The sequence below is a fragment of the Pseudomonas sp. RA_105y_Pfl2_P56 genome (assembly GCF_963970845.1).
Lineage (GTDB): Bacteria > Pseudomonadota > Gammaproteobacteria > Pseudomonadales > Pseudomonadaceae > Aquipseudomonas > Aquipseudomonas baetica_A.
In genome coordinates, this window is record NZ_CAXAPL010000038.1 from 1 (window position 1) to 55,383 (window position 55,383).

56 protein-coding genes, 2 tRNA genes and 1 riboswitch (1 of these 59 only partly in view) are annotated in these 55,383 nt (G+C 59.6%); of the genes, 25 read left to right on the top strand and 33 right to left on the bottom strand.

Features of this window, described 5'->3' with window-relative positions:
- Positions 1 to 116 precede the first annotated feature (116 nt).
- Together AACY11_RS22035 and AACY11_RS22040 are read left to right on the top strand one after the other, a co-directional pair.
- Positions 117 to 1,061 (top strand): hypothetical protein, encoded by a 945-nt coding sequence (locus AACY11_RS22035; protein WP_339495723.1) that lies wholly within the window; start codon positions 117 to 119, stop codon positions 1,059 to 1,061.
- A gap of 160 nt (positions 1,062 to 1,221) precedes the next feature.
- Positions 1,222 to 1,755 carry a hypothetical protein gene (locus tag AACY11_RS22040; protein ID WP_339495724.1) on the top strand — a complete coding sequence of 178 codons (534 nt, stop codon included), beginning with the start codon at positions 1,222 to 1,224 and terminating at the stop codon, positions 1,753 to 1,755.
- A 139-nt stretch (positions 1,756 to 1,894) separates the two neighbouring features.
- On the opposite strand, the gene ggt is transcribed toward AACY11_RS22040, so the two are convergent.
- The gene (ggt, locus tag AACY11_RS22045) at positions 1,895 to 3,727 is read right to left on the bottom strand and encodes a gamma-glutamyltransferase (protein WP_339495725.1); all 1,833 of its coding nucleotides are present in this window, start codon (positions 3,725 to 3,727) and stop codon (positions 1,895 to 1,897) included.
- Between the two features lie 252 nt (positions 3,728 to 3,979).
- Between ggt and AACY11_RS22050 the strand changes: the two genes are divergently transcribed.
- Positions 3,980 to 4,324, top strand: coding sequence for a cupin domain-containing protein (locus tag AACY11_RS22050; protein WP_339432211.1), 345 nt, complete (start codon positions 3,980 to 3,982; stop codon positions 4,322 to 4,324).
- Between the two features lie 147 nt (positions 4,325 to 4,471).
- Here the strand turns inward: AACY11_RS22050 and AACY11_RS22055 are convergent.
- Positions 4,472 to 4,548: transfer RNA gene (locus AACY11_RS22055), tRNA-Met, on the bottom strand.
- Positions 4,549 to 4,663: 115 nt separating this feature from the next.
- Positions 4,664 to 6,721 (bottom strand): methyl-accepting chemotaxis protein, encoded by a 2,058-nt coding sequence (locus AACY11_RS22060; protein ID WP_339495726.1) that lies wholly within the window; start codon positions 6,719 to 6,721, stop codon positions 4,664 to 4,666.
- A gap of 331 nt (positions 6,722 to 7,052) precedes the next feature.
- On the opposite strand from AACY11_RS22060, the gene AACY11_RS22065 reads away from it, so the two are divergent.
- Entirely contained in the window at positions 7,053 to 8,270 is a 1,218-nt protein-coding gene (locus tag AACY11_RS22065; RefSeq protein ID WP_339495727.1) for an MFS transporter, read from the top strand.
- A gap of 86 nt (positions 8,271 to 8,356) precedes the next feature.
- Here the strand turns inward: AACY11_RS22065 and ychF are convergent, their stop codons facing one another.
- The 8 genes from ychF to AACY11_RS22105 form a co-directional block, all read right to left on the bottom strand.
- Positions 8,357 to 9,457 carry a redox-regulated ATPase YchF gene (gene ychF / locus AACY11_RS22070; RefSeq protein WP_187678059.1) on the bottom strand — a complete coding sequence of 367 codons (1,101 nt, stop codon included), beginning with the start codon at positions 9,455 to 9,457 and terminating at the stop codon, positions 8,357 to 8,359.
- Positions 9,458 to 9,479: 22 nt separating this feature from the next.
- Positions 9,480 to 10,064: an aminoacyl-tRNA hydrolase gene (gene pth / locus AACY11_RS22075; RefSeq protein ID WP_007912902.1), complete on the bottom strand. Its 585-nt coding sequence runs from the start codon at positions 10,062 to 10,064 to the stop codon at positions 9,480 to 9,482.
- Positions 10,065 to 10,235: 171 nt separating this feature from the next.
- Complete coding sequence (locus tag AACY11_RS22080) at positions 10,236 to 10,838, bottom strand: 50S ribosomal protein L25/general stress protein Ctc (protein WP_221731572.1); 603 nt, start codon at positions 10,836 to 10,838, stop codon at positions 10,236 to 10,238.
- A gap of 141 nt (positions 10,839 to 10,979) precedes the next feature.
- Positions 10,980 to 11,921 carry a ribose-phosphate pyrophosphokinase gene (locus AACY11_RS22085; protein WP_003171603.1) on the bottom strand — a complete coding sequence of 314 codons (942 nt, stop codon included), beginning with the start codon at positions 11,919 to 11,921 and terminating at the stop codon, positions 10,980 to 10,982.
- A gap of 45 nt (positions 11,922 to 11,966) precedes the next feature.
- Positions 11,967 to 12,041: transfer RNA gene (locus tag AACY11_RS22090), tRNA-Gln, on the bottom strand.
- Positions 12,042 to 12,077: 36 nt separating this feature from the next.
- Positions 12,078 to 12,929, bottom strand: coding sequence for a 4-(cytidine 5'-diphospho)-2-C-methyl-D-erythritol kinase (gene ispE / locus AACY11_RS22095; protein ID WP_339495728.1), 852 nt, complete (start codon positions 12,927 to 12,929; stop codon positions 12,078 to 12,080).
- Positions 12,930 to 12,932: 3 nt separating this feature from the next.
- Positions 12,933 to 13,550 carry a lipoprotein insertase outer membrane protein LolB gene (lolB, locus tag AACY11_RS22100; protein WP_339432207.1) on the bottom strand — a complete coding sequence of 206 codons (618 nt, stop codon included), beginning with the start codon at positions 13,548 to 13,550 and terminating at the stop codon, positions 12,933 to 12,935.
- Positions 13,551 to 13,553: 3 nt separating this feature from the next.
- Entirely contained in the window at positions 13,554 to 15,278 is a 1,725-nt protein-coding gene (locus AACY11_RS22105; protein ID WP_339432206.1) for a tetratricopeptide repeat protein, read from the bottom strand.
- A gap of 182 nt (positions 15,279 to 15,460) precedes the next feature.
- Here AACY11_RS22105 and hemA point away from each other — a divergent pair, with 182 nt between their 5' ends.
- The 6 genes from hemA (at position 15,461) to AACY11_RS22135 (ending at position 20,820) form a co-directional block, all read left to right on the top strand.
- Entirely contained in the window at positions 15,461 to 16,747 is a 1,287-nt protein-coding gene (hemA, locus tag AACY11_RS22110) for a glutamyl-tRNA reductase (protein ID WP_339465327.1), read from the top strand.
- Positions 16,744 to 17,826 (top strand): peptide chain release factor 1, encoded by a 1,083-nt coding sequence (prfA, locus tag AACY11_RS22115; RefSeq protein ID WP_339432204.1) that lies wholly within the window; start codon positions 16,744 to 16,746, stop codon positions 17,824 to 17,826. The genes hemA and prfA overlap by 4 nt, the downstream gene beginning before the upstream one ends.
- On the top strand, positions 17,827 to 18,657 hold the full coding sequence (prmC, locus tag AACY11_RS22120; protein WP_339495729.1) for a peptide chain release factor N(5)-glutamine methyltransferase: 831 nt from the start codon (positions 17,827 to 17,829) through the stop codon (positions 18,655 to 18,657).
- Positions 18,651 to 19,406, top strand: coding sequence for a molybdopterin-synthase adenylyltransferase MoeB (locus tag AACY11_RS22125; protein WP_339495730.1), 756 nt, complete (start codon positions 18,651 to 18,653; stop codon positions 19,404 to 19,406). The genes prmC and AACY11_RS22125 overlap by 7 nt, the downstream gene beginning before the upstream one ends.
- Entirely contained in the window at positions 19,399 to 20,190 is a 792-nt protein-coding gene (murI, locus tag AACY11_RS22130) for a glutamate racemase (RefSeq protein ID WP_339432201.1), read from the top strand. The genes AACY11_RS22125 and murI overlap by 8 nt, the downstream gene beginning before the upstream one ends.
- Positions 20,191 to 20,301: 111 nt before the next feature.
- Entirely contained in the window at positions 20,302 to 20,820 is a 519-nt protein-coding gene (locus AACY11_RS22135) for an acyloxyacyl hydrolase (protein ID WP_339432200.1), read from the top strand.
- Positions 20,821 to 20,963: 143 nt separating this feature from the next.
- Here AACY11_RS22135 and AACY11_RS22140 read toward each other — a convergent pair whose 3' ends face one another.
- The 12 genes from AACY11_RS22140 to AACY11_RS22195 all read right to left on the bottom strand — a co-directional run bounded on the left by AACY11_RS22140 (position 20,964) and on the right by AACY11_RS22195 (position 30,990).
- On the bottom strand, positions 20,964 to 21,269 hold the full coding sequence (locus AACY11_RS22140; protein WP_221731562.1) for a YkgJ family cysteine cluster protein: 306 nt from the start codon (positions 21,267 to 21,269) through the stop codon (positions 20,964 to 20,966).
- Positions 21,270 to 21,322: 53 nt separating this feature from the next.
- Positions 21,323 to 21,814 (bottom strand): DUF2878 domain-containing protein, encoded by a 492-nt coding sequence (locus tag AACY11_RS22145; protein ID WP_339465322.1) that lies wholly within the window; start codon positions 21,812 to 21,814, stop codon positions 21,323 to 21,325.
- Entirely contained in the window at positions 21,807 to 23,072 is a 1,266-nt protein-coding gene (locus AACY11_RS22150; RefSeq protein WP_339432198.1) for a cyclopropane-fatty-acyl-phospholipid synthase family protein, read from the bottom strand. The genes AACY11_RS22145 and AACY11_RS22150 overlap by 8 nt, the downstream gene beginning before the upstream one ends.
- Positions 23,059 to 23,874: a DUF1365 domain-containing protein gene (locus AACY11_RS22155; RefSeq protein WP_339495731.1), complete on the bottom strand. Its 816-nt coding sequence runs from the start codon at positions 23,872 to 23,874 to the stop codon at positions 23,059 to 23,061. The genes AACY11_RS22150 and AACY11_RS22155 overlap by 14 nt, the downstream gene beginning before the upstream one ends.
- Positions 23,871 to 25,118 carry an NAD(P)/FAD-dependent oxidoreductase gene (locus AACY11_RS22160; protein WP_339495732.1) on the bottom strand — a complete coding sequence of 416 codons (1,248 nt, stop codon included), beginning with the start codon at positions 25,116 to 25,118 and terminating at the stop codon, positions 23,871 to 23,873. Before AACY11_RS22160 ends, AACY11_RS22155 begins: the two co-directional genes overlap by 4 nt.
- Positions 25,115 to 25,897 (bottom strand): SDR family NAD(P)-dependent oxidoreductase, encoded by a 783-nt coding sequence (locus AACY11_RS22165; protein ID WP_339465320.1) that lies wholly within the window; start codon positions 25,895 to 25,897, stop codon positions 25,115 to 25,117. Before AACY11_RS22165 ends, AACY11_RS22160 begins: the two co-directional genes overlap by 4 nt.
- Positions 25,894 to 26,316, bottom strand: a complete 423-nt coding sequence (locus AACY11_RS22170; RefSeq protein WP_339465319.1) for a nuclear transport factor 2 family protein — start codon at positions 26,314 to 26,316, stop codon at positions 25,894 to 25,896. Before AACY11_RS22170 ends, AACY11_RS22165 begins: the two co-directional genes overlap by 4 nt.
- On the bottom strand, positions 26,309 to 27,754 hold the full coding sequence (phrB, locus tag AACY11_RS22175; protein WP_339432218.1) for a deoxyribodipyrimidine photo-lyase: 1,446 nt from the start codon (positions 27,752 to 27,754) through the stop codon (positions 26,309 to 26,311). Before phrB ends, AACY11_RS22170 begins: the two co-directional genes overlap by 8 nt.
- 20 nt (positions 27,755 to 27,774) lie before the next feature.
- Positions 27,775 to 28,716 (bottom strand): MerR family transcriptional regulator, encoded by a 942-nt coding sequence (locus tag AACY11_RS22180; RefSeq protein WP_339432194.1) that lies wholly within the window; start codon positions 28,714 to 28,716, stop codon positions 27,775 to 27,777.
- Positions 28,716 to 29,678, bottom strand: coding sequence for a YbgA family protein (locus tag AACY11_RS22185; RefSeq protein WP_339432193.1), 963 nt, complete (start codon positions 29,676 to 29,678; stop codon positions 28,716 to 28,718). The genes AACY11_RS22180 and AACY11_RS22185 overlap by 1 nt, the downstream gene beginning before the upstream one ends.
- A 113-nt stretch (positions 29,679 to 29,791) precedes the next feature.
- Positions 29,792 to 30,007, bottom strand: coding sequence for a TIGR02450 family Trp-rich protein (locus AACY11_RS22190; RefSeq protein WP_339432192.1), 216 nt, complete (start codon positions 30,005 to 30,007; stop codon positions 29,792 to 29,794).
- On the bottom strand, positions 30,004 to 30,990 hold the full coding sequence (locus tag AACY11_RS22195) for an NAD(P)/FAD-dependent oxidoreductase (RefSeq protein WP_339432191.1): 987 nt from the start codon (positions 30,988 to 30,990) through the stop codon (positions 30,004 to 30,006). The genes AACY11_RS22190 and AACY11_RS22195 overlap by 4 nt, the downstream gene beginning before the upstream one ends.
- A 202-nt stretch (positions 30,991 to 31,192) precedes the next feature.
- On the opposite strand from AACY11_RS22195, the gene AACY11_RS22200 reads away from it, so the two are divergent.
- Positions 31,193 to 32,095 carry a TIGR01777 family oxidoreductase gene (locus AACY11_RS22200; protein ID WP_339432190.1) on the top strand — a complete coding sequence of 301 codons (903 nt, stop codon included), beginning with the start codon at positions 31,193 to 31,195 and terminating at the stop codon, positions 32,093 to 32,095.
- A gap of 13 nt (positions 32,096 to 32,108) precedes the next feature.
- Entirely contained in the window at positions 32,109 to 33,134 is a 1,026-nt protein-coding gene (gene hemH / locus AACY11_RS22205) for a ferrochelatase (protein ID WP_339495733.1), read from the top strand.
- A 121-nt stretch (positions 33,135 to 33,255) separates the two neighbouring features.
- Here hemH and AACY11_RS22210 read toward each other — a convergent pair whose 3' ends face one another.
- Both AACY11_RS22210 and upp read right to left on the bottom strand, forming a co-directional pair.
- Complete coding sequence (locus AACY11_RS22210; RefSeq protein WP_339432188.1) at positions 33,256 to 34,530, bottom strand: uracil-xanthine permease family protein; 1,275 nt, start codon at positions 34,528 to 34,530, stop codon at positions 33,256 to 33,258.
- A gap of 2 nt (positions 34,531 to 34,532) precedes the next feature.
- Positions 34,533 to 35,171 (bottom strand): uracil phosphoribosyltransferase, encoded by a 639-nt coding sequence (gene upp, locus AACY11_RS22215; protein WP_007912842.1) that lies wholly within the window; start codon positions 35,169 to 35,171, stop codon positions 34,533 to 34,535.
- Between the two features lie 165 nt (positions 35,172 to 35,336).
- Between upp and AACY11_RS22220 the strand changes: the two genes are divergently transcribed.
- The 3 genes from AACY11_RS22220 (at position 35,337) to AACY11_RS22230 (ending at position 36,906) form a co-directional block, all read left to right on the top strand.
- A complete protein-coding gene (locus AACY11_RS22220; protein ID WP_339432187.1) occupies positions 35,337 to 35,894 on the top strand; it encodes a hypoxanthine-guanine phosphoribosyltransferase in 558 nt (185 codons plus the stop codon).
- 181 nt (positions 35,895 to 36,075) lie between these two features.
- Entirely contained in the window at positions 36,076 to 36,555 is a 480-nt protein-coding gene (locus AACY11_RS22225; RefSeq protein ID WP_339495734.1) for a hypothetical protein, read from the top strand.
- A gap of 63 nt (positions 36,556 to 36,618) precedes the next feature.
- On the top strand, positions 36,619 to 36,906 hold the full coding sequence (locus AACY11_RS22230; RefSeq protein ID WP_339432185.1) for a PA4642 family protein: 288 nt from the start codon (positions 36,619 to 36,621) through the stop codon (positions 36,904 to 36,906).
- Positions 36,907 to 36,970: 64 nt separating this feature from the next.
- Here AACY11_RS22230 and mqo read toward each other — a convergent pair whose 3' ends face one another.
- On the bottom strand, positions 36,971 to 38,479 hold the full coding sequence (mqo, locus tag AACY11_RS22235) for a malate dehydrogenase (quinone) (RefSeq protein ID WP_339432184.1): 1,509 nt from the start codon (positions 38,477 to 38,479) through the stop codon (positions 36,971 to 36,973).
- A 705-nt stretch (positions 38,480 to 39,184) separates the two neighbouring features.
- Complete coding sequence (locus tag AACY11_RS22240) at positions 39,185 to 39,418, bottom strand: hypothetical protein (RefSeq protein ID WP_339465315.1); 234 nt, start codon at positions 39,416 to 39,418, stop codon at positions 39,185 to 39,187.
- 204 nt (positions 39,419 to 39,622) lie between these two features.
- Between AACY11_RS22240 and AACY11_RS22245 the strand changes: the two genes are divergently transcribed.
- Positions 39,623 to 40,207: a YajG family lipoprotein gene (locus tag AACY11_RS22245; protein ID WP_221731543.1), complete on the top strand. Its 585-nt coding sequence runs from the start codon at positions 39,623 to 39,625 to the stop codon at positions 40,205 to 40,207.
- A 105-nt stretch (positions 40,208 to 40,312) separates the two neighbouring features.
- Here AACY11_RS22245 and AACY11_RS22250 read toward each other — a convergent pair whose 3' ends face one another.
- A complete protein-coding gene (locus tag AACY11_RS22250; RefSeq protein ID WP_016770662.1) occupies positions 40,313 to 40,519 on the bottom strand; it encodes a hypothetical protein in 207 nt (68 codons plus the stop codon).
- A 194-nt stretch (positions 40,520 to 40,713) separates the two neighbouring features.
- On the opposite strand from AACY11_RS22250, the gene AACY11_RS22255 reads away from it, so the two are divergent.
- Entirely contained in the window at positions 40,714 to 40,992 is a 279-nt protein-coding gene (locus AACY11_RS22255; RefSeq protein WP_221731542.1) for a hypothetical protein, read from the top strand.
- A 61-nt stretch (positions 40,993 to 41,053) separates the two neighbouring features.
- Here AACY11_RS22255 and AACY11_RS22260 read toward each other — a convergent pair whose 3' ends face one another.
- On the bottom strand, positions 41,054 to 42,217 hold the full coding sequence (locus AACY11_RS22260) for a 1-acyl-sn-glycerol-3-phosphate acyltransferase (protein ID WP_339465314.1): 1,164 nt from the start codon (positions 42,215 to 42,217) through the stop codon (positions 41,054 to 41,056).
- Between the two features lie 142 nt (positions 42,218 to 42,359).
- On the opposite strand from AACY11_RS22260, the gene AACY11_RS22265 reads away from it, so the two are divergent.
- From AACY11_RS22265 to AACY11_RS22275, 3 genes are read left to right on the top strand one after another with little or no spacing between them, the layout of a single operon-like run.
- On the top strand, positions 42,360 to 42,542 hold the full coding sequence (locus AACY11_RS22265) for a CPXCG motif-containing cysteine-rich protein (protein ID WP_339432181.1): 183 nt from the start codon (positions 42,360 to 42,362) through the stop codon (positions 42,540 to 42,542).
- Between the two features lie 9 nt (positions 42,543 to 42,551).
- Complete coding sequence (locus AACY11_RS22270; RefSeq protein ID WP_215502366.1) at positions 42,552 to 42,812, top strand: putative signal transducing protein; 261 nt, start codon at positions 42,552 to 42,554, stop codon at positions 42,810 to 42,812.
- 36 nt (positions 42,813 to 42,848) lie between these two features.
- Positions 42,849 to 43,472, top strand: coding sequence for an SOS response-associated peptidase (locus tag AACY11_RS22275; protein ID WP_339432179.1), 624 nt, complete (start codon positions 42,849 to 42,851; stop codon positions 43,470 to 43,472).
- Between the two features lie 98 nt (positions 43,473 to 43,570).
- Here AACY11_RS22275 and AACY11_RS22280 read toward each other — a convergent pair whose 3' ends face one another.
- Entirely contained in the window at positions 43,571 to 45,712 is a 2,142-nt protein-coding gene (locus AACY11_RS22280; protein ID WP_339495735.1) for a methyl-accepting chemotaxis protein, read from the bottom strand.
- A gap of 261 nt (positions 45,713 to 45,973) precedes the next feature.
- Between AACY11_RS22280 and AACY11_RS22285 the strand changes: the two genes are divergently transcribed.
- Positions 45,974 to 46,792 (top strand): M48 family metallopeptidase, encoded by an 819-nt coding sequence (locus AACY11_RS22285; RefSeq protein WP_339432177.1) that lies wholly within the window; start codon positions 45,974 to 45,976, stop codon positions 46,790 to 46,792.
- A gap of 122 nt (positions 46,793 to 46,914) precedes the next feature.
- Here the strand turns inward: AACY11_RS22285 and AACY11_RS22290 are convergent, their stop codons facing one another.
- The 3 genes from AACY11_RS22290 to AACY11_RS22300 form a co-directional block, all read right to left on the bottom strand.
- Positions 46,915 to 47,499, bottom strand: a complete 585-nt coding sequence (locus AACY11_RS22290) for a TMEM165/GDT1 family protein (RefSeq protein ID WP_221731535.1) — start codon at positions 47,497 to 47,499, stop codon at positions 46,915 to 46,917.
- 87 nt (positions 47,500 to 47,586) lie between these two features.
- Positions 47,587 to 47,711: riboswitch (yybP-ykoY riboswitch) on the bottom strand.
- Positions 47,712 to 47,750: 39 nt separating this feature from the next.
- Entirely contained in the window at positions 47,751 to 48,749 is a 999-nt protein-coding gene (locus AACY11_RS22295; RefSeq protein WP_221731534.1) for a class I SAM-dependent methyltransferase, read from the bottom strand.
- 32 nt (positions 48,750 to 48,781) lie between these two features.
- Positions 48,782 to 49,747, bottom strand: coding sequence for a 2-hydroxyacid dehydrogenase (locus AACY11_RS22300; RefSeq protein WP_339495736.1), 966 nt, complete (start codon positions 49,745 to 49,747; stop codon positions 48,782 to 48,784).
- 91 nt (positions 49,748 to 49,838) lie between these two features.
- Here AACY11_RS22300 and AACY11_RS22305 point away from each other — a divergent pair, with 91 nt between their 5' ends.
- From AACY11_RS22305 to AACY11_RS22320, 4 genes are all read left to right on the top strand, one after another.
- Entirely contained in the window at positions 49,839 to 50,468 is a 630-nt protein-coding gene (locus AACY11_RS22305) for a LysE family translocator (protein ID WP_339432174.1), read from the top strand.
- A gap of 144 nt (positions 50,469 to 50,612) precedes the next feature.
- Entirely contained in the window at positions 50,613 to 52,295 is a 1,683-nt protein-coding gene (locus AACY11_RS22310; RefSeq protein WP_339465309.1) for a fatty acid--CoA ligase, read from the top strand.
- 337 nt (positions 52,296 to 52,632) lie between these two features.
- Positions 52,633 to 54,522 (top strand): DUF1302 domain-containing protein, encoded by a 1,890-nt coding sequence (locus AACY11_RS22315; protein WP_339432172.1) that lies wholly within the window; start codon positions 52,633 to 52,635, stop codon positions 54,520 to 54,522.
- 27 nt (positions 54,523 to 54,549) lie between these two features.
- On the top strand, positions 54,550 to 55,383 hold the 5' portion of the coding sequence (locus AACY11_RS22320) for a DUF1329 domain-containing protein (RefSeq protein ID WP_339432171.1). 531 nt of this gene lie beyond the right edge of the window; 834 of the gene's 1,365 nt are visible here — the first part of the coding sequence; its start codon is at positions 54,550 to 54,552; its stop codon lies off the right edge, out of view.

Sequence of the window (55,383 nt, forward strand, 5' to 3'; positions counted from 1 at the left end):
ATCATCGAATGGTCAAAACCACTCCTCCCGGAGCAATGGACCAAACGCTCCCCGGAGTTGGAAGAAGCCATCGTCAAGCGCGAAGCCGAGTTGGCCGGGCGAGTGGAGGCGCAGTCATGAGTACGCCTCCGGCGGGCACTACGAAAAAAAGAATGTTTTCGCGCAATGATTACTTGGCGCCATTGCCGATTCCAACCGGTAGAAAATCCTCTGATGTGTTGAATATCATCTGGCGCAAGAACGAGGTGTTTCTCGATGTGGGTAACTACAGCATCGGTTCGGCGGTGATGGTGCTTTGGCCAATGGTGGTGTTGTTTGCTTTCATGGGGTATCTGTTCCGAAATGATCACGATGACATGCATATTTTTGCGGTCATGACGACGTTCATTATTGGCGTGCCAACTTTCTTCTTGATTCAGGGCCTCTTCCGCGAAGTCCCCTTACCCGTACGCTTCAATCGCCAACGCCGCGAAGTCTGCGTCTCCCGCGACAACGGCGAGTACTGGGTTGTCCCCTGGGAAACCGTGACGGCGGCCGCCACCCAGCAATCGTCGGTCAGTCAGGCCGGCAAGGCCACAATGGGTCTACTGGTCATCGGTTTCGAAAACCCCGACCCGCACGCTACGGAAGACAACAAACACTTTTCACTGGGCTTCAACTGTGGCGGCGGCACGACGGCGATGGCGTTGTGGGAATGCATGCGCAGTTATATGGAGATCGGGCCAGAGGCTGTCGAGGATCAAACCGCCCGTTTCGACAGGTCAAAAGGAATCTGGGCGACTTATCTGGATGATCTGATCAAAGCCGCGAAGTTAAGAGGCTGGTTCGTAACCGTTCTCTGGGAAGGGTTCTGCGGAATATTCATATTCAACACGCTGCTGATCGATGTGCTGGAGCGTTGGAAGTTGAACCCGCCTCCCGACTTGCCCTATCCCGACATCATCGAATGGTCAAAACCACTCCCGCCGGAACAATGGGCCAAACGCTCTCCAGAGTTGGAAGCAGCCATCGCCAAACGCGAGGCTGAACTGGCCGCGCAGGCTCAAAGCGAGTTGGCTTGAGGTCGGATGCTCAGGGCTATCGGCATCTGATCAAGAACAGCCCGACCAATAGCTACAAGGTACCGAGGCCGTGGCGTGACATGACGCCCGTCTGGTTGTTCGGCAGTATTTTGATTACGACGGTGAACTGTTCCACGCACTATGGGATGGCATGTCAGCCGTGGCCAATGAGTTCCAGGTTGTTGGCACCCACATAGGCGGAATGCAGAGCGCATCGCTGGAAATCCGGGTGTGGAAATTTGAAGAGCCGGAAACGGCGCTCATGGTCAGCCTCGGTGCCCCGTTTGGTAAATCCCTGGAAATGCAAAAGAGTTTTTGGGAGTACATCCGCTCATACATGAACAACGGCCCTTATTTTGATGAACACGGCAACCACAGTGAGTCAGATGCTTTTGTACAGAGCCAATTGGCGGTGAAACCCAACATGAGTGGCTGGTTCAGGGACACCCTCGCTGGCACTAAAAAAACCAGAGCCGAAAATGGCGGAAGAAATTACTTGGGCGGAACCGACGTAGTTATGGTTGTCTGCACATTTCTTCTTTATCCCTGTTTTCGAATCCAGGAACTCACCTACAGCGTTGCCAAACGCCGTTCCCGAAACCTGTGGCCAAAAGTGGTCACTGAGCGCCTGAAAGCCAATGGTCCAACTTCTCGGCTTGTGGATTTGGAGTCACACCAAAAACTCGCTGAATAGCTTTGTGAATTCATGGCACGGAGTCGAACTCCGTGCCCGCGAAATAGGCAGCCGCCAATGGCGACTCTCAATATTTCTCAAACTGCCCAACAAAAAAGGCCTACCTTGCGGTAAGCCTTTTCCATTCACTACATAATCCTCAATCCCCCAACGCTTCCCCCTCACGCCGTGGGTCCGCGCCACCTTCCAACGTCGCTTTCCCCTGCGCATCCTTGACCCGTACGATGGCTTGGGTGCCGCTGGTCATGTCGATTTCACTCACCGCGTGACCTTTGTCCTTCAACGCCTGAATCAGCGCCGGGCTGAACTGGCCTTGTTCCAGTTCGGTCGGGCCGTTGCGGCTGCCGAAGTTGGGCAGGCTGATGGCGCTTTGCGGGTCGAGGTTCCAGTCGAGCAGGCCGACGGTGGTTTTGGCGACGTATTCGATGATCTGCGAGCCGCCCGGTGAGCCGACGCCGGCGAGGAATTCGCCGCTGTTGCGATCGAAGATCAGCGTGGGTGCCATCGATGAACGTGGGCGTTTGCCGGGTTCGACGCGGTTGGCGACTTTCTGCCCGTTCTCTTCGGGGATGAACGAGAAGTCGGTCAATTGATTGTTCAGCAAAAAGCCCTGAACCATCAGGTGCGAGCCGAATGCCGCTTCGATGGTGGTGGTCATCGACACGGCCCCGCCGAGGTCATCCACCGCCACCACTTGCGAGGTGGAAATGCGCAGCGGCGAGCGGTCCGGCGCGTAGGCGACCTGCACGCCCGGCGGCGTGCCCGGTTTGGCGCTGCCCATGCTGCGTTCGCCGATCAGGCTGGCGCGACTGGCGAGATAGCCTGGGTCAACCAGACCTTTGACCGGTACCGGCACGAAGTCAGTGTCAGCGACGTATTGCGCGCGGTCGGCGTAGGCCAGTCGCTCAGCTTCGGCGATCAGGTGCACCGCTTGTGGATCGGGTTCGATGCCGGCCGGTTTGTCAGTCTTCAGCGGTTTGAGTGGTGCCAGTGCCCAGCGCGGATCGCGGGTTTCCAGGGCCTGCAAGGTGCCGAGAATCTGCGCCACGGCAATGCCGCCCGACGACGGTGGCGGCATGCCGCAGACCTGCCAGCGTTTGTAGTCGGTGCACAGCGGCGCACGTTCCTTGGCCTGATAACGCTGCAGATCATTCAGCGACAGACTGCCGGGGTTGGCGTGCCCCTGGACCTTGGCGACGATGTCCTCGGCAATCGGGCCTTTGTACAGCGCATCGGCGCCTTCGCTGGCAATGCGTTTGAGCACCGCGGCCAGTGCCGGGTTTTGCAGGCGTGTGCCAATGGCTTTGACGCTGCCATCGGCATTGAGGAAATACTTGGCCATGTCCGGCGACTGGCGAATCGCCGGATCTGACACGAGAAGTGAATGCAGGCGAGGAGAGATGGCGAAGCCCTGCTCGGCAAGTTTGATCGCCGGCTCGAACAGCTTCGCCCACGGCAGGCGACCGTGCTGTTTATGTGCCAACTCCAGTGCGCGCAACACGCCCGGTGTGCCGACCGACCGGCCGCCAATCTGCGCCTGTGGGAACGGCATCGGTTTACCGTCCGCTTGCAGGAACAGCTTCTCGGTGGCACCGGCCGGAGCGGTTTCGCGACCGTCATAGGTCTGCACTTTTTTGCCATCCCACAACACGATCATCGCGCCGCCACCAATCCCGGAGGATTGCGGTTCAACCAACGTCAGCACCGCTTGCATCGCAATCGCCGCATCAATCGCCGAACCGCCCTGACGCAGCATCTCGCGCCCGGCCTCAGCGGCCAGTGGATTCGCAGCGGCGGCCATGTGTTTGCTGGCGTGACGGGGTTGCAGATCGGTGCGGTAACCGGAGGCGGCTTCCGGTGCCAAAGGCAGGGTCGAGGCGGGCGGGGCGTTGCACGCGGTGAGGGTCAGGGCGCTGATGATCAGCGTCAGGGCTGGCAGGCGAAAGCGGCTCAAGGGCAAGGCTGAAAACACGCGGGCTCTCCGTCCATGGGGTAAAAGTCTGTGGGACTTTATCGACCGACCGTGAAGGACGCAAACCATCGGTCTGTTTCTCCTTCATGCCTGGGCCAGTTTTCTGTCGGATCAAGGGTAAGCGTGAGGCCTGAGCATCCTGCACAACGAGCGCCCGATATGGCTCAGATACTTCTACGCTGATAGGGACATGTGATCGCACCGAAGGTGCTCATATCCAGTCGTTCCTGTATAGCCAGAGAGGTGCGCGTGATGATCAACGAACAGATGGCACCTGAGACAAAAGGTGTGGCGGTGACATTACTTGCAACCGTTGACCTCGGCCCTGAGATTGAAGGCATGGCAGGGCGTCAACTTCGAATGCGGATGGTGACCATTGAGCCTGGAGGGGTCTTCGGGCCGGTTCATAGCCATAAAGACCGACCCGGTACTGTTTACATATTGCAAGGAACGATCACTGATCATCGGCATGGCGTCGCCACGGACTATGGACCCGGAGTGGGGTGGCCCGAGGACAGAAACACTACGCACTGGCTTGAGAACAGAGGCCCTGTTGCGGCAGTGGAGATCTCGGTCGATATCGTCAGGCAAGATTAATATCAAACGCTTTGGCCAGGTGCGTAACTCAAGGTGTTTTGATGACTCCTGCGCCTCTCCCTGTGCCAGACGCGCTCGCCACAGCGCCGGCACTTTTCTCGAGGCATAAAAAAACGGCCTACCTTTCGGTAAGCCGTTTTTAGTACTTGGTGGCTACACAGGGACTTGAACCCCGGACCCCAGCATTATGAATGCTATGCTCTAACCAACTGAGCTATGTAGCCAAGTGGCGCGCATTATTCCCCTGAAATGGAAAAGCGTCAAGCGTAAATTTAAAATATTTCTTCTTATTTTCAACCGCTTATCCTCCGGCCCGGAAAATCCGGGCCGGGCAGGGCGTCAACGCAGTTGGAATCTTGCGGTATTGGCGCTCAAGGCATGGCTGCCTTGACTCAAAGTGTCCGCCGCGAGATTCACTGCCCGCGCGCCTTCAAGCAAACGCACGGCGGCCTGATCGACCTGCTGGATATTGCCGCTGACCTCATCGGCGGTGCTCGCTTGCTCTTCAACTGCCGTGGCGATCTGCGCGAGGGTGTCTGTGACACTCTGCACGGCGCTGGCAATTTCCCCCAGTCGTTCGCCGAGGCCAGTGACCGCTTCGGCATCCGATTGCGCCTGGCCGCAGGCGGCTTCCATCAGGCTCACCGCTTCGTTGACCGTGGCGCGCAGGCTGTCGACGGTGCCGGCGATCTGCGCGGTCGACGATTGAGTGCGTTGCGACAGGCTGCGCACTTCGTCGGCGACCACGGCAAAACCGCGACCCTGTTCGCCGGCGCGTGCCGCTTCAATCGCGGCGTTGAGTGCCAACAGGTTGGTCTGTTCGGCAACACCGCGAATGGTGTCGACCACCAGTTGGATCTGCTGCCCTTGTTCGCTGACACGGCCCAATGCCGCAGCGGTTTCGTTGAGGCGTTGATTGAGCTGTTGAATGCTCGCCGTGGTGCGCTGGCTGTCGCGGCTGCTGTCAGCGGCGATGCGCCGGGTGTGCTGGGCGCTGCCGGAAGCCTGTTCGCAACTCTGCGCCACGCCTTGGGAGGTGGCGGCCAGTTGTGTGGCGGCAGCGGCGATCTGGCTGATCTGCAATTGCTGCGCTTCGACTTCGCCAAGCGCGCCACTGGAGTGATCGTTGAGGCTGCGCACCGCGTTGCTCAGTTGCGAGGTCTCGTGATCGACGCCGAGCATGCTGGTGCGCAATTGCACCACGGCGACGTTGAGGGCGGTGCTGATCGCCGCCAGTTCATCACGGCCCACCACCGGCACTTGCAGGCTCAGATTGCCGTCGCGCAGGGCTTCGGCCAGCACAGTGATGCCGCTGGCGCTGCGCCGGATCGAGGCTTGCAGGCAAATGAACAGGTACAGCGCGGCCAGTAGCAGGCAGCCGAAGATGGCCGCAACGATGATGAACTGGCGGATGGCCGAGCCATGGTAGTAGTCCAGTCGCTGATCCAGGGACATCAGCGATTGCTGGCGCAGTGAGGCGAGATCGCCGAGCAGGGCGTCCAGGCTACGCTCGAAGTCCTCAGGCTTAAGGTTGATGCTGCCGCCGAACATGCCGTCGTCCAGCACTTTCAGGCCGGCGTCCAGGCGTTGCAGGCTGTCTTGATACTGCGTTCCCCAGGTTTGTTGATCGCCGGGCAGGCGCGCTTTGAGAAGGTCGGCGTTTTTCACTAATTGTTCACGGGCGTCGCCAATCCGGCTGCGCAGATCGCGCAGTTGCAGGCGGCTCTGCAAGGTGAACTGTCCGGACACCACCGAAGCCTGACCGACAGCGGCGAGGCGGCCGACCCGTTCGATCAGATCCGGCGCGTCTTGCGTCGAGATTTGCGTCAGCAAGTAGGTTTCCAGCCACGGCGCGAGGGTCAGGCGGTTTTCCATGACGATCTGCTCACGCAACGCTTGCAGGGTGCTGAGTGCATGGGTGAAACGGTCGTATCCGTCCGGCCACCAACCGACGCCGCTCAGGCTTTTCGAGTCCAGACCGTCCAATGCGGTTTGCAAGGCCTGATAGCGGGCAAGGGTTTCGCCCTCGGCGCCTTGATTCTTCAACGCATCGCCCAGGTCGCTGACGGCTTGTGTGACCGCTGGCTGCACAGCGTCGAAGGCAGCCATCGCGGCGAGCGTCGCCGGCGTTGGCTGGCGGTTGGTTTCGGTTGCACGCCAGCGGGCAGCGCGGTCGCGTTGTGCCGCCAGCAGATTGTCGAGCGCATCCAGGGCGAGCAACTGCTGGACGCCGGCGCGCTCAACGCCAATCAGATTGAGTTTGTCGCGATAACCTTGGCCGATCATCAACAGGCTGCCGGCCAGCGGCAGAATGAACAGCAGAAACAACAGCTGAAATTTACGCGCGAATCCAAACCACCCCAGCAATTTGATTCCCGGTGATAAAAAAGCCTGCATGCCCCATGACTCCTCTGGACACCACGCACCATTGGCGTGCATCGCGGTCGTGCGACCTTGATGTTGTGCCCTGCTAAAAGGCCTCGAAAGTTCACTCTCGCCGGCTCTGTAGGCTGACTCTGTAGCGAAACTTCCCATTCTCGATCCCCTTTGTAAGGGGCCGCGTTCAGGGAAAGAAGCAAGGCAAGATTCAGACCATGGCGTTGCGCTATCAGTTTGAGGTGACGAGTAACCAGTTAGTTAGCTGCCTAAGGGGATGGCTTTGCTGCACCGAAAAATGGCACATTGACGCACCTGCCTGCGTGCATCCCTCTGCTGTACGGAAACTTTCATGGCTATCAGCAACGTTCAGCCCGCCGCTGCCTCGGCGTCCGCTCCTGCTCAAAGCAGTCCATTGGTGATGCGCATCATCGGCGCGGTGGCGCTGGCGCATTTGATCAACGACCTGATCCAGTCGGTGCTGCCGTCGATCTACCCGATGTTAAAGGCCAACTATGGCTTGAGCTTCACCCAGGTCGGCCTGATCACGCTGACCTTTCAATTGACCGCCTCGCTGTTGCAGCCGTGGGTCGGGTATCACACGGATCGTCATCCGAAACCGTGGCTGTTGCCGGCCGGCTCCATTTGCACGCTGATTGGTATCGTGATGATGTCAGTGGTCGGTAGCTTCCCGTTGATTCTGCTGGCGGCGGCGCTGATCGGGATCGGTTCTTCAACCTTTCACCCGGAAGCGTCGCGTATCGCGCGGTTGGCGTCGGGCGGACGCTTTGGTCTGGCGCAATCGACGTTCCAGGTCGGTGGTAACGCGGGGTCGGCGTTCGGCCCGTTGCTGGCGGCGGCGATCATCATTCCGTTCGGTCAGGGCAACGTGGCGTGGTTTGGTCTGTTCGCGGTGTTTGCGCTGTTCGTGCTGTACCGCATCAGTCGCTGGTACGCCCATCACCTCAACCTGTTCAAGCTCAAGGCTGGTCTGGCGGCGACTCACGGGTTGTCGAAGGGCAGGGTAACCAGTGCGCTGGTAGTTCTTGGGTTGCTGGTGTTTTCCAAGTATTTCTACATGGCCAGTTTCACCAGTTACTTCACGTTCTACCTGATCGAGAAGTTCGACCTGTCGGTGGCCAGTTCGCAGCTTCATCTGTTCCTGTTCCTTGGCGCTGTGGCAGCGGGTACGTTCTTCGGCGGGCCGATTGGCGACAAGATCGGCCGTAAGGCGGTGATCTGGTTCTCCATCCTCGGCGTGGCGCCATTCACGCTGATCCTGCCCCACGTCGACCTGTTCTGGACCAGCATTCTCAGCGTGGTCATCGGCTTTATCCTCGCCTCGGCGTTCTCGGCGATTGTGGTGTACGCACAGGAACTGGTGCCGGGTAATGTCGGGATGATCGCCGGGGTGTTCTTCGGTTTGATGTTTGGTTTTGGCGGGATTGGTGCAGCGTTGCTTGGGCATCTGGCGGATGTTCACGGGATTGAGTACGTGTATTTCCTGTGCTCGTTCCTACCGTTGTTCGGGGGGTTGGCGATCTTTTTGCCGCGTACCAAAAAGGCCTGATTCACCACCATTGCACAAGAAATAACAGTGAATTTCAGGCACAAAAAAGCCGCGTATCAAACGCGGCTTTTTCTCGGGCGTGATGCTTAAACGTTGAAGCGGAAGTGCATCACGTCGCCGTCTTTAACGATGTAGTCCTTGCCTTCCAGACGCCATTTACCGGCTTCTTTGGTACCGGCTTCGCCCTTGTACTGGATGAAGTCGTTGTAGGCGATGACTTCTGCGCGGATGAAGCCTTTCTCGAAGTCGGTGTGGATCACGCCAGCCGCCTGGGGTGCGGTGGCACCGACTTTGACGGTCCAGGCGCGGACTTCTTCGACACCGGCGGTGAAGTAGGTCTGCAGGTGCAGCATTTCGTAGCCGGCGCGGATGACGCGGTTCAGGCCCGGTTCTTCCAGGCCCAGGGCCTCAAGGAACATGTCCTTCTCTTCGCCGTCATCGAGCTCGGCGATTTCGGCTTCGATCTTGTTGCAGACCGGAACCACCATGGCGCCTTCTTCTTCGGCGATGGCCTTGACCACGTCCAGGTGCGGGTTGTTCTCGAAACCGTCTTCAGCCACGTTGGCGATGTACATGACCGGTTTGGTGGTCAGCAGGTGGAAGCCCTTGATCACCGCTTTCTCGTCGGTGCTCATGTTCTTCATCAGGCTGCGCGCAGGCTTGCCTTCGGTGAAGTGCGCAATCAGTTGCTCCAGCAGAGCCTTCTGAACGACGGCGTCCTTGTCGCCACCCTTGGCGTTACGCGCGACTTTCTGCAGTTGCTTCTCGCAGCTGTCGAGGTCGGCGAAGATCAGCTCCAGGTCGATGATTTCGATATCGCGTTTCGGGTCGACGCTGTTGGAAACGTGGATCACGTTTTCGTCTTCGAAGCAGCGCACGACGTGGGCGATCGCATCGGTTTCACGGATGTTGGCCAGGAACTTGTTGCCCAGGCCTTCACCTTTCGAGGCGCCGGCGACCAGGCCTGCGATGTCGACGAATTCCATGGTGGTCGGCAGGATGCGCTTCGGATTGACGATGGCCGCCAGGGCTTCCAGACGCGGATCCGGCATCGGCACGATGCCGCTGTTCGGCTCGATCGTGCAGAAGGGGAAGTTCTCGGCCGCGATACCGGATTTGGTCAGGGCGTTGAACAGGGTGGACTTGCCGACGTTAGGCAGGCCGACGATGCCGCAATTGAATCCCATGGTGTTTCCCCTCGGAGTAGAGTCAGGCCTTCTGGCTGTGCAGGTTTTTCATCGCGCGGTTCCATTCACCGGCGAGGATATCCGGCAGCACGCCGAGGGCAAAGTCGATGCTGGCATCGAGTTTTTCCTGTTCGGCGCGTGGCGCACGACCCAGGACGAAATTTGAAACCATACTGGCGACGCCCGGGTGGCCGATGCCAAGCCGCAGGCGGTAGAACGTATTCTGATTGCCCAGTTGCGCGATGATGTCGCGCAACCCGTTGTGACCGCCATGGCCGCCGCCCTGCTTGAGCTTGGCGACGCCCGGAGGCAGGTCGAGTTCGTCGTGTGCCACCAGGATTTCTTCAGGCTTGATGCGGAAGAAACCGGCAAGAGCCGCCACGGCCTGGCCGCTACGGTTCATGTAGGTGGTGGGAATCAGCAGACGAACATCCTGACCTTGATGCGAGTAGCGCCCGGTCAGGCCGAAATATTTGCGATCGGCGACAAGGTTCACACCTTGTGCGTCAGCGATGCGCTCAACAAAAAGGGCCCCTGCGTTATGCCGGGTCTGGTCGTATTCAGCGCCTGGATTTCCCAGGCCAACGATCAGTTTGATGGCAGTCACGATAGGGGCCCTTCCTTTGAGTGGTGGATAACATCGCCGCGATCAGGGAAAGCGGCGAAAGTGGACGAAAAATGCTCATTTACCATGGATGTAAACTCCGCGTTCTCGCCCGCTTTCTCGCTACGTTCCAGTCCGCGATGTTACTTGCTCACTCAGGCATGACAGAGTGAATTACTCTGCTGCGCCTTCTTCGGTAGCTTCTGGAGCAACACGTGGAGCGTGGACGTTGGCAACAGCCTTGTCATCGCCGTGTGCCAGAGCAACGAACTCAACGCCTTTAGGCGCTTTGAGGTCCGACAGGTGAATGATCGAACCGATTTCAGCGTTAGCCAGGTCGACTTCGATGAACTCAGGCAGATCTTTCGGCAGGCAGGTCACTTCGATTTCAGCAACAACGTGCGAAATCTCGCCGCCTTTCTTCACTGGAGCAGCTTCGTTGACGAAGTGCACAGGAACGATAGCGGTCAGTTTCTGGCCCGCTACAACGCGTACGAAGTCAGCGTGCAGCACGTGGCCTTTGGACGGGTGACGTTGCAGGGCTTTGATGATCACGTTTTGCTTGGTGCCACCAACGTTCAGCTCGATGATGTGGCTGTAAGCCGCTTCGTTTTCGAGCAGTTTGGCAACTTCTTTGGCCAGCATGCTGATGGATTCAGGGGCTTTTTCGCCACCGTAAACAACAGCAGGAACCAGAGCGGCGAGACGACGCAGGCGGCGGCTCGCACCTTTCCCCAGGTCGGAACGCACTTCAGCATTCAGAGTAAATTCGTTCATTTTGTATCTCCAAAATAGCCATGACCGAGCGGCGTTTGCGACCAGCGCCAAACACGGTATGGGCAAAAAAGCCCCGCCCCGACAGGAATGCCGGGGCGGGGCGCTTTTCGTCGACGAGACATTTCGAGAAGGGCTGGGCCCTTAGCGGAACATCGCGCTGATCGATTCTTCATTGCTGATGCGGCGAACCGCTTCGGCAACAACCGGTGCGATATCCAGTTGACGGATACGTGCACAAGCTTGTGCTGCAGCGGACAACGGGATGGTGTTAGTCACCACCAGCTCGTCCAGCACGGAATTTTCGATATTCTCGATGGCCCGACCCGACAGCACAGGGTGTGTGCAGTAGGCAAAGACCTTGGCTGCGCCATGCTCTTTCAGGGCCTTGGCCGCGTGGCACAGAGTGCCGGCGGTATCGACCATGTCATCGACCAGAATGCAGGTACGCCCTTCGACATCACCGATGATATGCATCACTTCAGAGTGATTGGCTTTCTCACGGCGTTTGTCGATGATCCCGAGATCCACGCCCAGCGACTTGGCAACGGCACGTGCACGCACGACGCCACCAATGTCCGGGGACACGATCATCAGGTTTTCGAAGCGCTGATCTTCAATGTCATCCACCAGAACCGGGGAGCCGTAGATGTTATCTACCGGAATATCGAAGAAACCCTGAATCTGGTCAGCATGCAGATCAACCGTGAGAACACGGTCGATGCCGACTACGGTAAGCATGTCAGCGACGACTTTCGCGCTGATGGCCACACGTGCGGAACGCGGACGGCGATCCTGACGGGCATAACCAAAATAAGGAATAACAGCAGTGATACGAGTAGCCGAGGAGCGGCGGAAGGCATCAGCCATCACGACCAGTTCCATCAGGTTATCGTTTGTCGGAGCGCAGGTCGGCTGAATAATGAAAACGTCTTTACCGCGAACGTTTTCATTGATCTCGGCAGTAATTTCGCCGTCGGAGAACTTACCGACAGAGATGTCACCGAGAGGGATATGCAGCTGACGTACAACACGCCGAGCCAGATCGGGGTTAGCATTCCCCGTAAAGACCATCATCTTGGACACGCGCAGTACCTAGAGGCTGAGGGTAACCTGGATGAGTATAGAAAATGGCAGGGGCGGCTGGATTCGAACCAACGCATGGCAGGATCAAAACCTGCTGCCTTACCGCTTGGCGACGCCCCTGTATCTGTTGCTTCAAGTGCCGAGCACTTGGTTCCTTTAGAGCAGACTTTGCAGCTTGCGATGCAACATCGAAACGTTGCTTCCTTTTGCTACAAACCCTGTAAGGGTCTCTGTCAGAAGGGCCGAGACTTTATCAGCTTCAGCTTTGCTTGGGAAGCCCCCAAACACACAACTTCCAGTTCCGGTGAGCTTTGCTTCGGTAAATTTACCTAACAAATCCAATGCGTTACGTACTTCTGGATAACGCCTTGCAACCACCGGCAAGCAGTCATTTCGACTGTTTCCCTCGGGAACGGGGCGCACTTTAATGGGCGGCGTGTTACGTGTCAACAAAGGATCGGAAAAAATTTCTGCCGTACTTACAGAGACTTGCGGCACGAGCACCAGATACCACGGTTCTTCGGGATCGACCGGGGTGAGTTTCTCGCCGACACCCTCGGCGAAAGCCGCATGGCCGCGAACGAAAACCGGCACGTCAGCACCCAGCGACAGCCCCAGTGCGGCCAGGCGATCTTCGTCCCAACCCAGCTGCCACAAATGATTCAGGCCGAGCAAAGTCGTTGCCGCGTTCGAGCTACCGCCACCTATGCCGCCGCCCATCGGCAGCACTTTATCGATCCAGATATCGATACCGAGTGAGGAACCGGATTGTTGCTGGAGCATTTTCGCCGCGCGTACGATCAGGTTGCTGTCATGCGGCACGCCTGCGAATTCGGTGTGCAGTTGAATCACGCCGTCATCGCGCACGGCAAAAGTGATTTCGTCGCCGTAATCGACAAACTGAAACAGCGTCTGCAATTCGTGATAACCGTCTTCACGGCGACCGAGAATGTGCAGCATCAGATTGAGCTTGGCCGGAGAGGGCAGGGTCAGGCGTGCAGCGGTCATGGGTTATTGCCCCAACTTGCGCGGTTGCCAGGTCTTGATCACCAGCGTCACATCAAGGTCGGTGCCGTGCAGCTTGATGCGTTCCGGCAACCAGTAACCGTTCTGCTCGGTGTAAGCGATGTATTCGACTTTCCAGCCATCCTGTTCCAGGTTGGCCAGACGACTGTCGGCGTCCAGGTTCAGGCGACTTTTGCTGTTCGGAGCGGGCAGGCCACGCACCCACCAGGCCAGATTCGACACTGGCAGCTTCCAGCCGAGTTGCTCCTCAAGCAGCGCTTCCGGCGACTCGGAGTCATAGCGGCCCTGATTGGCGACTTCCAGCGAGACCTTGCCCGGACGCCCGGTCAGGCGTGCGGCGCCACGACCCAGCGGGCCGGACAGGCGAATGTCGTAATAGTCCTGACGCTGCAGCCAGAACAACGTGCCGCTACCGGAATCCTTTGGTGCGCGGATGCCGATCTTGCCGTCGATCTGCCAGCCGTCGAGGCCTGTCAGCTGTTGTTTGTTCACGGCCCATTGAGCCGGACTGCCGTGGCCCTCGACCGATTCGCGAGCGCCGAAACCCGCGCAACCAGCGAGCAGGGCGATGAAGCTGAAAACAATAACGTGGCGCAAAAACATGAGTTAAAGAGTCTCGGATCCGGTCAGGCGCTTGATGGTACTGCGCAGAATGGTGCTGTCGGGCTGATCCTTGAGGAATTTGCCCCAGATTTGTTTGGCTTCACGCTGGTTGCCCTTGACCCACAGCACTTCACCGAGGTGAGCGGCGACTTCGTGATCAGGGAAACGCTCCAGCGCCTGACGCAGATATTTCTCGGCGTCGTCCAGATTGCCCAAGCGGAAGTTCACCCAGCCGAGGCTGTCGAGTACTGCCGGGTCTTGCGGGTTGATCTGATGCGCCTGCTCGATCAGCGTCCTGGCTTCAGCGTAGCGCGTGGTTCGGTCAGACAGGGTGTAGCCCAAAGCGTTCAGCGCCATGGCGTTGTCCGGATCGCGTTTGATGATCAGGCGCAGGTCTTTTTCCATCTGTGCCAGGTCATCGCGTTTTTCCGCGAGCATTGCCCGGGTGTAAAGCAGGTTCAGGTCGTCCGGGTATTGCTGCAAGGCTTGCTGCAAGACTTTCCAGGCCTTGTCGTCCTGTTTGTTGGCCGACAGGGTTTCTGATTCGATCAGGTACAACTGGATGGCGTAATCGGGTTGCGCGTCGCGTTCGGCCGCCAGTTTGTTTTGCGCTTCGGCGGTTTTGCCGTTGTTCATCAGGATGTCGGCCTGGCGCAACTGCGCGGGCAAATAGTCGTTGCCCGGTCCTACCTGGGCGTACTCGATCAGTGCACCTTGCGGGTCGTTGCGCTCTTCAGCGATGCGCCCCAGGTTCAGGTGCGCCGAATCGACGTGGCTGTCGCGAGCGATCAGGTCTTCGAGATAGCCCTTGGCCTCGTCCCAGGCCTTGGCTTCCAGGCACACCAGCGCTAACGAATAACGCAGTTCGTCGTCTTCAGGATATTGCTGAACGAGACTGAAAAACTCGGCTTTGGCGTCGTCCACTCGGTCCTGCTCGACCAGCATGCGTGCGTAAGTCAGGCGCAGGCGTTTGTCGTCCGGGTACTTCTTGATGCTTTTTTGCAGCACCGGCAGCGCTTCGTCGCCACGGTTCAAGAGCTGCAGCAGGCGCGCGCGCAGCAGGATCGGGGCAATTTCGCCGTCTTCCGGCGGGTGGTCTTCGAGCAGGGTCAGCGCAGCTTTATTGTCGCCGTCCTGCTGCAAGAGCAGGGCCTTGCCGAAAATCAGTTGACCGTTGTTCGGGTGACGCTGCAACAAACGGTCAAAACTTTTCATCAGGCCGTCGCGGGTTTCCTGGTCGGTATCAGCCGCCGACAGCGCGAGGAAATCGAAATGGGTGTCGCCCTTGCCCAGCAGGACTTTCTCCATATAGACCATGGAGTCGTCATAGCGCCCGGCGCGTGCCAGTTGTACGGCGGCGGCGCGTTGCGCTTCGAGATCGTCCGGGGCGTTTCTTGCCCAGATCAGTGCCGTGTCGAGAGCCGGTTGGTCGGCGCCCAGATACTCGGCGATGCGAAAAGCACGCTCGGAGACGCCCGGGTCCTGGGTATTGATGGCCTGGGTCACGTAGTTATCCAGCGCAATGTCGAAACGATTGCGCTGGCCGGCGAGTTCGGCGCTCAACAGGCTGAAAATGGTTTCCTCGCTGAACGAGCTGTAAACCTTGGGCTTTTCAGGCGCGGGCGTGGTGTCTTCGACCGGTGGCGTACCGTCCGGCGAAACGGGTGCCAAGGCCTGGCAGCCGCTGAGGAAGACAAAAGCAAGGAGCAACGCGGAAGATCTATTCATATAGGAAGAGGACGACTAACCTGCGGTCGGATCATCATGACACAAGCCTTGGGCCAAACATAACCGAGTCTCAATTGTGCCCATTATAGGGGCCGACAATTGGGACAATAGTCAGCGGTAGTTGTTCTGAATCTTTCGAAGGTGGACAATTGCCGGCTTCACGTCACCATCAGCGACCTTGAATGGCCTTCCTTGCACTCGGTATTAACCACAAGACTGCTTCAGTAGACGTCCGCGAGCGCGTGGCCTTTACCCCTGAGCAACTGGTTGAGGCCCTGCAGCAGCTCTGCCGACTGACCGACAGCCGCGAAGCTGCGATCCTCTCCACCTGCAATCGCAGTGAGCTTTATATAGAACAGGATCAGCTTTGTGCGGATATCGTGCTGCGCTGGCTGGCCGACTATCACCATTTAAGCCTCGATGAGCTGCGTGCGAGTGCTTATGTGCATGAAGATGATGCGGCAGTTCGTCACATGATGCGTGTCGCCTCCGGGCTCGACTCGTTGGTGCTGGGCGAACCACAGATTCTCGGCCAGATGAAATCGGCCTACGCCGTGGCCCGCGAGGCCGGGACTATCGGGCCGCTGCTGGGGCGACTCTTCCAGGCCACGTTCAATGCCGCCAAACAGGTGCGCACCGACACCGCAATCGGTGAAAACCCGGTGTCCGTGGCATTTGCGGCCGTCAGCCTGGCCAAACAGATTTTCAGTGATTTGCAACGCAGCCAGGCCTTGCTGATCGGCGCTGGCGAGACCATCACCCTGGTCGCCCGCCATTTGCACGAGCTGGGGGTCAAGCGCATCGTCGTTGCCAACCGCACCCTGGAGCGCGCGAGTCTGCTGGCCGAACAGTTCGGCGCCCACGCGGTGTTGCTGTCGGATATTCCGGCGGAGTTGGTGCGCAGCGATATCGTCATCAGTTCGACCGCCAGTCAGTTGCCGATCCTCGGCAAAGGCGCGGTCGAGAGTGCACTGAAGCTGCGCAAGCACAAACCGATCTTCATGGTCGACATTGCCGTTCCCCGGGATATCGAGCCGGAAGTCGGCGAGTTGGACGACGTTTACCTCTATAGCGTCGACGACCTCCACGAAGTGGTCGCCGAAAACCTCAAAAGTCGCCAGGGCGCAGCCCAGGCGGCGGAAGAAATGGTCTCGGTCGGCGCTGACGATTTCATGGTGCGCCTGCGCGAACTGGCGGCGGTCGACGTGCTCAAGGCCTATCGTCAACAGAGCGAACGCCTGCGCGACGAGGAGCTGCAAAAAGCCCTGCGTCTGCTGGCCAACGGCGGTAACGCTGAAGACGTGCTCGGGCAACTGGCCCGTGGCCTGACCAATAAACTGTTGCATGCCCCGAGCGTGCAACTGAAAAAGCTTTCTGCCGAAGGCCGCCTCGATGCGCTGGCCATGGCCCAGGAACTCTTTGCCCTCGAGGGCTCACCGGATAGCTTTTCGGATAAAAAACCGCAATGAAAGCGTCACTGCTCAATAAGCTGGACATCCTCCAGGACCGTTTCGAGGAACTGACCGCGCTGCTCGGCGACGGCGAAGTCATTTCCGATCAAGCCAAGTTTCGTGCCTATTCCAAGGAATACGCCGAACTTGAGCCGGTGGTACAAGGCTATAAAAAGCTGCTCAGTGTACAAAGCGATCTTGAAGGCGCGCAGGCGCTGCTCAAGGACAGCGACCCGGACATGCGTGAAATGGCCGTGGAAGAAGTCCACGAAGCCAAGGAATTGCTGATCACCCTGGAATCCGATCTGCAGCGCATGCTGCTGCCCAAGGATCCCAACGACGGCCGCAACGTCTTCCTCGAAATTCGCGCCGGCACCGGCGGCGACGAGGCGGCGATTTTTTCCGGCGACCTGTTCCGCATGTACTCGCGTTACGCCGAACGCCGCGGCTGGCGTGTGGAGATCCTTTCGGAAAACGAAGGCGAACACGGTGGCTATAAAGAAGTCATCGCCCGCATCGAAGGCGACAACGTTTACGGCAAGCTGAAATTCGAGTCCGGCGCGCACCGCGTACAGCGTGTGCCGGCCACCGAATCCCAGGGCCGTATTCACACCTCGGCCTGCACCGTGGCGGTGTTGCCCGAGCCAGACGAGCGCGAAGCCATCGAGATCAACCCGGCGGATTTGCGCGTCGACACTTACCGCTCCTCCGGGGCCGGCGGTCAGCACGTCAACACCACCGACTCGGCGATCCGCATCACGCACATACCGACCGGCACTGTCGTCGAGTGTCAGGAAGAACGTTCCCAGCACAAGAACCGTGCGCGGGCGATGGCGTGGCTCGCAGCCAAACTCAATGATCAGCAAACCGCCGCAGCGGCCAATGCGATTGCCAGCGAGCGAAAACTGCTCGTCGGTTCCGGTGATCGTTCCGAGCGGATTCGCACCTACAACTTTGCTCAGGGCCGGGTCACCGACCATCGCGTCAACCTGACCCTGTACTCCCTGGATGACATTCTCGCCGGTGGCGTTGAGGCCGTGATCGAGCCTTTGCTGGCCGAATACCAGGCCGACCAACTCGCGGCAATAGGTGAATAAATGACCATCATTGCCAGCCTGTTGCGTGCCGCCGAACTGCCGGATTCGCCCACCGCGCGTCTGGACGCCGAATTGCTCCTCGCGGCGGCGCTGGGCAAGTCGCGCAGTTTTCTGCACACCTGGCCCGAGCGCATCGTGCCCAGTGACGCGGCGCTGACCTTTGCCGAGTATCTGCAACGTCGTCGCGGCGGTGAGCCAGTGGCCTACATTCTGGGTCAGCAGGGGTTCTGGAAGCTCGATCTGGAAGTCGCTCCGCACACACTGATTCCGCGTCCTGACACTGAATTGCTGGTGGAAGCGGCGCTGGAGTTGCTCCCCGCAACGCCCGCTAAAGTGCTCGACCTCGGCACTGGCAGTGGCGCAATTGCGTTGGCCTTGGCCAGCGAACGCCCAGCGTGGAAAGTCACTGCCGTGGATCGCGTACTCGAAGCTGTGGCACTTGCCGAACGCAATCGTCAGCGTCTGCACTTGAACAACGCCACGGTGCTGAGCAGCCATTGGTTCAGCGCTCTGCAAGGTCAGCGTTTTGATCTGATCATCAGCAATCCGCCCTACATCGCGTCCGCCGACCCGCATCTGGTCGAGGGCGATGTGCGCTTCGAACCGGCCAGTGCGCTGGTGGCCGGTGAGGACGGGCTCGATGACTTGCGTCTGATCGTCGCCCAAGCGCCGGATCACCTGCAGGCCGCTGGCTGGCTGATGCTCGAACACGGCTATGATCAAGCCGAAGCCGTGCGCGATCTGCTGCTCACGCGCGGTTTTGAAGAAGTCCACAGCCGCACCGATCTGGGCGGTCATCAACGCATCAGCCTGGGGCGCCTGCCGTGCTGAATGATCAGGAATTGCTGCGCTACAGCCGACAGATTCTGCTGCAACACATCGACATCGATGGCCAGTTGAAGCTCAAGGACAGTCGCGTACTGATCGTCGGCCTCGGCGGTCTCGGTGCGCCGGTTGCCTTGTATCTGGCGGCAGCAGGTGTGGGCGAATTGCATTTGGCGGATTTCGACACGGTCGATCTGACCAACCTGCAGCGCCAGATCATCCACGACACCGACAGCGTCGGCATGAGCAAGGTCGACTCGGCGCTCAAGCGTTTGAGTGCGATCAACCCCGAGATTCTACTGGTGCCTCATCGTCAGGCACTGGACGAGGACTCTCTTGCCGCTGCCGTTTCGGCGGTGGACCTGGTCCTCGACTGTTCCGATAATTTTTCCACGCGCGAAGCGGTCAACGCCGCGTGTGTGGCCGCTGGCAAACCCTTGGTCAGCGGCGCAGCGATTCGTCTTGAAGGGCAGTTGTCGGTGTTCGATCCGCGTCGCGCCGAAAGTCCTTGCTACCACTGTCTGTACGGCCACGGTAGCGAAGCCGAACTGACGTGTAGCGAGGCTGGCGTAGTGGGGCCGCTGGTGGGGTTGGTCGGCAGCCTTCAGGCACTCGAAGCGTTGAAGGTGCTGGTCGGGTTCGGCGAACCGCTGGTGGGGCGCTTGCTGTTGATCGACGCCTTGGGCTCGCGCTTTCGCGAGTTGCGGGTCAAGCGTGATCCGGGTTGCAGCGTCTGTGGTTCGCGCCATGCGTGAAGCGCCGATCGGCGTGTTTGATTCCGGTGTCGGCGGCTTGTCGGTATTGGCCGAAATCCAGCGATTGTTGCCCCGAGAGTCGCTGCTGTACTTTGCCGATTGCGGGCACATTCCTTACGGCGAGAAAACCCCTGCGTTCATCCGCCAGCGCTGTAGCGTGATGGCCGGGTTTTTCCGCGAGCAGGGCGCCAAGGCGTTGGTGGTCGCCTGCAATACCGCGACGGTGGCCGCTGTGGCCGATCTGCGCCGGGATTTTCCCGACTGGCCGATTGTCGGCATGGAGCCAGCGGTCAAGCCTGCCGCTGCTGCCACCCGCAGCGGTGTGGTCGGCGTACTCGCCACCACCGGCACCTTGCAGAGTGCCAAGTTTGCAGCGCTGCTGGATCGCTTCGCCACCGATGTGCGGGTGATCACCCAGCCGTGCCCGGGGCTGGTCGAGTTGATCGAGAGCGGCGATCTGCACAGCGCCGCGTTGCGCCAGTTGCTGCAAAGCTACGTCGATCCGCTGCTGGCCAATGGTTGCGACACCATTATTCTCGGCTGCACGCACTATCCCTTTCTTAAAACGATGCTCAAGTCGATGCTCCCCGAAAACATCAGCCTGATCGACACGGGTGCAGCCGTGGCTCGGCAACTTCAGCGTCTTCTGGCCGAACGCGATTTGCTCGCCGAAGGGCCGAACCGGTCGGTCAGATTCTGGACCAGTGCCGACCCGCAGTACTTCAAAAACATCCTGCCGCTGCTGGGGCAAACCGCAAGTGAAGTGCATCACTTCGGATTGTAAAAAAAGTGTGAAATAACTAAAAAATCGGCTGAACTTCTGATCAACCGCCGCCTTCTATAGCGTGAGTTATCTAGAAAACCAAACGATCGTTCCGGAAAAGGAAGTTTCAAAGTGAAGCGACTATTCTGTTTGGCCGCGATTGCGGCCGCACTGATGGGGCACAGTTTTACCGCACAAGCAGCAGGTGTTGAGTTCGGGGTCGGGGCAACCAGCGATTCAACCATGACGTATCGCCTGGGGATGAATTTCGATTGGGACAAGAGCTGGCTGCAGAGTGACGTCGGTCGCCTGACCGGTTACTGGAGCGGTGCCTACACCTATTGGGAAGGCGACAAGACCTCCAGCAACAACAGCCTGTCCTTCTCGCCGGTGTTCGTTTACGAGTTTGCCGGGCAATCGGTCAAACCGTATGTCGAGGCCGGGATTGGCGTGGCGGTGTTCTCCAATACCCGGTACGAATCGAACAATCTGGGCGGCGCCTTCCAGTTCGAAGACCGCCTGGGTTTTGGTCTGCGTTTCAACGGTGGGCATGAAGTCGGGATTCGTGCGATGCACTATTCCAACGCCGGTCTTGCCAGTGACAACGACGGTGTAGAAAGCTACGCGCTGCATTACACGATGCCACTGTAAGCACAGATTTAACTGTTTGCAGAAAACCTTGTGGGAGCGGGCTTGCTCGCGAATATGGTGTATCAGTCGACATGTGAGTTGATTGACCCACCGCTTTCGCGAGCAAGCCTGCTCCCACATTTGGTTTTGGGGTGTTTTCGGGATCAGCGGTATACCGTGGCGATACCCTGGCGCTCTTCGATGCACTCGGGTGAGCCCATCTCGAACTCGCGACAAATCAGCGGACGCTTCTCATAGATCGTGCACATCATCGTGTCGCGATCCAGTGCCGCACACCAGCCGTCGTCCAGACGCAGCATCACTTCGCCGCCCCACTCATCGGTATCGATAAAGCGATCAGGCACGCCGGTGTCGGTGATCAGCATCACTTCGAGCTGGCAGCAGCACGCTGCGCAAGTCGAACAGGTGACCGCCGGTTCGGTGATTTGCTGGTGGGGAATGTTTTTCATGGCCGGCAGTGTAAGGCAGAGCTCGTCGAGTGTGTGAAAGCTCTGACGGACGCTCAGTGGTTCAGGCGTCGCGCCATTGTGTGCAACAACGGAAACAGCAGTGCCCAAAGCAGGCCGATGCCGATCAGGGTCGGCAATTCGCCGTAGGGAAATTGCACCCCGGCCAGTCGTCCGCCGCCGCAGTACGACAATGCGCCGCCGACGGCGCCCAGTGCGCTGGCCAGCCACCATGGCCGGGCAGTCCACGCAAGGCAGTGACGCAGGGTCGTGGCGAGCAAGGCCCAGAGCAGCATCAGCCACAGCGGAATCAATGGTGACTGATCCTGGAACTCAAACACGCCTAGGCCACGCAAAACGCTGTCCACCGCCGTACCGACCAGCACCACACTGAGTACCAAACGGCCCTCAGCCGCCCAACTGCTGATCCAGCACAGATGAATCACCAGCACCGCCAGCGCCAGCAGCAGCCACAAACTGTTGCCGCCGAGCACACAGACCAGCCAGCCGATCTGGAACAACACGGCATTGGCGATCCGCTCAAGCATCGAAACGGCCAAGCAGTGGCGCGGGCATGGCAGCGGGTTTGGCCAGCAGCAATTGCGCGGTGCCGATGGTGCGCTCCAGGAATCCGCCCTCGCAGTAGCACAGATAGAATTCCCACAACCGCAGGAAGTAATCGTCGTAGCCCAATTCGCTCAAGCGGCCGTGTGCACGGCGAAAGTTTTCGTGCCACAGACGCAGGGTGCGTGCGTAGTGCAGGCCGAAATCTTCCATGTGCAGCAAGTTCATGTCGGTTTCGCGGCTGACCACTTCAAGCATCTTCTGCACAGAGGGCAGGGCGCCGCCGGGGAAGATGTAGCGCTGGATGAAGTCGACGCCGCGCCTGGCTTGCTCGTAGCGCTGTTCGCGGATGGTGATGGCTTGAATCAGCATCAGACCATTGCGCTTGAGCAGGTGTGCACATTGCTTGAAGTAGGTCGGCAGGAAGCGATGACCGACGGCTTCGATCATCTCGATCGACACCAGTTTGTCGTACTCGCCGGTGAGGTCGCGGTAGTCCTTGAGCAGCAGCGTGACCTGATCCTGCAAGCCCAGTTGTTCGATGCGCTGTGCGGTAAACGCGTACTGCTCTTTGGACAGGGTTGTGGTGGTCACGCGGCAGCCATAGTTTTGTGCCGCGTAGAGCGCCATGCTGCCCCAACCGGTGCCGATTTCCAGCAGGTGATCGCTGGGCGTGAGCGCGAGTTTCTGGCAGATCCGCTCGAGCTTGTTCAGTTGCGCCTGTTCCAGACTGTCTTCGGGGGTGAGGAACTGTGCCGCCGAATACATCATGGTCGGGTCGAGAAACTGCTCGAACAGATCGTTGCCCAGGTCATAGTGCGCGGCGATGTTTTTCTGCGAGCCCTTGCGGGTGTTGCGGTTGAGCCAGTGCAGGCCTTGCACCAGCGGGCGGCCGAGACGGGCCAGACCGCCCTCCATCGCGTCGAGCACCTCAAGGTTGCTGACGAACACTCGCACCACGGCGGTCAGGTCAGGCGAATGCCAGTAACCATGGATGAACGCCTCGCCGGCGCCGATCGAGCCGTTGCCGGCCACCATGCCCCAGACTGCCGGGTCCTGAATGTGGATTTCCCCGAGCAAGGCACTTCCCGGCGCGCCGAACATCAAGCGTTCGCCATCCTCGATCACCAGCAGTTGCCCGTGTTTGAGTTGAGCCAGTTGGCGTAATACACCACGGCGCAACAGCGATCCGGTCAAACCATGGGTGCTGAGCCGACTGAGCGACGGGCTAGAGGATTTCATGGCGTTGCTCCTTGGGAGGCACAGTGGCGGTTTGAAAGCTGCCGTCGGCAGCCTGATGAGCAAAGACGGGCGCGCGTTTGAACAGCAGTCGCAACGCTTGCCAGTAAATCGCCAACGCGGTTTTTGCAGTCATCCACGGGAAGCGCCGCAGGTAGCGATGCAGGCTTTGCCGGTTGAGGGTTTCGCGTTGCAGATTGAGCGTGGCGTCGAACAGCTTGTGTTCGCCCTGCCAGTCGGCCATGTGCACGCCAAGGGTTTTGGCGGCGGGGCTGAAGCTCATGCGGTATTCAAGATCGCGCGGCAGAAACGGTGAGACATGGAACGCCTTGGCCACCGCGAAATGCTGGTGAAAATCCTGCAGATTGGCCGGCGTGCGCGCAGGCAGCACGTAGTGATAACGCTCGCGCCATGGGGTGTTGGTCACTTCGCAGACAATCGCGGCCAGTTGCCCGTCGGCTTCGTGGCAGTAAAAGAAACTCACCGGGTTGAACGACAAGCCCCAACTGCGCGCCTGGGTCAGCAGGCAGATCGAGCCTTGCGGTTCATGGCCGATGGCGGCAGCGACCTGCTGGCGCACGGCATCGATCAGGCGAATGCCGCGCCCGGTGAAGGTCTTCAGATAGTCGGTTTCGCGAAAGGAGAATGGCGCGAAGCGGCTACGCCCCGCCAGTGGCGACAGCGCCAGTACAGCGTCCTGTTCGCTCAGATCGAGATAGAGCAAGCCGATCTTGTAACGGAACGCGTGCTTGCGCGGCGAAAAGCGCCGATGACCGATCCAGCCGCTGTACAGGGCGCTGTTCATAAGGTTTCCCCGAACGAAGCAGCCACGCGCAATGCGCTGACCACACCGTCTTCATGGAAACCGTTGGCCCAGTAGGCGCCGCAATAATGTGTGTGTTGTGCGCCGTCCAGTTCTGCCCAGCGATTCTGCGCCGCCACTGCCGCGAGGCTGAATTGCGGGTGGGCGTAGGTGTATTTGGCGAGCACTTTGAATGGGCTGATGCCCGCGCTCTGGTTGAGGCTGACGCAAAACGTGGTGTCGCTCTGGATGCCTTGCAGGATGTTCATGTCATAAGTGACCGCCGCCTGAGTGTGGCCGGATCCGCCAAGTCGATAGTTCCAGCTCGCCCACGCCAGTTTGCGAGCGGGCAGCAGACGCGTGTCGGTGTGCAACACCACTTCATTGTCGGCGTAGGGCAGGGCGCCGAGGATTGCGCGTTCGGCATCGCTGGGGCTGGCGAGCAGTTGCAAGGCCTGATCGCTGTGACAGGCAAACACCACTTGGTCGAAATGTTCGCTGCCTGCCGGGCTGTGGATAACCACGCCATGTTCGTTGCGATCAACACGGGTCACCGGGCAGTTGAGGCGGATGTTCTCTTTGAACGAAGCGGTCAGTGGCGCGACATAGGCGCTGGAGCCGCCCTCGATGACCCGCCATTGCGGACGATTACTGACCGATAACAGCCCATGGTTCTTGAAGAAACGGACAAAAAACTGCAGCGGAAAATTGAGCATCTGCGCCATCGGCATCGACCAGATCGCGGCCCCCATCGGCACGATGTAATGCAGGATGAAACGCTCGCCGTAGCCGCCAGCCTTGAGGTAGTCGTCCAGCGTGGTGTCGGCAGCGATCCGCTGTTCTGCGAGGTCGCGTTGCGCTTCTTTGTTGAAGCGCAGAATGTCGCGCAGCATGCCCCAGAATCCCGGCGACAGCAGATTGCGGCGCTGGGCGAACAGGCTGTTGAGGTTGTTGCCGTTGTATTCCAGCCCCGTGTCCGGATCGGTCACGGAGAAGCTCATTTCGGTCGCTTTGAAGCTCACGCCGAGCTCGCCCAGCAAGCGAATGAAGTGGGGGTACGTCCAGTCGTTGAATACGATGAAGCCGGTGTCCACCGCGTAGGAGCGACCGTCGACGGTCACCTCTACGGTGTGCGTGTGGCCACCGACCCAGTCGCTGGCTTCGAACACCGTGATGTCGTGTCGGCGATTGAGCAGGTAGGCGCAGGTAAGCCCGGAGATCCCGCTGCCGATGATGGCAATTTTCACGTTGGTTCCTGCAGCGGTGGATTGCGTCGCACCATGCGTTTGCCAATGGCGAGTTGCGCTCGGGCGGGCAATTTCGACAACGGCCACAGGGCGGCCATGAACAGCGCGGGAAAGGCGATTTCCAGTGGCCGGTCCTTGAGTTTGGCGTAGATGTGTCGTGCGGCTTTATCCACAGGCCAGCTCAGAGGCATCGGAAAATCATTCTTGGCGGTCAGCGGTGTCTCGACAAAACCGGGGCTGACCACCGTGACTTCAATGCCTTCATCCGCCAGGTCAATGCGCAACGATTCGAACAGGTAACGCAGCCCGGCCTTCGATGCACCATAGGCTTCGGCCCGAGGCAGCGGCAGATAGGTCACGGAGCTGGCGACCCCGACCAGATGCGGTGCCGTGCCTTTACGCAGCAAGGGCAGGGCGGCTTCGATGCAATAGCTGCTGGCGAGCAGATTGGTGCGCACCACATGCTCGACGATCGAAGCGTCGAACTGGCGGGCATCGACGTACTCGCACGTCCCGGCATTGAGAATCACGCTATCGAGCGATCCCCAGTCCTGAGTGATGTGCTCACCGATTTCGCGCACGGTCTGGCTGTTGGTCAAATCGCCCGGCACCACGAGCACTTGTCCCGGATAACGTTGCGACAAAGCCTTGAGCGGGGCGACCTGGCGTGAACTGACCGCCAGGTGCGCACCGGATTTCAGAATTTCCTCAGCCAGTGCCGCGCCGATACCACTGCTGGCACCGGTCAACCAATAGCGCCGTGGAGGTGTACGACTCATCCCATTCTCCTTTTCAACCAAGCAATTACTCGGCCCAATACGGGCAAATGTTCGTACAGCAGCGCCCCTGCATCGAAATAATCCCGGTGGCGATAAACCTTGTCGCGCCAAAGCAAATGCGAGCAGCCGCTGACGCGTATTTCCCGGCCGCTGGCCAGCCGTGGGTGGCGATAACTCATGACCCAGCGCAGGTAGCCTTCACCGTCACTGATCTGGTCGAAACCGTAGAAGTCGAAGCGCAGTTCGCTGACGTTGGCGTACATCTGGGCAAAGTAGCTGCGCAGTTGCGTCAACCCCTGCACGTCGTGCAACGGGTCGGTGAAGTGAATGTCATCGCTGTACAGCTCGCCCAAGCGTTGCAAGTTGTCTTTATCCAACTCGCAAAATTGCCGGGCGAAGCTGCGCAGCAATTCACTCATGATCGCCTCCGGCCGCTTGGCGGGCAGGCAGGTTCTTGAAGGCGGCCAACGCGCGCTCCCGTGACGCGCTGAGATTAACGATTGGCGCGCGATAGTCGGCGACACCGAACAGCCCACCGGCGCTGGCCGGGTTGTGCACTTGTTTTTTATTGAGCCCGGCCAGTTCAGGCAGCCAGTGCTTGATGAACAGCCCTTCGCTGTCGAATTTCTCCGACTGGCTCAGCGGATTGAAAATGCGGAAGTACGGCGCCGAATCGGTCCCGGTCGATGAGCTCCACTGCCAGCCACCGTTGTTGGCCGCCAGATCGCCGTCGATCAGGTGGCGCATGAAAAAGCGTTCGCCTTCACGCCAGTCGATCAGCAGGTTTTTGGTCAGAAACATTGCCACCACCATGCGCAGACGGTTGTGCATCCAGCCGGTTTCGAGCAATTGGCGCATGGCCGCATCGATGATCGGCAGCCCGGTGCGCGCTTCTTGCCACGCCGCCAGATCATCCGGTGCATGGCGCCAGGCCAAGGCCTCGGTTTCCGGGCGGAAGGCGCGGTGGCGCGATACCCGTGGATAGCCGACCAGGATGTGTTTGTAAAACTCACGCCACAGCAGTTCGTTGATCCAGGTGACCGCGCCCACCTTGCCGCTTTCGAATTCGCCCTGATTGCTCTGCAGGGCCGCGTGCAGGCATTGGCGGGGCGATATCACCCCGGCGGCAAGATAAGCAGAAAGCTGACTGGTGCCCGGTTTGGCCGGGAAGTCTCTTTCGCTTTTGTAGTAGTCGATTTGCGCATCGGCGAAGGTATCGAGGCGGCGTTGAGCTTCCTCTTCCCCTGCCGGCCACAGGGCGCGCAGGGACTCGCCGGGGGCGGCGAAACCGTCGACGCAGTCAGGCACCGGATCGCTCTCGAGCGCCAGTGCGGTTTGCTTGCCTGGGGTTTTCACCAGGGCCGGCATCGAGCGATGCAGGCGTTCATAGCAGACCTTGCGGAACTGGCTGAACACCTGAAAATAAGTGCCGGTTTTGGTCAGTACCGTGCCGGGCTTGAACAGCAGTTGATCAAGATAGCGGTGAAATTCGACGCCTTCGCCTTTCAGCGTGTCGGCCACCGCCGCATCGCGACGGCTCTCATGAACACCGTATTCTTCGTTGACGTGAACGGCGGCGATCTTCAGTTGCTGGCAGAGTTTGAGCAGCTGCGCTGGGGCCTGATCCCAGTGCGCAGCGGTGCGGATCAGCAAGGGAATGTTCAGCTCGCCCAGGCTTTTGCTCAGTTCGCGCAGATTGCGTAGCCAGAAATCGACCTTGCACGGCGCGTCGTCATGTTCTTGCCATTGCCGGGGGCTCAACAGGTACACGGCGACCGTCGGGCCGCGTGCTGCGGCGGCCGCAAGGGCGGTGTTGTCATGTTGGCGCAAGTCAGTGCGCAGCCAGATCAATTGCATGTCGGTCTTCACTGGGTTCATCAAATCAGCCCGCGCTGAATGAGCACCTGGTGCGCTGAAAGCGCATCTTCTGCCAGGTACAAATCAGCTATCTCGCAAGTTCTTACGGACAACTCGGCGTGGTGGATGCATACCGTTGGTCCGACAATTATTTTTGGGCCACTGACCCCCGCCAGAAGTTTCGGCAACTGTGCGAGTTGCATGGCTTTGCTGGAATACAGCAGTACGCCACGCGATTGCAGATGTTCGACCGCCAATGCCAGTTCCCCGGCTGGCAACGGCCAGTCAAAGACTTGCACCGGACAATCGTTGCTGCTGATCAGCCACGCGCATAGCCACAGATGAGGTTCCAGTGGCAGGTCGGAGTGATTGATCAGCAGCAGCGGCGCTGAATGCAACTGACGGTTGTTATGGTAGATGCGCGCGCCGAATTTGCTGCGTAACCATGAATAAAAGAACACGCGCTCCATCTGCGCACCGAACTGGCCCTGCCAGCGTTGCTCAAGATCGGCCAGCAGCGGCATCAGCAATTGTTCGCACAGGGTGCGCGGCGGATACAGCGCCATGGCTTGATTGACGCTGTCGTCGAGGTTGCGTTCATTGAGTTGCGTGACGGCCATCAACAGTGTCTGACGCAATCGTTGCCAGTCGTTTTCCACCGTTTCGCTGAACGCTTGCGGGGTCTCGAGCAACGGCTTGACCTGACTGACCGCAACGCCGCGGTTGAGCCAGGTGAGGATGGTCAGGATCCGTTGCACATGCTCGGCCGAATACAGCCGATGCCCCTTGGGTGTGCGCTGCGGCACGATCAGCCCATAACGGCGTTCCCATGCGCGCAGAGTGATCGCGTTGACGCCGGTTTGCCGCGCCACTTCGCGGATCGGCAGCCAGCCTTCGTCGAGGGCTTTTTTAAAGTCCGCGCCCAAGTCTTCCTGGGCGCTGCTATCGGTTTTTTCAGTCATTAGATGGCGTTTCGCAAGCTGAGATTTTCCGGATGCGGTTGCAGGTAAACCTGCTGCGCAATGTACGGGTCCGGATGGAGGCGAAAGTGATGCTTGAGCAGGGTCAACGGCACGACCAGCGGCACGATGCCGAGGCGGTACTGGCCGATGACATGTTGCATCTCTTGTTTGTCTTCGGCGCTGATCGCCTGTTTCAGATACCCGCTGATGTGTAACAGGACGTTGCTATGGGTGCCACGGGTGGCGCATTTTTTAAGCGCCGCCATCAGTTCGCTGAAGTAGCGAGGGCCCAGTTGCGCAGGGTCGCTCTGCGCCATGTTGCCTAACAACTGCCCCAGTGCCTTGTATTGCAGAGGGTTGTGGGCCATCAGCTGATATTTGTAGCGCGAATGGAATTCCGTGAGGGCACGGCGGCTCAGGCCTTGGGCAAGCAACTGCTGCCAGTCGCGGTAGGCGAGCACGCGGGTAATGAAGTTCTCGCGCAGCACCGGATCGTTCAGGCGGCCGGCTTCTTCCACCGGCAAGTCCGGGTGCCGTGCACAGAAGGCTTGAGCATAGATGCCGCGTCCGCCGCCGTTCACCGGGGCGCCGTTGGCGTGATAGACCTTGACCCGTTCCAGTCCGCAGGACGGTGACTGCTGCATGAAGATGTAGCCGCAGATGTCATTCAGTTCGGCGGCCATCTTCTGGCCGTACTCGGCCAGTGGCTGGGTGACGTTGATTGCGGGGTTGACGGTGCCGATGGCTTCGGGATGCTCCGGGTCGCCGACCAGGCGAATCGGCTCGCGAGGAATGCCCAGGCCAATCGCGACTTCCGGGCACAGCGGGACGAACTCGAAATATTCCGAGAGCGTGCGGCTGCACAGTCGCGACTCCTTGTGACCACCGTTGTAGCGCACCTCGGCACCCAGCAGGCAGGCGCTGATGGCGATTTTGGGTTTAAGCGCAGAAGGTTCGGACATGAGCACCTCGAATCTATACCTGTACAGAGGTTTGCCTCTGTACAACTTTTCCTCAGCATAGATTGTGGGGTGTACAAGTCAAATGATTTGTATAGGTTTTTGCGGGAGGGAGCTCACTTCCAGCCCAAATGCCATTCAGCCGGGTCTTTCAGGATTTGCCAATCGAGTCGCTCGGCGCGCTGGGTCAGCACGGCCTGCAACTCAATCTCAAGCACCGTGCCTTCCTCATCGCAGAACAGTTCGGTCACCAGAAAATGCTTCTCGCGGTTTTTCGGCTGGGCTGCTGTCCATTTCGACAGCAGCAATTTGCGCGGATTGATGCGGTTCATTGCAGGTGCTCGTGCAAGCGTCGTGCGGCCTCCTGACCACTGAGCCATGCACCTTCGACACGTCCCGACAGGCACCAGTCGCCGCAGGCATACAAGCCCAGATCGGCATCGGCCAGCGTGCCCCATTCGTGGCCGGTCGCCGGGCGGGCATAGAGCCAGCGATGGGCGAGGCTGAAGGTCGGGGCGGGCATCGCGCCGTGCAGCAATTCGGCGAAAGCACCGTGCAGTTGCTCAATGACCGCCTCTTTGGACAGGTCGATGTGCTGCCGGCTCCACGCGCTTGTGGCATGCAACACCCAAGTGTCGAGGGTGTTGTCGCGCCCCGGCTTGCTGCGGTTGCGCGCCAGCCAATCGAGTGGGCTGTCCTGCACGAAGCAGCCTTCGATGGGGGTCTCCAGCGGCGTATCGAAGGCGAGGGCAACGGCCCAGGTGGGGTCCATTTTCACCCCGGCGGCGGCCCCGGCGAGTTTCGGCGCGGCGGCCAGCAATGCGGTGGCCTGCGGCGCGGGCGTGGCAATCACCACATGACTGAAAGGCCCGTGGGTGAAACCTTCGGCGTCTTGCAGATGCCAGTGTTCTTCGCCACGGAAGACCTCGGTGATCCGGCAAGCGAAATGCACTTCCATGCCATCGAGCAAGCCGCGTGTGATTGCGCTCATGCGTGGCGCGCCAACCCAACGGGTCTGCTCGTCCGGGGAGAGGTTGAGTTGCCCGCCCTGATAGGTGTAGAGCTGCGGCGTCCACTCGGCGACCCAGCCCTGGCTTTGCCAGCGCTGCACCTCGGTGACGAAGCGCCGGTCGCGGGCGGTGAAGTATTGCGCGCCCATGTCCAGCGAACCGGCGTCGCTGCGTTTGCTCGACATGCGTCCGCCGCTGCCGCGACTTTTATCGAACAACTGGACGGTGTACCCGGTCTCTGTCAGAGCCTGGGCCGCCGAGAGCCCGGCGATGCCGGTGCCGATGATTGCGATAGGTACAGTCATAGGGGCCTCGTTTACCTTTCTGTACAGAACAGACTACGCTGCTGATGAAACCTGTACAATTTTGTTTTTTGGTATAACTTCTAGCATTCTCGTTCGGACAGCTTGGCCTATGGTTAAACAATAGAGCCTGCCCGATAGAAAAGATCCCTGCTTCTAAAAATAGACTAGTGATCCGGGTAAAACGCCACGCGAGGAAGATGTCATGCATATATTGCTGACCGGCGGTACTGGTTTGATAGGGCGTCAGCTCTGCCGACATTGGTCTGGGCAGGGCCATCGTCTGACGGTGTGGAGTCGACGTCCGGAAACGGTCGCAAAAACCTGTGGTGCCCAAGTGCGTGGAGTTGCGCGCCTGGAGGACCTCGGCGAAGAAACTGTCGACGCCATCATCAATCTTGCTGGCGCACCGATTGCCGACCGACTCTGGACGCATCGACGCAAAGCGTTGCTGTGGAGCAGCCGTATCACGCTGACGGAAACGTTGTTGGCATGGCTCGAAACGCGGGCGCAGAAACCGTCGCTGCTGATCTCCGGGTCCGCCATCGGTTGGTATGGCGACGGTGGTGAACGTGAGCTGACGGAAGAGTCGCCGCCAGTCATCGACGATTTCGCCAGTCAGTTGTGCATCGCCTGGGAAGAAACGGCCCTGCGTGCCGAGTCTCAGGGCATTCGCGTGGTGCTGGTGCGAACCGGTCTGGTGCTGTCGGCTGAGGGCGGTTTTTTGTCGCGGCTGTTACTGCCGTTCAAGCTCGGGTTGGGCGGGCCGCTGGGCAATGGCCGGCAGTGGATGCCGTGGATTCATATCGACGATCAAATCGCCTTGATTGATTTTCTTCTGCTCCGCGATCAGGCGAGTGGTCCTTATAATGCGTGCGCGCCGAACCCTGTGCGCAATCGCGAATTTGCCAAGACGTTGGGCAGCGTACTGCACCGCCCGGCGTTCATGCCGATGCCGACGCTGGCGCTCAAAGTCGGCCTCGGCGAGATGTCTTTGTTGTTGCTGGGCGGCCAACGGGCCACGCCGGCACGCTTGCTGGAAGCGGGCTTCACTTTCCAGTTCACGGATTTACGCGCGGCCCTGGATGATCTCTCCAGCCGCCTCTGAAATAGGACGTTGCATGACCGATCACGCCTTGCTTCTGGTCAACCTGGGCTCCCCGGCCTCCACCTCGGTGGCCGATGTGCGCAGCTACCTCAATCAGTTTTTGATGGACCCGTACGTGATTGACCTGCCGTGGCCGGTAAGGCGTTTGCTGGTGTCGTTGATCCTGATCAAACGCCCCGAGCAATCGGCCCACGCCTATGCCTCGATCTGGTGGGAGGAGGGTTCGCCGTTGGTGGTGCTCAGCCGTCGTTTGCAGCAGCAGATGACCCAACAGTGGAACCGTGGCCCGGTTGATTTGGCGATGCGTTACGGCGAGCCGTCGATTGAAACCTGCCTGTTGCGATTGGTCGCGGCGGGGCACAAACGCATCACACTGGCGCCGCTTTATCCCCAGTTCGCCGACAGCACCACTACCACGGTGATCGAAGAGGCGAAGCGTGTCATTGGCAGCAAAAATCTCAATGTGCAGCTCTCGTTGCTGCAACCGTTCTACGATCAGCCGGAATACATTGAAGCGCTGGTCGAAAGCGCCAGGCCGCACTTGCAGCAGGACTACGATCACCTGCTGCTGAGCTTCCATGGCTTGCCCGAGCGGCACCTGACCAAACTCGATCCGACCGGCAATCATTGCTTCAAGAATGAAGATTGCTGCAAGAACGCATCGCCTGAGGTCTTGGCCACCTGTTATCGCGCGCAATGCCTGCGCACGGCGGCGTTGTTCGCTGAGCGCATGGGGCTGGCGGATGGCAAATGGTCGGTGTCGTTTCAGTCGCGTCTGGGCCGAGCGAAGTGGATCGAGCCCTACACCGAGGCGCGGCTCGATGAGCTGGCGAAAAGCGGCGTGAAGAAGATTCTGGTGATGTGCCCGGCGTTTGTCGCTGACTGCATCGAGACGCTGGAAGAGATTGGTGATCGCGGCAAGGAGCAGTTCTGCGAAGCCGGGGGAGAGGATCTGGTGCTGGTGCCGTGCCTCAATGACAACCCGCAATGGGCGAAGGCGCTGGCCACTCTGTGTGAACGAGCGCCGTTGGCGCTTTAAAAGCTTCGCGAGCAAGCTCGCTCCCACAGGGTCTGTGTTGCCACAAATGTTGTGTGCTCAGCAGATTCACTGTGGGAGCGCTCGCGAAAGCGGTCCTTCAGGCAATAAAGATTTTCAGCCGTCAGACCAGCGGCTCATCCGCCTTCTTGTGCTTCCAGCTGTCATTGCCCGGCAGGATCAGGTTCAGCGCAATCGCCACCACCGCGCACAGCGCAATGCCTTTGAGGCCGAAGTCGTCAGGCCCGGTGCCCGTGCCGACCAGCACGCCGCCAATCCCGAACACCAGCGTCACCGAAACGATCACCAGATTGCGCGCCTCGGCCAAGTCGATCTTGTGACGGATCAGGGTGTTCATCCCCACCGCCGCGATCGAACCGAACAACAGGCACAGAATCCCGCCCATCACCGGTACAGGAATGCTCTGCAGCAGCGCGCCGAACTTGCCGACAAACGCCAGGCTGATGGCGAAAATCGCCGCCCAGGTCATGATTTTCGGGTTGTAGTTCTTGGTCAGCATCACCGCGCCAGTCACTTCGGCGTAGGTGGTATTCGGCGGGCCGCCGAACAGTCCCGCAGCGGTAGTGGCGATGCCATCACCGAGCAGGGTGCGGTGCAGGCCCGGCTTCTTCAGATAGTCGCGACCGGTCACGCTGCCGACCGCAATCACGCCGCCGATGTGTTCAATCGCAGGCGCCAACGCGACCGGAACGATGAACAGAATTGCCTGCCAGTTGAACTCCGGCGCCGTGAAGTGCGGGATGGCAAACCAAGGGGCAGCGGCAATCTTCGCGGTATCGACCACGCCGAAATAGAACGCCATGGCAAAACCGACCAGTACGCCGGAAATGATCGGCACCAGGCGGAAGATGCCTTTGCCGAACACCGCCACGATCAACGTGGTCAGCAGCGCTGGCATCGAGATCATCATCGCGGTCTGGTAGTGGATCAGTTCGGAACCGTCGCCGGCCTTGCCCATTGCCATGTTCGCGGCAATCGGCGCCATGGCCAGGCCGATCGAAATGATCACCGGGCCAATCACCACCGGCGGCAGCAGACGGTCGATGAACCCGGTGCCTTTGATCTTCACGGCCAGGCCCAGGAAGGTGTAGACGAAACCGGCCGCCATCACGCCGCCCATGGTCGCGGCGAGGCCGAACTGGCCCTTGGCGAGAATGATCGGCGTGATGAACGCAAAGCTCGACGCCAGGAACACCGGCACCTGACGCCCGGTGACGATCTGGAACAGAATCGTCCCAAGACCTGCGGTGAACAGTGCCACGTTCGGGTCAAGGCCCGTGATCAGCGGCATCAGCACCAGGGCGCCGAAAGCCACGAACAGCATCTGCGCGCCGGACAACACCGTGCGCCAGAGCGGATCGTTGAACTCTTGCTGCATGGTCACGCGTCCTTCTGCTTGGTGCCGAAGATCTTGTCACCGGCATCGCCCAGCCCTGGGATGATGTAACCGTGTTCGTTCAAGCGTTCATCGATGGACGCGGTGTAAATGGTCACGTCCGGGTGAGCCTTTTCTACGGCGGCGATGCCTTCCGGCGCGGCCACCAGCACCATGGCGCGGATGTCCTTGCAACCGGCCTTCTTCAGCAGGTCGATGGTCGCGACCATGGAACTGCCGGTGGCGAGCATCGGGTCGATGATCATGGCCAAACGTTCGTCGATTTCCGGAACCAGTTTTTCCAGATAGGTGTGTGCTTGCAGGGTTTCTTCGTTGCGGGCAACGCCCACAGCGCTGACCTTGGCGCCCGGGATCAGGCTCAGCACGCCTTCAAGCATGCCGATGCCGGCGCGCAGGATCGGCACCACGGTGATCTTCTTGCCAGCGATTTTCTCCACCGACACCGTGCCGCACCAACCGGCAATGTCGTAGGATTCCAGCGGCAAATCTTTTGTAGCTTCGTAGGTCAACAGTGCGCCGACTTCCTGAGCAAGCTCGCGGAAATTCTTGGTGCTGATGTCGGCGCGGCGCATAAGACCGAGTTTATGACGGATCAGCGGATGGCGGATCTCAAGGATGGGCATGGGAAAGGCTCCGGCGGCGGGCAAAAAAACCGGCCTAGATTAATCTATCCGAGGGTGATGTCCTATAGGACATCGAGTACGTTAGTCCATAAAGGCTTGATCTGGCCTCGCTTGATGCGTACCTTTGCCCGCTTTTCCTGATTCCGCCACCCCTTGGAGAGCACCATGTCCGCTGATCTCGAGCATATCCGTCAAATCATGCGAGAGGCTGACTGCCTGTACACCGAGTCTGAAGTCGAGGCGGCCATCGCCCGCGTCGGTGCACAAATCAACGAACAACTGGCTGATAGCAATCCAGTGGTGTTCTGCGTGATGAACGGTGGCCTGATCTTCTCCGGCAAACTGCTGACTCATCTGAGTTTCCCGCTGGAAGCGTCCTACCTGCACGCCACCCGCTATCGCAACGAAACCAGCGGCGGCGACCTGTTCTGGAAAGCCAAGCCGGAAGTCTCGTTCATCGACCGCGACGTGCTGATCATCGACGACATCCTCGACGAGGGTCACACCCTGGGCGCGATCATCGACTTCTGCAAACACGCTGGGGCGCGCAAAGTGCACACCGCCGTGCTGATCGACAAGGATCACGACCGCAAAGCGCGTCCTGACCTGAAAGCCGATTTCGTCGGCCTGCCGTGCATCGACCGTTACATCTTCGGTTACGGCATGGACTACAAAGGCTACTGGCGCAACGCCAACGGGATCTTTGCCGTCAAAGGCATGTAACCCACGCCTTGATCTAACGGTGGGAACGGGCTTGCTCGCGAAGGCGTCGTGTCAGTCAATATCATTGACAAGGGACACACCGCTTTCGCGAGCAAGCCCGCTCCCACAGTTGTTTGGTGTGCGCTGATCGATTTTCATACACCCCATGCTAGAGTGCTCGGCCCCGCCCCCGGAGCCTGTCATGAGCCTCTTGATCCGCAGCTTTGCCGCCCTGTTGCTGACCCTAAGCCTGCCTCTGGCCGCCGCGTCGATGCACAGTCAATTCCTGCCGCCGGACGACCTGACCCTGCGCGCTGCCGCGCCCGAACAGCAGCAACTGCTGCAAGTGACCGACTATTCGGTGGTCGTGGGGGCGCAACGCCCATCCAATCAGCAGCCGATTCCGGTCACCTCGTCCCTGATGATTCGCCTCAAGGGCAAACCCCTGAACAAGGGCGCGACGATCGCTCAGGTGCTGGTGAGTTTTGATGGCGAAAGCAAAAGCCTGAAAAAACCGGTTTACGACGATAAGGGCAAGACGCTCACCCTGTTTTACCCGTTGTCGCAATACCGCGTGGTGATCGACTTGCTGCGCAACGACACCGTGTATGTGCAGTTCCTCAGCTACGCCAACGGCCATGTCTGGGCCGATTTGCACACCGGGGCCGTTCGATCGCGTTGAGCCCGGCGGCGGGGCAGGGGTAAACTGCCGACCCCGTGTCATGTCTGCGAGCTGGAGTCGGCAATGCGTAAAGATAAGAAACAAGTGATTGGTGACGAGATTGGCGATGAGCAGATCAAGCTGTTCCTCGATTTTGAACCGATCGATGCCACTTCGCCGTCGCTGCACAAATTGATCAAGGCGTACCGAGGCCTGCGCATCGATGACTTCGAGCGCTTTCTGACGTTCTTTGTCGCGGCGGGTTACGACGTGGATGGCAAGGATGAGCAGGGCCAGACATTCGTTGACCACATCAAGGATCAGCGCAACGCTGCTGACTACATCGAATTGATCGAAAAAGCCCGCGGCTAAAAACCCAAGGCACAAAAAAACGCCCCGCACTCACTGAGTGCGGGGCGTTTTTTATGCGGCAAGATCAAGCGTAGCTTGGGGTCTCGCTGCTTTCTTCAACCAGTTCCAGGGCGATGTTGTTCTGCGTGTTGATCTTGCGATACAGCGCCGCATCGGTTTCCAGGACTTTTTCACGGGCCGGGAAGATTTCGGCCAGTTTGGCCGCCCACTCACCCTTGGCCTTGCCCGGGAAGCACTTCTCGATCAGTTCGAGCATGATCGAAACGGTCACTGATGCACCCGGCGAAGCACCGAGCAGGGCGGCGAGGGAGCCGTCCTTGGCCGAAACCAGCTCGGTACCGAATTGCAGGATGCCGCCCTTTTTCGGGTCTTTCTTGATGATCTGCACCCGCTGACCGGCCACTTCCAGGCGCCAGTCTTCGGCTTTCGCCTCAGGGTAGAAGCGGCGCAGGGATTCCAGGCGCTGCTCCATCGACTGCATCACTTCGCTGACCAGGTATTTGGTCAGGTCCATGTTGTTCTTCGCCACCGCCAGCATCGGCCCGATGTTGCCGGCGCGAACCGACATCGGCAGGTCCATGAAGGAGCCGTGCTTGAGGAACTTGGTGGTGAAACCGGCGTATGGCCCGAACAGCAGGGATTTCTTGCCATCGACCACGCGGGTGTCCAGGTGCGGCACCGACATCGGTGGCGAACCCACCGCTGCCTGGCTGTAGACCTTGGCCTGGTGGTGTTTGACCACTTGCGGATTATCGCAACGCAGCCACTGGCCGCTGATCGGGAAACCGCCGAAACCTTTGCTTTCTTCGATACCCGAAGCCTGCAGCAACGGCAGTGCCGCGCCACCCGCGCCGAGGAAAACGAATTTGGCGTCGACTTCACGGCTGCTGCCGCTGTTGACGTCCTTGATGCTGACGGTCCAGCCGGCGCCGTTACGCTTGAGGCCGGTGACGCGTTTGCAGTATTTGACTTGAGCGTCGGGGGCGCTGGTCAGGTGCTTGAGCAACTGATTGGTCAGAGCGCCGAAATTGACGTCGGTACCGTTCATCACCCGGGTCGCGGCGAGCACTTCGTCCGGCGCGCGCCCCGGCATCATCAACGGCATCCACTCGGCCATTGTGGCCTTGTCTTCGGTGTATTCCATGTCGGAAAACGCGTGGTGCTTGTGCAGCACATCAAAGCGTTCCTTGAGGAAGGAAACGCCTTTGTCGCCCTGCACGAAGCTCAGATGCGGGACCGGGCTGATGAAGGATTTGCACGAGCCGAACGTGCCTTTCTTGGTCAGGTACGACCAGAACTGCTTCGACACCTCGAACTGGGTGTTGATGTGCACGGCTTTCTTGATGTCGACGGTGCCATCAGCCGCCTGCGGCGTGTAGTTCAGCTCACACAGGCCAGCGTGGCCGGTACCGGCGTTGTTCCATGGGTTGGAACTCTCGGCAGCACCGGAATCCATCAGCTCGACAACTTCCAGCTTGATCGCCGGATCGAGCTCTTTGAGCAGTACGGCAAGGGTGGCACTCATGATGCCGGCCCCAACCAGAACTACGTCGACTGCTTCGTTATGCGCCATTTAACGCGTCTCCAAAATCTGCAGCACCAAATTGTCGGCATGGCTGCCAGGCATTCAAGGGCAGGTCAGTAAACCCAGGATGCCCATGGTCAGGTTCGCCATGTCCGAATCTTCGCAATTTTTCGCAACTTCGACGGACGCATGCGGCCTGGCTTTACGAGCTCCATGAACTCATTTCAGCGCGCGGCTGGCAATTCGACTTATGGTCGAGACATCCGTTTTGTGCAACCAAATCCGTAGCGGACAGGCTTCAGGCTCTGGTATTCGAGGTATACCCGGTCCTGTGTCGTTGGGCTGTTTCAGACGCTAATGGTGCATGTTCAGACGCAAAACTATTCATTTGCTCGCCACACTCTTGTGAAGTTGTGAAAACCCGTTTTTTTCACGCTCTTTTGAAGACGTGAACCTCAAAAAAGGGCTGTCCAAGCCTGGCAACCTGCCCGAAGGGGCAAAACATCTCGGTGGCCGAGCGTAATGACAGCTCTGCAGATTCGCGAAAAGCGGGTTTTTGCCGCAGGAACAGGCAAGCACGCCAACTTCACTCGATCTGTGTGGGCGGCTCTCTGTGGGCGATTTGGATGTCGATGCATGCGCATTGACGCTGTTGCGGGGCCCGATCAGGAGACGTCCTTATAATCGGGGGGAGATTGTATCGAAGAAATGCGCGGAGTTGGTTGTGTTTAATGACTTTTATTAGGCATCCGGTCAGATGCTCAACTGGACCTGAGCGTTTGCGCGCGGTTGACGCGGGGCGATCCGGGCGCTGGCAGGCAGCGGTTTACGCAACCAATTGAGGCGGATTTCTTCGATTTCCACCCATCCGTCGCCCATTGGCTGCAGGCTGCACTGCTTGAACGCCTGGCAGTGGCCGTTGCGGTCGAGCAGGGCAAAGCAGCGGTGCAGCGGGCGTGGGGCGAACAACGAGATCAAATAGCGCATGGCCGAGTACCTTGTTGGAGGACTGGTTCGAGCTTGCCCGCAGGCCGTGACGTCAAGGTGTATGGGCGGTGAACAATCTGTGACAGGAACCGCTTTCATCAGGGTTTGTCAGACATTTCAGTATTCATTGTGCGGTGCTGGTTCCGCGCAGTGGCCCACCGCTATACTGCGGGCCTGTTTGTGCCTGATTCTGGAGAAAAGAGCATGTTGCAACGCCTGTTGTTCGGTTTGATCACTGTGGCCGGTTTGACTCTGGCCGGCTGCGCCCACAGCCCGCAACAACTGAGTCCGGAACCGAAGCTGACCACGCAACTGGCGGCGGTCGGCCGTGGCCAGCCTGTGGTGGTGCGTGTGGTCGACGGTCGTCCGTCGCCAACCCTGGGCACCCGTGGCGGTCTGTACCCGGAAACCAGCGTCATCAGCGTGCAGCGCGAGCAGATCCTGCCCAAGTTGCAGGCTCAGGCTGAAGCCGCCGTGCGTCTGCTCGGGTTCACCCCGACCAACAACGCACCGAACGCACCGCAGTTGACCGTGACCCTGGCGGAGCTGAAATACCAGTCGCCGAAAGAAGGCATGTACGTGACCGAGGCGACTATTGGCGCGACCTTCCGCTCCGACGTGCAGAACGCCAACCGTCGCTACAGCGGCCGTTACGGCGCTTCGCTGGATCAGCGCTTCGGCATGGCGCCCAACCAGGAAACCAACACCAAACTGGTCAGCGACGTGTTGAGCGATGCGTTGACGCGTCTGTTCAAGGACCCGACCGTGGGTCAGGTCCTCGCCGAGTAAGCTTTCGGCGCAGATAAAAAAGCCCGGTGCCAGTGATGGCTCCGGGCTTTTTTGTGGGCGCTGTCTTTGAACCTTGCACAAATCCCCTGTGGGAGCGGCGGCGGGTCAGGCGGCTTGAGAATAGAAATCGAGAACGCTCACGCCTGTCAGCAGATCCGTCTCCGGCAAATCCGCATGCTGATGCCCGCCGAGGGCGCAATACACCAGCCAGTGGCGATCCTGAACATTGAAGGCAAGGCTGCCGACGAGACTTTGCTGATCGTCGTAGGGGGTGATGAGGTACAGGCGATCCTGGTTTTCAGCGTGAAGCATGACGTGTTCCGTGTCGGTTTCGAGGCGCGCATGGTGGTGCATCCACATGACGAAGCCGTGACACAGGACAGCCATCGGTCGATTGATGCGTTATTTGTCGTAAAGGGGAGGCGTCGAAGGTATGTTTCGGTAAAATCCGCGCCGCGGTCGTCGCGCCTGGCGCCTGCCACACCGATTAAGTTTGAGGGTCTGTGATGTCGCTGCACTTGATGACGCTGTTTACCGCCCATCCCGCCAAATTGATCAATCTGCTGGCACTGTTGCTCGCGTTTCCGGGCAGTTGGTTGCTGCACGCGACCCGCCGCCGTGAACAGCGCGCCATGGCCAGTATCGCGGCCCAGCGTCAGGCTCAGCCCAATGCCGAACCGATTCTGGATTGGGCAACGCTGCGCATGAATCGGTTTTTCTATCGCTTTGGCTTTGCCTGCCTGGGCCTGGCACTGCTCATTTCGTGGATCAGCACGCGCTACTGATGATTTTCAGGCATGAAAAACGGCGCTCGAGGGCGCCGTTTCTGTATCTGGCCGACGCCGCTTACAGCGCTAACCCAGCCTTGACCCGGTACTGATTGCGCACCGGCGTTGCATATTGCAGCACCAGATACGGGCGATGCTCTTCAGGGCAAGCATCCAGTCGGCTCTGCCACTCTTCTTGCGCCTTGGCCAATTCATCGGCCGGGAATACCTCCGCAGCCTTCGGCACGTTCAATTGTGGATCAGCGTCCGCCCACTGCGCATAGGCCAGGTAATGCACCGGGAACAGGCGGTAGCCGCCCAGAATCTGCTTGTCCATCTCGATCGCCAATTGCTTGGTGTCTTCGAAGCACTCGGTGATCGGCGCGGCAAAGTTCACATGCACCCGGCCCTTGTAGCCGGTGATGCCCTTGGCGATGCTCACGTCATCTTCGCCCGGCACTTTGGCGTAGGTGCCGGTGGTGGCGCGGATGTACAGCTCGCGGGCCTTGGCCTGGTCGCAGGGGTCGTATTCGTAGCTGATCGACACCGGGGTGACGTTCAGTGACTGAATCACTTCGCCGAACGGTTCGTCCTTGCGGCTCATGTGGAACATTTTGAGGATCGCCGACTCGGTGCGGTCGTCGCCATCCTTCGCCCGGCCTTCGGCCTGCGCGATCCAGATCGAGGCGCAGTCGTTGCGGATCGAGTGGTTGATGTAGGCCGACAGCAACTGGTACGCGGCCATTTTCTCGCGGCGCCCGGTGATCGAACGGTGAACGATAAAACTCTTGTTCAGGCGCATCAGATCGCTGACGAACGGCTTTTGCAAAAGGTTGTCGCCGATGGCGATACGCGGGGTCGGCAGGCCGGCGTGGTACACGGCATAGTTGACGAAGGCCGGGTCCATCACGATGTCGCGGTGGTTGGCGATGAACAGATAGGCACTGCCTGACTTGAATTGCTCGACACCGGTGTAGGTCACGCCATCGGTGGCGCGCTCGATGGTGTGGTCGACGTAGAACTCGACTTTATCTTGTAAGGTAGCTACCGAGTTGACGCCGGCGAACTCACGACGCAGCCGATGGGCTATAAGGGGTTTGAGCATCCAGCCGAAAGGACCGGCAAAACGCGGGAAGCGGAAGTGGGTGAGGATATCTAGAAACGCCTTGTCGCCGAGCAGTCTTGCCAGTACCGCAGGTACTTCGCTGTCGTCGTAAGGTCGGATGGCATCGAATTCGCCCATCATGCTCTCTTGTTGGAAACGGCTAGGGTAAGTAAAGGTTTTGATCGAAAACCCGCGGGGCACGGTCTGAAAAGGTAGCCAGACAAAAATAGCCCTGCAAATAGACCGGCGATTATACGCACAAGTCACTTGGGAGACCGCGATGCTGGAAACCGCTGAGTATGAATGTCCGTATTGTGGTGAAGATGTCGAGACGACGCTGGATCTGTCTGGCGGCGACCAGACCTACATCGAGGACTGTCAGGTGTGTTGTCGGCCGATCACATTCGTATTGCAGGTTCACGAAGAAGAATGGCACCTGGAAGTCTTCAGCGAAAACGAGTGAGGGGCGCCCATGCAGCGAATCTACGAACCGGAGAGCCTGATGGAAGGCGAAATGCTCAAAGGCATGCTCGCCAGCGAAGGTATTGAAGCGCACCTGGTGGGCCGGGATCTGCTCGGCGGCACGGGTGAATTGCCGATTTTTGGACTGCTGGGGCTTTCGGTGGATAACGATCAGGCCGAGTACGCCCGCGAACTGATCACCGCGTACAATGCCGCGCTGCCGCTGCCCGGCGATGAACCGGAGAGCTTCCCCGGGACGCTGGTCTGTTAGGCTGACGTTCGTTTTACTTCTGAGTCGTGTTGCCCCATGTGTGGACGTTATGCCCTGTTTCGCTGGAACCGCGACTTCGCGGCGCTGCCTGGTTTTCCCGCCGATCAACAGGCGCAGTGGAACATTTCCCCCAATGATTCGGTGTTGATGCTGCGCGCCGAGGCCGACGGCCAGCGCACGCTGGCCCGGGCCCGATGGGGGCTGACGCCGCCGTGGTTGACCGATTTGTCGAAAACACCGGCGCATGCCCGGGCAGAAACAGTGGCCGAACAGCCGATGTTTCGCGAGGCACTGCGCCTGCGTCGCTGCCTGCTGCCGGCCAACGGCTTTTACGAGTGGCGGGGTACCCAACGCAAACGCCCGTACTGGCTGACGCCGGGGGAGGGTTCTTCGCTGTTTTTTGCGGCGATCTGGGAGGCATATCCGGTGCAGGAACAGGTGTGGCTGAGTACCGCCGTCATCACTCAGCCGGCGGCCAGTCAGCGCCGGCCGTTGATTCTCGATGAGGCGGGGCAGGCCGCTTGGCTCAATCCCGAAACACCGTTGCATGTGTTGCAGGGTTTGCTGGCCAGTGAGCCTGCCGCGCTGCGCGAGCGGGTGCTGGCGAATCTGATCAATGATCCGAAGCTCAATGGGCCGGAGTGTCTGACCCCGGGGTAGTGCGTTGACTGCATTGACGCCTTGGCGCGCAAGCCCGCGCCCACCATTGGAATTCACTCCAGGGTGGTAGCGGGCTTGCTCGACAAGGCGCCTTTGGATCAGACCTTGAACTGATTGATCAACCGCCGCTGCTGCTCCGCCAGTTTGGTCAGGTCGGCACTGGCCGAACTCGACTCATCCGCGCCGCCCGCCACCTCATTGGCCACCTGGCCAATATTGATCACGTTGCGGTTGATGTCATCGGCCACCGCGCTCTGCTCCTCGGCCGCACTGGCAATCTGCGTATTCATGTCGTTGATCACCGACACCGCCTGGGTAATCGTCTCCAGCGCCTCGGCCGCTTTCGAGGCGTGCTGCACGCTTTCGTCGGTGCGGTTCTGGCTGTCTTCCATGACCCGCACCACATCGCGGGTGCCCTGTTGCAGTTGCTGGATCATGGTCTGGATTTCTTCGGTGGCTTTCTGGGTTTTCTGCGCCAGATTGCGCACCTCGTCCGCCACCACCGCAAAGCCGCGACCTTGTTCGCCGGCACGCGCCGCTTCGATCGCCGCGTTCAGCGCCAACAGGTTGGTCTGTTCGGCGATCCCGCGAATCGCGGTGAGGATCGCGTTGATGTTCTCGCTGTCCTTGGCCAGGGTTTGCACCACACCCACAGCCTTGCCGATTTCCACCGCCAGCACGCCAATCGAATGGGAGGTATCGCGGACAATCTGCATGCCCTGGCTGGCGGCTTGATCGGCATGGCTCGCTGCTTGCGCCGCTTGGGTCGCGTTGCGCGCCACATCTTGCGCGGTGGCGGTCATTTCCTGCACGGCGGTGGCGACCTGATCGATCTCGGCCATTTGTTTCTGGATGCCGATGTTGGTGCGAATCGCGATGTCGGCGGTGTGTTCCGACGAGTCGCTGACGCTCTGCACCGACGTCACCACTTGGGTAATCATCGCCTGCAACTTGCTCAGGAAGGTGTTGAAACCCTTGGCAATCGAACCCAATTCGTCGCTGCGATCACTGCTCAAGCGACGGGTCAGATCACCTTCACCCTGGGCAATGTCATCCAGCATCGCGACCATCTGCTTGAGTGGCCGGGCAATGCCGTGGCCCACCAGCCAGATCACCAGCAGGCCGACGCCAGCGATGATCAGACCGACCATGGCCATGCCGAAGGTGTCGGACTTGCGCTGGGCATCGAGGTCGCCCTGCAGTTTTTGCAGATCAGCCATCACCGCGTTGAGCGGTAATTGCAGCATCAACGTCCAGCGCGCGTCAGTCTGGCCAATGCCGAACGGCAAGTACAATTCGATGCGCCCCTTGTCCTTATTGACGGAGTAGGTGACTTCGCCGCGCTTGAGGTTGGCCATGCTGGCAATCTGTTCGGCGTCGAGAATGTCGCTGACCTTTTCGCCGAATTTGCTCGGATCCTTGGTGTAGGCGACGATCCGGCCATTGCTGCCGATCAGGGCCATTTCTCCGGCGCCGCTGTAGAGTTTCTGATTGGCGCCCAGGAGCATTTCCTGGATGAAGTTCACCGACAGGTCGGCGCCGACGATGCCCTGGAATGCGCCGTTGAGCATGATCGGTTCGATAAAGGAGGCGAGCATGACGATCTTGTCGCCGACCTTGTAGGGCGCAGGATCGATCACGCAGGATTTTTTGCGCTCTTTCGAACACAGGTAGTACTCGCTGGCGCGCACGCCGGTGGAGAGGACTTTCTGGTCGTCGACGTCCACCAGTTTGTCCAGGCCCAGGGTGCCGTCGTCGTTGCGGAACCACCATGGCAGGAAGCGCCCGTTGGCCGCGTCGATACCGACGACGCGGGTACCGACGTAGGCTGCGTCATTGTGGTCCAGTGCGTTTTTTTCCCACGCGATGTAGGTGCCGAGAATCTTCGGGTTCTTTTCGACGTTCTCTTTGATCAGGCTGATCAACTGTTCACGGCTGACGCTCAGGCGTGGCTGGCCATCGGCGCCGGGCGTGCCGAGCAAGGCGTTGACCCGCACCAGCCCGCCGGCAATCAGCAACGGCGCTTCGAGTTCGCGCTGAATCTGGCTGACCTGGGTTTGTGCCAGTGAGGTCAGTCGCTGTTCGATGACTTGTTCAAACTGGGCCTGGGTGCGTTGCTGCACCATTTCCTGAGTGCGGGCGCCAGAGAACAGCGCGTACAGCACCAGCGCGGCAACCACGCTGAGTACGATAGCGCCGGCCAGGGCGGCGACGGAAAACTGGATCGACTTGAACTTCATGGGAGCTCCGCACGCAAGAGGATGTCTGCGGTGATGTATCGGCAGCGGGCAATGAGCCATGAATGGTGCAAGGCGCAATTGGGTGGGGATGTCGCAAATGGATGCGTGCGCGACGCAGTTGTCGGGGGCTTGCGGTCGCTGTGAATTTTTTACGACAGTGCGGGCGGGAAATATCTGAAAGCCGCTGCAATACGTCTGTTGACTCTGGCGCCGATACCATTACCCGCCTACGATACGCGCACGTTTTCAGGGAGCTTTTGAATGAACAAGACATTGGTTGTAAGTGCACTGAGCGCAGCGCTGTTGCTGGCCGGTTGTCAGTCGGTCAACACCACCAGCGGCGGAGCCGTAGGGGTGGAGCGCAAGCAGTACATGTTCAGCATGCTGTCCTCGCAAGAGGTCGACCAGATGTATGCCCAGTCGTATCAGAAAACCGTCGGCGAGGCGTCGAGCAAAGGCGTGCTGGACAAAACCAGTCCTGAGGCCAAGCGCGTTCAGGCGATTGCCAACCGCTTGATCGCTCAGGCGCCGAACTTCCGCCCGGATGCCGCGCAGTGGCAATGGGAAGTCAATCTGATCAAGAGCGATGAGCTCAACGCCAACTGCGGCCCCGGCGGCAAGATCATCTTCTACACCGGGCTGATCGACAGCCTGAAACTCACCGACGATGAAATCGCGGCGGTCATGGGCCATGAAATTGCCCACGCCCTGCGCGAGCACGGTCGTGAAGCGATGTCCAAGGCCTATGGCGTTGAAATGGCCAAACAGGGCGCGGGCGCACTGTTTGGTCTGGGGCAGGACAGCCTGGCGCTGGCCGACACCGTGGCCAACTACGGCATGACCTTGCCCAACAGCCGAGCCAACGAAAACGAAGCCGACCTGATTGGTCTGGAACTGGCCGCTCGCGCCGGTTACAACCCGAACGCGGCGATCACCTTGTGGAACAAGATGAGCAAGGCTTCGGAAGGTTCTCCACCGGAGTTCATGAGCACTCACCCGGCGTCGAGCAGCCGTATTGCCTCGTTGCAGGCGGCGATTCCGAAGGTCATGCCGCTGTACGAGAAAGCGCCGAAGTCCTGATGGTTTTGCAGCGAGGCTGATTGCCCCTTCGCGAGCAAGCCCGCTCTCACTTTGGAATGCACTCCATAGTGGGGGCTGGTTTGCTCGCGAAGAACGCTGACAGGGTCTATCGACTTACGCCGTCAAACCCAGCCACTGCTTTGCATCGCCTTGTACACCGCAACGACTGCCAAAATCAGGAATGCCGAAGCCGCCAATCGACGGATCAATGTCAGTGGCAGTTTTTCCGCCGCAAAATTACCGGCCAATACCACCGGCACGTTGGCAATCAACATGCCCAGGGTGGTGCCGATAATCACCAGCCACAATTCCGGATATTGCGCAGCCAGCATGACGGTGGCGATCTGGGTCTTGTCTCCGATTTCCGCGAGGAAGAACGCAATCAGCGTCGTGAGGAACGGCCCGAATTTGCGTGCCGTGCTCGCTTCATCGTCGTCCATTTTGTCCGGGACCAGCGTCCACAACGCCGTGGCCGTAAAGCTGGCGGCGAGAATCCAGTGCAGTACCGAATCGGAGAAGAAGCTGCCGAACCAGGCACCGACCGCACCGGCTGCTGCGTGGTTGGCCAGCGTTGCGGCGACGATACCGGCAATGATCGGCCAGGGTTTGCGGAAGCGAGCGGCGAGAATCAGCGCGAGCAGTTGCGTCTTGTCGCCGATTTCGGCCAAGGCAACGATTGCGGTGGGAACGAGTAACGAGTCCAGCATCAGGATTTCCTAAGGGGCGGGTCGACACGGCTATGACACGTACAGCCTTCCCGCCCCGGGTAAGGTGTTCGTGTCATAGGTCTTGTCAAACCCTGCTATCCGTCTGGTGCGGACGCTTGGGTCGCATACGCCATGATCTGAGGATCAAGTATGTTGACGTATGCCGGACGAGCTTGGCGCTCGTGGGAGACTACTCCCCTAGGACGGAGCGGATTCTGCCTAGGCAGAATCCATTCGGCAAGTGCTAATTTTCAGCCGCGCTTGGCCCGGTAAATCCGGAATCCGTTGCCCTCGGCCTTGATCGCACACACGCCCAGATGCTCTTCGATCAGTGGCTGATACTTCAGGAAACTGTTCGCCACCAAGCGCAGTTCGCCACCGTTTTTCAGATGTTTGGCCGCTTTTCGCAGCAAGTTCTCGGTGGCGAAATAATCGGTGTGCACGCCGACATGGAACGGCGGGTTGCTCAGAATCGCGCTCAAACCCATTGGTGCCGCATCGATTCCGTCACCGGTCAGCACCTCGCCTTCCAGGCCGTTGGCCGCCAAGGTCAGACGACTGCTGGCCGCAGCAAACGCATCGACGTCCAGCAACGTGACCTGGTTGTGCGGGTAACGACGTTTGACCGCTGCCCCCAACACGCCCGCGCCACAACCGAAGTCGAGCAGATGACCGCTCGGCAGTTTGTCCAGATGTTCCAGCAGCAGGGCACTGCCGCGATCCAGTCGGCCGTGGCTGAACACGCCGGGCAGGCTGATGACTTTCAACGGGCCTTCAGCCAGCGGCAATTCGTAAGTCTGCGCCAGGCTTTCCAGCGATTTTGCTTCTGGCGCATTGGCCACGGTCACTTGCCACAGTTGGCAATGCCGGGCGCTGTCGAGTTTGCGCGGCTTGCCGAACGGGTTGAGTTGCTTGGACGCACCTTCGATGCCGCTGCGTTTTTCCCCGACCAGAAACACCTCACGCCCCGGCAGACGTGCGGCCACAGCGTTGAGGATGTAATCGGTCAGGTCTTTGGATTTGGGCAGAAACACCACGGCGCTGTCGAATTCGCGCTCCGGGATATTCACGCCAAAGTGGCTGCGGCCTTCGAAGCGAGCGTCGAGCGCGGCTTGATCGCCAGCGTGCCAGCACCAGCCAAAGGCGTTGGGCAGACGTGCGAGCAAATCGTCGGCAGGCAATCCGGCCAGCAATAGCGAGCCCTGGAATAACTCGGCCTGACGAAGCAGTACTTCACTGCGCGGATCCATAACTGCTCCTCAAAAAAAAGTGCCGCAGTTTATCAACTGACGACCCGCAGCGCCTTAGCGCTGAAAAACGCCTGAGCGTTTTCAGTCAATTGACCCACGATACGTTGCCGGGCCTCGCGACTGCCCCAAGCGTTGTGCGGCGTGACGATCAGGCGCGGGATGTCGGCGGCCAGCAGTGGATTGCCCCGGGTGGGCGGCTCGACGCTGAGCACATCGGTAGCGGCGCCGCCGAGATGGCCATTGCGCAAGGCGTCGGCCAAGGCCTGTTCGTCGATCAGTCCGCCACGGGCGGTATTGACCACGAACGCGCCGGGCTTCATCGACGCCAGTTCGCGAGCACCGATGAAGTGGCGAGTGTGCTCGTTGAGCGGGCAGTGCAGGGTCAGGGCGTCGATCTGCGGCAGCAATTGATCCAGTGGCAGACGATCCGGCCGGGCCGGGCGGCCGGGGATTTGCCCCAGCAGCACGCGCATGCCGAAGGCTTCAGCCAACCGGGCAACGGCACCGCCGAGTTCGCCATGCCCAAGCAGGCCGAGGGTTTTGCCTTCCAGTTCGACAATCGGGTAGTCCAGCAGACAGAACTGTTTTGCTTGCTGCCAGCGACCTTCGCCCACCGCTTGCTGGTAATCGGCCAAGCGCGTGGCGAGATTGAGCAGCAGCATGATCGTGTGCTGCGCCACCGATGGCGTGCCGTAACCCTGGCAGTTGCACACGGTGATGCCGTGAGCACGGGCGGCGGCCAGATCAACGTTATTGGTGCCGGTGGCGGTGATCAGGATCAGTTTCAGTTCCGGGCTGGCGGCCATCGCTGCGTCGTCGATCAGGATCTTGTTGGTTATGGCCACGGTGGCACCTTGCAGGCGTTCGGCGACGTGTTCAGGCAGGGTCTGGGTGAACAGTTGCAAGTCAGTGAAGCAGGCGCGCAAAGGGCTGAGGTCAAGATCGCCGAGATCCAGCGAAGGGTGATCGAGGAATACGGCGCGGCGCGAGTTAGTCATCAACTGTACCTTTTGTGCGGTGAACGGAAGGCGTAATCTGCCGAGCCTATCAGATGAAACAAAACGTTACGCCTGGCCTAAAGGAGCCCCCATGTACTGGACCGAGTTCTTGACCGTTGCACTGATCCACTTGCTGGCCGTCGCCAGCCCCGGCCCGGACTTTGCCGTGGTGGTGCGCGAGAGCGTGACCCACGGTCGCCGCGCCGGCACATGGACGGCGCTGGGTGTGGGCACGGCGATTTTTCTGCACGTTGGCTATTCGTTGCTCGGCATCGGCCTGATCGTGTCGCAGTCGATCGTGTTGTTCAACGCGTTGAAATGGGCGGCGGCGGCTTATTTGCTGTACATCGGCTTCAAGGCCCTGCGCGCGCAACCGGCGAAAACCGTCAGCGATGATCTGCACAAAGAAGCCGGTGAGCGCACCGCACGCGGCGCGTTCACTTCAGGCTTTGTGACTAACGGCCTGAACCCGAAAGCCACGCTGTTTTTCCTGTCACTGTTCACTGTGGTGATCAACCCGCATACGCCGCTGTCGGTGCAGGCCGGTTACGGGGTTTACCTGGCCGTCGCGACCGCCACCTGGTTCTGCCTTGTCGCGATGCTGTTCAGCCAACAGCGCGTGCGCGCCGGTTTCGCCCGCATGGGCCACTGGTTCGACCGCACCATGGGCGCGGTGCTGATCGCTATCGGCGTGAAGCTGGCGTTCACCGAGATGCACTAGGCGATGGATAACCGGCAAATGCTGGCGCAAAGCTAGCATTTGTACGGCTGTGCAAATCATTCCTTTGGCTGATTTGGCTGGCGTATAAGGGTTTTAGAGTACAAATCTCTACGCCAACACCGTGCAGTCAGAAAAGGGATTCTTATGTTGCAGACTCGCGTCATTCCCCCGGCCGATGGGGCCTACCAGTATCCATTGCTGATCAAGCGGCTGCTGATGTCCGGCGCCCGTTACGAGAAAACCCGCGAGATCGTCTACCGAGACCAGTTGCGCTACAGCTATCCGACCCTGATCGAGCGTGTGGCGCGGCTGGCCAATGTGCTGACGGCGGCGGGCGTCAAGGCCGGTGACACCGTGGCGGTGATGGACTGGGACAGCCATCGTTATCTGGAATGCATGTTTGCCGTGCCGATGATCGGCGCGGTGATCCACACGATCAACGTGCGTCTGTCGCCTGAACAGATCCTCTACACCATGAACCACGCCGAGGACCGCTTTGTGCTGGTCAACAGCGAGTTTGCAGGTCTCTATCAGGCCATCGCGCCGCAACTGACCACCGTCGAGAAAACCCTGCTGCTCACCGACCTGCCGGAAAAAACCGCCGAGTTGCCGAATCTGGTTGGCGAGTACGAACAACTGCTGGCCGCCGCGAGCCCGCAGTACGACTTCCAGGATTTCGACGAAAATTCGGTTGCCACCACGTTCTACACGACCGGCACCACCGGCAACCCGAAAGGCGTGTATTTCACCCATCGGCAACTGGTGCTGCACACCATGGGTGTGTCGACGATCATGGGCTGCATCGACAGCGTGCGCCTGCTCGGCACCAGCGACGTGTACATGCCGATCACCCCGATGTTCCACGTACACGCCTGGGGCCTGCCGTATGTGGCGACCATGCTCGGGCTCAAACAGGTTTACCCGGGGCGTTACGATCCGGAGTTTCTGGTGGAGTTGTGGCGCAAGGAGAAGGTCACGTTCTCCCACTGCGTGCCGACGATCCTGCAAATGCTGCTCAATGCCAAGGGCGCGCAAGGCACCGATTTCGGTGGCTGGAAAATCGTCATTGGCGGCAGCGCACTCAATCGCACCTTGTATGAAAACGCCAAGGAGCGCGGCATTCAGCTCACGGCGGCGTACGGCATGTCGGAAACCGGGCCGCTGGTTTCCTGCGCACATCTCAATGATGAGCTGATGGCCGGCACCGAGGATGAGCGCACCACGTATCGGATCAAGGCCGGTGTACCGGGGCCGTTGGTGGAAGCCGCGATCATCGACGCCGAGGGCAATTTCCTCCCGGCCGACGGTGAGACTCAAGGCGAACTGGTATTGCGCGCGCCATGGCTGACCGAAGGCTATTTCAACGAGCCGCAGAAGGGCGCTGAGCTCTGGGCCGGCGGCTGGCTGCACACCGGTGACGTGGCGACGCTCGACAGCATGGGCGTGATCGACATCCGTGACCGCATCAAGGACGTGATCAAGACCGGTGGCGAATGGATTTCCTCGCTGGACCTCGAAGACCTGATCAGCCGCCATGTCGCGGTACGCGAAGTAGCAGTGGTGGGCATCGCTGATCCGCAGTGGGGGGAGCGTCCGTTTGCCCTGCTGGTGATCCGTGAAGGGCACGAGATCGGGGCGCGTGAGCTCAAGGAACACCTCAAGCCGTTTGTGGAATTGGGGCACCTGAGCAAGTGGGCGATTCCGAGCCAGATTGCCCTTGTTACCGAAATTCCCAAGACCAGCGTTGGCAAGCTCGACAAGAAGCGCATCCGCCTCGACATCACCCAATGGCAGGCCAACAACAGTACCTTCCTTTCGACACTTTGAGTGTCCGCCGGCGCGCCGAAAACGGCGCGCCAGGCCCCCCAAGCAAGCGCTTGGCTTGTGAAATCGAAAAAATCAGCCATCCTTGCCGTGCCGACATGTGTCGGACTGGCAAAAGGACTGTTCCAGAGTGGCCGGCAGCTGCAAATCACACTTTAGAGGGATCAAGCTCTACAACCTGCTGGCTATAGTCCACTCAAGGATTTTTAAGAACGGGGCACACGCACAAAACGGGGCGATGCATCTTTGGAGTGATTTCGGTCAGCCTTTGGCAGCCGGTCCTTCAGGCGTTTTTAAAAGTACTCACTGCCATAACAATAATGCACATGGAGTAGCGTCGATGACCTCAGTAAACCAGTTCTGGCGCCGGGCGAAACTGCCTCTGGCGGTCAGTCTTGCCTCTTCGCTCGCCGGGCCCGCATTCGGCGTCAGTTTCAACGTCGGTGAAATCGAAGGCCAGTTCGATTCGTCCCTGTCGATCGGTGCCAGTTGGTCTACTCAGCAGCCGAACAAGAACCTCATCGGCGTCAACAACGGCGGTCACGGCCTGTCCCAGACATCTGACGACGGTCACGCCAACTTCAAGAGCGGAGAGACGTTCTCGAAGATCTTCAAGGGTATCCATGACCTCGAACTGAAATACGGCGACACCGGTGTGTTCGTTCGTGGCAAATACTGGTACGACTTCGAACTCAAGGATGAAAGCCGCCAGTTCAAGGACATCAGCGACAACAACCGCAAGGAGGGCGCCAAATCCTCGGGCGGGCAGATTCTCGATGCCTTCGTCTACCACAACTACTCCATCGCCGATGAGCCAGGCTCCGTGCGTCTGGGCAAGCAGGTCGTAAGCTGGGGTGAAAGTACCTTCATCGGCGGCGGTATCAACTCGATCAACCCGATCGACGTGTCTGCATTCCGTCGTCCGGGCGCCGAGATCAAGGAAGGCCTGATCCCGGTCAACATGTTCTACGTGTCCCAGAGCCTGACCGAAAACCTGTCGGCCGAAGCCTTCTATCAGTTGGAATGGGACCAGACCGTCGTCGACAACTGCGGCACCTTCTTCGCTCAGCCGGACATCATTGCCGACGGTTGCACCGACAACCTGCGGGTTTTGAACAAGCGCTCGCAGATACCGGGCATTGCCTTGGGGCCTTTGGCGGCCAACGGGGTCAATGTCAACGAAGAGGGGGTTCTGGTGCGCCGTGGCGCCGACCGCGATGCCCGTGACAGCGGTCAGTGGGGCGCGTCGTTCCGCTACATGTACGAGCCGCTGGACACCGAATTCGGTGCCTATTTCATGAACTACCACAGCCGTGCACCGATCTTCAGCGCCACGGGCGCGCCACAATCGGTCTATAACGGCGTGGCGGCACTACCCGCGGCATTTCGTGCACTGGGGCCGCTGTTGGTCGCGGGTAACTCGAAGTACTTTGTCGAATACCCTGAAGACATCCGTCTCTACGGCTTGAGTTTCTCCACCACCCTGCCTACCGGTACGGCGTGGAGCGGTGAAATCAGCTACCGGCCGAACGCACCGGTACAACTGAACTCTACCGATATCCTGTTCGCCGGTGTCCGTCCGCTGGGCGGCCCGTACAGCAATGCGTCGCTGCTAAACGGTGTACCGGGCCAGGATCTGCATGGTTACGAGCGCAAGGAAATCACCCAACTGCAAACCACCTTCACGCACTTCTTCGATCAGGTGATGGGCGCCAGCCGTCTGACCCTGGTGGGTGAGGTGGGCATGACTTACGTGGGCGGTCTGGAAAGCAAGTCCGACAAGCGTTATGGCCGTGACCCGGTCTACGGCCCGGGCGAACTGCCAGCCACCGGTGGCGTCGACACCTGCGCCAACATTCTCAACAACGGCACCATCAACGGTGCGGGGCCAGGTTCGCCGCAGAACAACCGCAGCCGTAATTGCACCAACGAAGGTTTCACCACTGCCGCGTCCTGGGGCTACCGCGGTCGCGCCATCTGGGAATACAACGATGTATTCGCTGGCGTGAACCTCAAGCCGAACGTGGCTTGGTCTCATGACGTCAGCGGCTACTCGCCAGGCCCTGGCGGTAACTTCGAGGAAGGTCGCAAAGCCGTCAGCCTGGGCGTCGATGCCGAGTACCAGAACACCTACACCGCGAGCCTGGCGTACACCAACTTCTTCGACGGCAAGTACACCACGGTGGATGACCGCGATTTCGTAGCGCTCAGCTTCGGCGTGAACTTCTAAGCACTGCATTTCAGGACGAACGAATTTATGAAAATAACAAAGAGTCTGTTCCATGCCAGCGTTCTGGGCCTGTCGCTGCTGGCGACCGGTGTCATGGCCGCGGTGCCTGCTGCCGAAGCCGACAAACTGGGCAAGAGCCTGACCCCGATGGGCGCCGAAATGGCCGGTAATGCCGACGGTTCGATTCCTGCCTGGAAACCGATGCCCAAGAATGCGGGCACCGTCGACAGCAAGGGGTTCCTGTCTGACCCGTATGCAAGTGAGAAACCGCTGTTCACCATCACTGCGCAGAACGTGGATCAATACAAGGACAAGCTCGCCCCGGGCCAGTACGCGATGTTCAAGCGCTACCCGGATAGCTTCAAGATGCCGGTTTACCCGTCCCATCGCGGTGCTACCGTGCCGGATGACGTGTTTGCCGCGATCAAGAAAAACGCCACCAATACCAATCTGGTGTCCGGCGGCAACGGGCTGGAGAACTTCGAAACGGCCGTACCGTTCCCGATCCCGAAAAGCGGCGTGGAAGTCATCTGGAACCACATCACCCGCTATCGCGGCGGCAGCGTGACCCGTCTGGTGACCCAGGCGACGCCACAGCCGAACGGCTCGTTCAGCCTGGTGTACTTCCAGGACCAGTTCGTGTTTCGCGACAAGATGAAGGACTACGATCCGAAGAACCCTGGCAACATCCTCTTCTACTTCAAGCAGAAAGTGACCGCGCCGGCGCGTCTGGCCGGTGGTGTGCTGCTGGTGCACGAAACCCTCGACCAAGTGAAAGAGCCACGTTCGGCGTGGGTCTACAACGCCGGTCAGCGTCGTGTGCGCCGCGCGCCACAAGTGTCCTATGACGGTCCGGGTACT

Bases quoted from the DNA above. Each gene is read 5' to 3' on its own strand.
- AACY11_RS22035 (WP_339495723.1), top strand. From the start codon at position 117: ATGAGTACGCCTCCGGCGGGCACTACGAAAAAAAGAATGTTTTCGCGC.
- AACY11_RS22050 (WP_339432211.1), top strand. From the start codon at position 3,980: ATGATCAACGAACAGATGGCACCTGAGACAAAAGGTGTGGCGGTGACA.
- AACY11_RS22060 (WP_339495726.1), bottom strand. From the start codon at position 6,721: ATGCAGGCTTTTTTATCACCGGGAATCAAATTGCTGGGGTGGTTTGGA.
- AACY11_RS22065 (WP_339495727.1), top strand. From the start codon at position 7,053: ATGGCTATCAGCAACGTTCAGCCCGCCGCTGCCTCGGCGTCCGCTCCT.
- ychF (WP_187678059.1), bottom strand. From the start codon at position 9,457: ATGGGATTCAATTGCGGCATCGTCGGCCTGCCTAACGTCGGCAAGTCC.
- AACY11_RS22080 (WP_221731572.1), bottom strand. From the start codon at position 10,838: ATGAACGAATTTACTCTGAATGCTGAAGTGCGTTCCGACCTGGGGAAA.
- ispE (WP_339495728.1), bottom strand. From the start codon at position 12,929: ATGACCGCTGCACGCCTGACCCTGCCCTCTCCGGCCAAGCTCAATCTG.
- lolB (WP_339432207.1), bottom strand. From the start codon at position 13,550: ATGTTTTTGCGCCACGTTATTGTTTTCAGCTTCATCGCCCTGCTCGCT.
- AACY11_RS22105 (WP_339432206.1), bottom strand. From the start codon at position 15,278: ATGAATAGATCTTCCGCGTTGCTCCTTGCTTTTGTCTTCCTCAGCGGC.
- hemA (WP_339465327.1), top strand. From the start codon at position 15,461: ATGGCCTTCCTTGCACTCGGTATTAACCACAAGACTGCTTCAGTAGAC.
- prfA (WP_339432204.1), top strand. From the start codon at position 16,744: ATGAAAGCGTCACTGCTCAATAAGCTGGACATCCTCCAGGACCGTTTC.
- prmC (WP_339495729.1), top strand. From the start codon at position 17,827: ATGACCATCATTGCCAGCCTGTTGCGTGCCGCCGAACTGCCGGATTCG.
- murI (WP_339432201.1), top strand. From the start codon at position 19,399: ATGCGTGAAGCGCCGATCGGCGTGTTTGATTCCGGTGTCGGCGGCTTG.
- AACY11_RS22140 (WP_221731562.1), bottom strand. From the start codon at position 21,269: ATGAAAAACATTCCCCACCAGCAAATCACCGAACCGGCGGTCACCTGT.
- AACY11_RS22145 (WP_339465322.1), bottom strand. From the start codon at position 21,814: ATGCTTGAGCGGATCGCCAATGCCGTGTTGTTCCAGATCGGCTGGCTG.
- AACY11_RS22150 (WP_339432198.1), bottom strand. From the start codon at position 23,072: ATGAAATCCTCTAGCCCGTCGCTCAGTCGGCTCAGCACCCATGGTTTG.
- AACY11_RS22155 (WP_339495731.1), bottom strand. From the start codon at position 23,874: ATGAACAGCGCCCTGTACAGCGGCTGGATCGGTCATCGGCGCTTTTCG.
- AACY11_RS22165 (WP_339465320.1), bottom strand. From the start codon at position 25,897: ATGAGTCGTACACCTCCACGGCGCTATTGGTTGACCGGTGCCAGCAGT.
- AACY11_RS22170 (WP_339465319.1), bottom strand. From the start codon at position 26,316: ATGAGTGAATTGCTGCGCAGCTTCGCCCGGCAATTTTGCGAGTTGGAT.
- phrB (WP_339432218.1), bottom strand. From the start codon at position 27,754: ATGCAATTGATCTGGCTGCGCACTGACTTGCGCCAACATGACAACACC.
- AACY11_RS22180 (WP_339432194.1), bottom strand. From the start codon at position 28,716: ATGACTGAAAAAACCGATAGCAGCGCCCAGGAAGACTTGGGCGCGGAC.
- AACY11_RS22185 (WP_339432193.1), bottom strand. From the start codon at position 29,678: ATGTCCGAACCTTCTGCGCTTAAACCCAAAATCGCCATCAGCGCCTGC.
- AACY11_RS22190 (WP_339432192.1), bottom strand. From the start codon at position 30,007: ATGAACCGCATCAATCCGCGCAAATTGCTGCTGTCGAAATGGACAGCA.
- AACY11_RS22195 (WP_339432191.1), bottom strand. From the start codon at position 30,990: ATGACTGTACCTATCGCAATCATCGGCACCGGCATCGCCGGGCTCTCG.
- AACY11_RS22200 (WP_339432190.1), top strand. From the start codon at position 31,193: ATGCATATATTGCTGACCGGCGGTACTGGTTTGATAGGGCGTCAGCTC.
- hemH (WP_339495733.1), top strand. From the start codon at position 32,109: ATGACCGATCACGCCTTGCTTCTGGTCAACCTGGGCTCCCCGGCCTCC.
- AACY11_RS22210 (WP_339432188.1), bottom strand. From the start codon at position 34,530: ATGCAGCAAGAGTTCAACGATCCGCTCTGGCGCACGGTGTTGTCCGGC.
- upp (WP_007912842.1), bottom strand. From the start codon at position 35,171: ATGCCCATCCTTGAGATCCGCCATCCGCTGATCCGTCATAAACTCGGT.
- AACY11_RS22220 (WP_339432187.1), top strand. From the start codon at position 35,337: ATGTCCGCTGATCTCGAGCATATCCGTCAAATCATGCGAGAGGCTGAC.
- AACY11_RS22225 (WP_339495734.1), top strand. From the start codon at position 36,076: ATGAGCCTCTTGATCCGCAGCTTTGCCGCCCTGTTGCTGACCCTAAGC.
- AACY11_RS22230 (WP_339432185.1), top strand. From the start codon at position 36,619: ATGCGTAAAGATAAGAAACAAGTGATTGGTGACGAGATTGGCGATGAG.
- mqo (WP_339432184.1), bottom strand. From the start codon at position 38,479: ATGGCGCATAACGAAGCAGTCGACGTAGTTCTGGTTGGGGCCGGCATC.
- AACY11_RS22240 (WP_339465315.1), bottom strand. From the start codon at position 39,418: ATGCGCTATTTGATCTCGTTGTTCGCCCCACGCCCGCTGCACCGCTGC.
- AACY11_RS22245 (WP_221731543.1), top strand. From the start codon at position 39,623: ATGTTGCAACGCCTGTTGTTCGGTTTGATCACTGTGGCCGGTTTGACT.
- AACY11_RS22250 (WP_016770662.1), bottom strand. From the start codon at position 40,519: ATGCTTCACGCTGAAAACCAGGATCGCCTGTACCTCATCACCCCCTAC.
- AACY11_RS22255 (WP_221731542.1), top strand. From the start codon at position 40,714: ATGTCGCTGCACTTGATGACGCTGTTTACCGCCCATCCCGCCAAATTG.
- AACY11_RS22260 (WP_339465314.1), bottom strand. From the start codon at position 42,217: ATGGGCGAATTCGATGCCATCCGACCTTACGACGACAGCGAAGTACCT.
- AACY11_RS22265 (WP_339432181.1), top strand. From the start codon at position 42,360: ATGCTGGAAACCGCTGAGTATGAATGTCCGTATTGTGGTGAAGATGTC.
- AACY11_RS22270 (WP_215502366.1), top strand. From the start codon at position 42,552: ATGCAGCGAATCTACGAACCGGAGAGCCTGATGGAAGGCGAAATGCTC.
- AACY11_RS22275 (WP_339432179.1), top strand. From the start codon at position 42,849: ATGTGTGGACGTTATGCCCTGTTTCGCTGGAACCGCGACTTCGCGGCG.
- AACY11_RS22280 (WP_339495735.1), bottom strand. From the start codon at position 45,712: ATGAAGTTCAAGTCGATCCAGTTTTCCGTCGCCGCCCTGGCCGGCGCT.
- AACY11_RS22285 (WP_339432177.1), top strand. From the start codon at position 45,974: ATGAACAAGACATTGGTTGTAAGTGCACTGAGCGCAGCGCTGTTGCTG.
- AACY11_RS22290 (WP_221731535.1), bottom strand. From the start codon at position 47,499: ATGCTGGACTCGTTACTCGTTCCCACCGCAATCGTTGCCTTGGCCGAA.
- AACY11_RS22295 (WP_221731534.1), bottom strand. From the start codon at position 48,749: ATGGATCCGCGCAGTGAAGTACTGCTTCGTCAGGCCGAGTTATTCCAG.
- AACY11_RS22300 (WP_339495736.1), bottom strand. From the start codon at position 49,747: ATGACTAACTCGCGCCGCGCCGTATTCCTCGATCACCCTTCGCTGGAT.
- AACY11_RS22305 (WP_339432174.1), top strand. From the start codon at position 49,839: ATGTACTGGACCGAGTTCTTGACCGTTGCACTGATCCACTTGCTGGCC.
- AACY11_RS22310 (WP_339465309.1), top strand. From the start codon at position 50,613: ATGTTGCAGACTCGCGTCATTCCCCCGGCCGATGGGGCCTACCAGTAT.
- AACY11_RS22315 (WP_339432172.1), top strand. From the start codon at position 52,633: ATGACCTCAGTAAACCAGTTCTGGCGCCGGGCGAAACTGCCTCTGGCG.